Origin of the sequence: Flavobacterium succinicans, assembly GCF_001662485.1 — a bacterium.
Lineage (GTDB): Bacteria > Bacteroidota > Bacteroidia > Flavobacteriales > Flavobacteriaceae > Flavobacterium > Flavobacterium succinicans_A.
On record NZ_JMTM01000035.1, the window covers coordinates 1 to 57,671 of the forward strand.

A 57,671-nucleotide genomic window follows, 5' to 3' on the forward strand; every position below is an offset into this window, starting at 1 on the left:
TAACTCCATCTGGATTTCTTAATTCAACTTTCAACGTATTGGTAGCACAAAAATATACTGCTCTATCAGTAAAACCTGACCCGCCAGAAACGTCTCTATCGCCTAATATAGTGAATCTATATCGTACAGAACAGTTTGAAAAAACTGTTTCTGTAGCCGCACCTACCGATAAAAAATTATTATCCATACTAACCGTACTTGTTTTGGAAATCGTATTACAGCCCCCATTAAAAGTGGTAGTAATTACATCTCCATTTTTAAGTTGTGGCCCTGAGACAGCAACTGGATCATATTTAAATCGTGCAGAACCTGAAACATAAGTTAACGGATAATCTACTCCTGCTATAGTAATTTTGGCATTTCCTGCCAATTGAAGGTTCGCTAAAGAAGCTGCATTGACATTAGATAGATTCACAAATAATCTCACATTATCACAAGATGCAGTGGCGCTTGAACAATCTCTTTCGTAGTTAAATGGTCTAATATCAAAACTCATTGGACTACTAAGGTTTTGAACCGTAGTAGGGCTTTGGCTAACCGTCACGGCGCAACCCGAGTCGTTGTTAGCTAAATCTCTAACAGAAATATTTACTTGCTCAGCTCCTGGCATGTTAGGAAAAGTATGGCTTCTATTGCTTGTAGTAAATGACTGTGTACCTGTAGAGCTAGTCACCGAATATAAGAAAGGACCAAGTCCGGTACCGTTTGCAACATTGATCGTTAATGTTCCATTAGGTGTATATCCAGGCGCATTATTTCTACAAGTAGGAGCGGTACTGCTTGTGCTAATATTCATATTAACATAAGAAGTAGTAAGTACTACAGGATTACTTGAGAATGGAACTGTTGTAAACGCATTTGACAATGCAACTTGATAACTTCCAGCCTGTAAGGCACTAAATACAACAGCACCTCCTGTCGTAGGAACAGATTGTTGGATAGGAGTACCGCTTGGGAGTCTAATTATTTGGGCTGTCCAACCGCTACAGTTAGTAGATGCTGGTACATTAACCGTAATGGAACCATTTGAGAAACAAGTTCCATTTGTTGGTGTAACTGTAAAATTTGCTGTATTACATTGCGCTAAACCCCAAAAGGAAGATAGCAAAGCAAGTACAATATAGACTTTAATATATTTCATTAGTAATAGTAATTTTAGTTCGTAAGTAAAATAGCATTTGGTTATATATTCATAAAAAATCAAATTCATTAACAAATTCCTATAAGGATAAAAGAACCCCTCTCCTTTTTCCTTCAGTTCAATAAGAAATACCGGTTTTGTCAAATAAACCAAGTATTTAAACGTAATCTAATAACTACAAAATATCAAAAAAAATTTACAAAACTAATAGACTATTATTCATACGCCATTGGCGATCAAAATTTTAAGAATAAAATCGATAAACTGTATAGTTCTTTCGATTAAATGCAAGTAATCTTCTAAACAGAATGTCCATAACATATCTTTAAAGGCGAAAAACATTTCTAATACAGGATATGCACTTTATTTCATCAAAAATCACTAATGCTTTAGATCCAGTGTTTAAACTTTTATCTTTGAAAGCAAGAGTGAAAATATATTTGGTTATTTTCTATACTCCAATTGTCAAAAAACAGACCACTTAGAAAAACAGTGAGCCAAACCAAAATTGTGCATCTAAAATTTAGTGTGATTTTTAAAAATCGTAAGCGAGGGAGTGAAGATATACGTGCTATGCAAACACTAGCAAAACAAAGAAATTATATTGGCAAATGAGGTTGTTTTTAGAATTACAATGATTAACATTTTTTTATCTAATTTAGAAATGTTGTTACCCTAAAGCCCAATACAGTTCTTTTTTTTGGAAGAAATTCCAAAAAACGGAATTACGTTTGGTAAATGAATCGCTTCTAATTACAAACTTTGAAGCAAATGAAAATAATAATCTTTGAAGAGTTCCTGTAATGATTTTGAAAAGTATTTGTAGTCGCCAAGATGGTTTAAATTATAAGTCACCAACCACGAACTTTGCATATACCTTAAACCCCAGAATTTATTTTAGACCTCGCAGCGAAAATGAGTTGTTCAATAAAATCTAGAGCTCACGGACTGTTTCTGGGGATGTAATATCCTGTACTTTGAATTTAAAAATAGGAGAACCAAGCAAAGCGTATCTTGAACTCCTACTAATTTACTAACTCGTGAAAAAAGATCTTGATTTTGAAGAAGACATCGAAGATTGTCTTTGAACTAAAAAATAATAGCACAAAAAATAGTGAAGTAATTTAGTTATAGTAGATTTCTAAGGCGATACCTGCGTTATACATATTCACTCTTTCCAAATTAATAGAAAAGCATTGCAATAAATTGTTGCAACTAAGGATTCTTGTTGGTTTATTTAGCAAGTATTTAATTGAATATTGAACGGTCAAATTTTGAAATAACTTGAAAAAACAAAGCTATAATTTCCATAGGAAGAAGGTGTTATTTTTGCTGTATAACTCAAAGCTAATTTGAGATACAAAATTTAACAATAAAAAAAGAGTTTGATATCCTTTGGAGTTAAATTTGGAAATCGCTTACTTAAATTTGAATATTTCTTTTTCTACGGTAGCCACGTATATATCGTCATCAATCAAGAAGCCATACGATATCATATCAGGAAAAGATTTTTTTATACTTCCTTTCTCATAAACATAAAGCTGATTGAAGAATTGAAAATAAATAGCATCCTTAAGTTTAAACAATTTTCAGGTTGCTTCATTTTCATTCTCAAAAAAAATATTTTTCCCCTTTGTAATTGGAAAATAGAACATCTTACCCCCACTCCTTTTACAATGGCCAAATTCTATATACGAACCAGAATAAATTCTATCCCCATCAGAAAAAACAGAACGGATAATCGTCTTGTTGGACAAAAAGTATTTCTCCCAAACAACGCCGTTGTAACGCAATAGGTAATGATTGTTAGCAAAGTACATGGCTTTATCTTGACCCTGCACTACACTCCAAACTTCGTTATCGCCTTTGCAACTTGATTTATCATAATTTTCAACGAAAGCAAGTAATTCTTGCGATTGACAAAATAAACTTAACAGTAATAAAAAAAGGAAAAGTACTTTTTCAAAATAGTGATTTTATCCTCGAATTTAATAGGTTTTTAACAAAAAAGCTTCTGAATTCAGAAGCTTTTTTAATAAAATAGAATTGCAAAATTTATTCTTGCTTATTTAGCAAGGCTGCTATAATCTTTAAATCACAGTTAGCAAGCTACAATTAAATCCCAATTTCAACCTGAAAACGAACGTACCAATTATTTTTAGAGGTTCCATCATAATACTTCAAGGTATCATAATTGATTTCGCCTTGTAATTTAAAGGTATGTTGCCAAAAATACTTGGTAACACCTAAGCTCACCTCTTTTGTATTTGGAGTTAATAATTTAATATCATCACCCACTTTTTGAGTAGAATACCTTCCGATAATTTCATAATTAGTCGGGAAACAATAACTCAATTGATAATCGAAACCGTGCCCTACAAATACATATCGTTTTTGGGCTAGATCTTTTGGATTGTAAGTAATCGCGTTTTCTGGTGTTGATCTAGACATATAACTACTCATTGCTGCCCATCCGTTATACTTAAACATCATATCCAGCAAAATGGAGTTCATTGTTCTTTTTTCATATAAATCACTGCCTAATTGTCCTTGTGTCCTTTGGGCATTCTTATTATGCTGATACGCTCCAGATAACAGCAATTTTGGTTTCTTTTCTCTTAAAATATCACCCTCAAAAGTGGTTCCGTCTTTGGAAAATGACCCAAAAGGAAATAATTCTACTTTACCTGTAAATGCCACGCCTTGATCTACTTTATTAGTTACATTTCTACCTTCTCCTGTACTAATGGCCCCTTTTAAATTATAAGAAAACGTATTTTCATGCTCATGAATGTTATGAACTTGAAACCCAAAATCACGATCTAAAGTAAACTTGGCATTATTGATGGTTCTATCTGTTAGTTGCAAAGCTCCTGATGAATTCACACGTTGTCTATTGCCTGGTAATTTAGTCTGTCCAAAACTGAAATTCCAATTTTTATTAGGTCTATAAATTAAAACTGCATCTCTAATAACATTCAAATTTTCTCCTTCGACAATCTCTCCTACATCACCAGGTGCAAACGACAATTGTATAGCATACAAAATTTTCGGAGAACCCACATACCCGTCTAATCGCAAACGCAATCTTTTTATTTGCGCATCATACCCACTTACACCGTCCTCATTATCCATATAACTCACCCGATTTTGCATTCTAAACCTAATATTCAATTGATACAAGCTATCGGGCGACGTAATACCAATTCCTTTTCCGAAACTATAATAAGGAAGCGTTGATAACTTCAAGTCATTATCTCCTTTAGGTTTTATAGGGGTTTCTTGGCCAAAAACAGTAAAACAAGTCAAGAAAACAAGAAACGAAAAAAATGATTTCAATGGATTTTTTTTTAAATAAATAAACAACAGTTCTTACATTCGGAGCGCAAATATACTTTTTAAAATTAAAAATACATCTTCTATCTTTGAGATAATTTAGCGTAATAAATCAAACACTTGATTGGCAATCTCTACTTCCTCATTGGTTGGAACCACCAATATTTTTGTTTTAGCACTTGGTGTATTTATTTCTCTGATTTCTTTGGATCGGATACTGTTTTGTTCTTGATCCAATTCAAGACCAAAATACTCCATATCAGCACAAACTAATCGACGAATATAATCTGAATTCTCTCCAATTCCAGCTGTAAAAACAATAGCGTCCAAACCATTCAAAACAGTGGCATACGAGCCAATGAATTTTTTAATTCGATACGCGTTCATTGCTAGTGCCAATTGACATTCCTTATTACCAGCCTCTGCATTACTTTCTATATCTCTCAAATCGCTGTAGCCTGTCAAACCTAGCATTCCGCTTTGTTTTTGCAACAAAGCATTCACTTCGTCTGTAGAATAACCCAAAGATTTCACCATATAAAAAATCACCGATGGATCCACATCACCGCTACGAGTTCCCATAATCAATCCGTTCATCGGTCCAAAACCAAGCGTGTGATCTATACTTTTTCCGTCTTTTACAGCCGTCATGCTACAACCATTTCCTAAATGAATAGTAACAATTTTATCAGCTTTATGCTTAGCCGTTTGCGTTAAATACTGAATCGCCTTTTCAGAAACGTATTTGTGACTGGTGCCGTGAAATCCGTAAGCACGTATTTTATTTTCGGACAATAAGTAATTTGGAATGGCATATTTGTAGGCTTCAACGGGCATCGTTTGATGAAAAGCCGTATCAAAAACCGCTACTTGTTTGGCCGACTCAAAAATTTGTTCAGCCACAATAATTCCCTCCAAATTAGCAGGATTGTGCAAAGGAGCCAATTCAAAAAGCTGACGAATTTGATCCTTAACCTCAGTTGTAATTTCAACCGTATTCGAAAAAGAACTTCCTCCGTGCACCACTCTATGACCCACCGCTTTAATTTCTGAAGTAGACTGAATCACCCCAACTTTTTCATCCATCAACAACTGCGCAATTTTTTGCAACCCCACTTTATGATTGGCTATTGGCAATGATTCCACAATTTTATTTGTTATTGTGGTGTAGGTCAAATTAGAAGTATCCAACCCAATTCGGTCAATCATCCCACTACAAATCACCTTTTGTTCTGGCATTTCAATCAATTGATACTTTATCGATGAACTTCCTGAATTTATAATTACAATTTTCATATATGTAAATTTTATTATTTTGTTTGGCTTACAACCAAGCCTATTTATTTCATTTTTTGAAGCGGCAAAAATACGCTTTCTTGTAGTCAAAGTCCCGTCATCCATTGCAATCTTTTGCCTCGAAAAAAATCGATGCAAAAGGATTTTCATTCCTACCGGGGCTAAAAGGCAACAACTTACCTTTTGGTAAACATTTACAATCCTTGTGCTTGTATGGCTGTAATTACCACCGTATTGATGATATCATCTACCGTACAACCTCTACTCAAATCGTTTACCGGTTTGTTCAATCCTTGCAACATTGGACCAATCGCCAAGGCTCCAGTTTCTCTTTGCACCGCTTTATAGGTGTTATTTCCTGTATTCAAATCTGGGAAAATCAAGACACTTGCTTGTCCTGCAACTTGTGAATCTGGCATTTTACTTTTACCCACACTCATATCTACCGCAGCGTCATACTGAATTGGTCCTTCAATTTTAATATCAGGACGTTTGGCTTTTACAATTTCGGTAGCCGCTCTCACTTTCTCCACTTCATCCCCTTTACCAGAAGTTCCAGAAGAATAGGACAACATCGCCACTTTAGGATCTATTCCAAATGCCAAACTCGAATCCGCTGATGAAATAGCAATTTCTGCCAATTGCTCTGCGGTTGGATTTGGATTAATCGCGCAATCCCCAAAAACAGAAACTCTATCTTCTAAACACATAAAGAATACAGACGAAACCACAGATGAATTAGGTTTGGTTTTTATAAACTGAAGCGCTGGCAAAATCGTGTGCTGGGTGGTATGCGCCGCTCCCGAAACCATTCCGTCAGCATGTCCCTTGTACACCATCATCGTTCCAAAATATGACACATCTTCCATTAAATCCCTTGCCATTGTAATCGAAACATTTTTTGCTTTTCTCAGTTCAAAATAAGTGTTTACATAATCCTCATAATGCTCTGATTCTTTTGGATTTACAATAGCAACTTTATCAAAATCAAAGTCTAAACCAAGTTCTAGCACTTTGCTTTCTATTTGTTTTTTATTTCCAATGATGGTAATATCGACTACATCGATTAGTTGCAAACGCGAAGCCGCTATCAAAATTCGGTCATCATTACCTTCTGGCAACACGATATGTTTGCGGTGTTTTTTAGCTCGTTTTACCAAATTGTATTGGAACATTTTTGGGGTAATTCCATCTGATTCAAAAGTGGTAAACTTTTCTGCCAAAGCATCGATATCTACATATTTTTCAAAAGTTGCAATCGAAGTTTCGATCTTCTGCGTATTATTAGCATAAATTTTCGACTTAATCGCACCTATTTGATTCGAAATATTATAAGTTCCTGCTTCAACGGTTAATATTGGTACCACAGACGAAAGTCCTTCAATCAATTTCAGAATACTTACTTCAGGCATAATATTTCCTGTCAAAACAATGCCCGAAACCGAAGGATAATTAGCCGATTCATTGGCTTGTAATGCCCCCAAAATAATATCTGCTCGGTCTCCAGGAGTTATAATCAAAGCGTTTTCTTTAAGATGCAATAAATAATTATGCAATTGCATCGCACCAATACTGTAGCTTCCGGTTTGATTGTTCAAATATTCGTGACCAAATAACACCTTGGCTCCTATTTCGTTCACAATCTCTTGAACTGTTGGGTTGTTCAAACTTGAAATTAGTGGAATGGTGTTGATTAAAACAGAACTTGGTAAATTCTTTTTCAAATCATTCGTTACCAGCTCTATGTTTTGAGGCTGTACTTTATTGGCTATTACCGAAATCACTTCTACATCTTTTACCTTGAAAGTATCGTAAGCCAAATACAGACTGTCTACCAATTCGTCGAGTGTTTTACCAATTCCTGAACCAATAATTATGGTTGGGATTCCTAAATTTTTTGCGATAAGAACATTAATTCCCATTTCAATAGCTGTTCCTTCACCAATAAAACTAGTGCCTTCAACCAAAACAAAATCGAACTTTTCTTCTAAAAGCTTGAATTTCTCAATAATTACATCCAGCACTTCCCCAATCTTTCCTTTGTTCTTTTTCTTAATTAATTTGCTCTTGGTAAAAGCATACGCCTCCTCGAATTTCATATCCAATCCAAAATGAGAAATAACGGTTTCGATATGATTATCAAATTGTCCTTCTTTAAAATCCTCGATAATGGGTCTAAAATATCCTACTTTGGCAGTTTTACCTATTAACAACTGCATTAATCCTAAACTGATAATCGACTTACCACAATTTTGCTCACTAGTGGCTATGTATATTGCTTTATTCATTGTAACTAATTTTAATCATTTTCTTATTTTATATTTCTCTATAAATTCTAAAACCAACGTCTTTTTTTAAAGTAGACGACCATCGCAATTCCTATCGCTAACATCAATAATAGCACATAGAAATAACCATTTTGATAATGCAATTCAGGCATGTTCGCAAAATTCATCCCATAAACACCTACTATAAAGGTCAGTGGAATAAAAATGGCCGACACTATAGTTAGCGTTTTCATAATCTCATTCATTTTGTGGGATTGCGTCGTAAAAAAGAAATTAGAAGCACTTTCTAATAGCCCCATATCCGAATCAATTTGCTCCAAAAGTTCTAATGTTTTTTGGTGCAAACGAGCAAAAAACACAAAACTATCGGATTGCATGACATTAAAAGTATTATCGTCTTTTATACTTTTTATATCATACAATGAATCCCGGAGTGGCAAAATGGCTCGTTTTAAAAAATTAAAATTATCCCTATGTTTTTCGATTTGTTCCAAAATTATGGGGTTCGAACTAGTTTTAGATAAAATCATAATTTCTTCCAAACGATCTTCTTCATTCTCAATGGTGATGTAGAAATTTTCCATTACAGCATCGAGTAAGGTGTACAAAAGATAATCGTTTTTTTTGGTTCGCAAAATAACCGAATTCTGTCGAATACGATCTCTAATATGGGAAAAGAAGTCCGATCGTTTTTCTTGAAACGAAATCAACAACCCATCCTTTAGCAAAAAACTAATTTGCTCTACACTTAAGTTGTCTGAATGCTCGGTTGGCAATATCGATTTAATATTAAAAAACAAACGATCGTGTGTTTCTTCTAGTTTGGTCCTTCGAGAAGTATTCAACACATCAGACAATACATAATTATCAATAGAAAAATGAGTACCTATAGCTTTAATCAATTCTAGATTGTTTAATCCATGAATATTCAACCAATTGTTTTTAGTAAAATCTACTAATCTGTTCAAATCATTTATTTCAAAATCTGCATATTCAGAAAATCCAACCGAATCATAAACAAAGAGTTGCATTTCGGACACTTTATTTTTATGAATTCCCGTATATTCTAGTCCGTTTGGCTGAACTTTTCTTCCTTTGCGGTATTTTATTTTTCTCATGAATTGCATTTATATAGTAATATTACGAAAAATAAATTAATATTTATTTGATATCAAGAGATTTACCCCCTACAAATTCAAAATTGATCGCCCTCTTTACTCCTTATTTTTTTTGGCAAAAATAAATTAAAAAAAGAGGATAGCTTATGAGAAAAATCATGTTTTTTCACCAACCTGTAGCTGTCGCGAATAATTGTTAATTTTTAAATTTTAACTTACAAAAATGCGCTTTTTTTGTTTTTTTTTAATAGGTTTGAAGCTAGAAAACTATTTAATTATAGATTTTTCAAAAATACAATATCAATCTATTACCACTAAAAAATTCAAATCAACATGTCAAAAACTAAACTATTGCTACTGAGTACCGCGCTACTTTTTTGCTGTACCGAAGGCACTTTTGCACAAAGCAAAAAAAAGAAGGATGCAGGTAAAGAAGTTCCAAAAGTAGAACAAAAGGCTCCTGAAAAAAAAGGACCAAAACCGTACAACAAAGTAGTCGACTCTACCGCAGTTACCCAAAAAGGACTTTTCGATATTCATAAAACTACCGACAATAAGTTTTTATTCGAAATCAACGATTCGCTTATTGGAAAAGAAATCATGACGATTACCCGTTATTCTAAAACTCCAGCTGGCGGAGGTGTTTTTGGGGGCGAAGAAGTAAATCGTCAAGTCATCAAATGGGAAAAAGGAGTCAACAACAACTTATTGTTGCGCTCAATTACACACGTAATTACTTCTCCAGATGAAGACAAACCTATTGCACAAGCGGTAAAAAATTCATCAGCTGACCCAATTATTGGCAACTATGAAATTTTAGCGTTCAAAAAAGAAGGAAAAGAAACCACGGGTTATGTAATTGATGTTACACCAACTTTTGAATCGGATGTACAAACTTTCTCTTTGGATCCGATAAAAAAACAATTACTCAACATTCAAGGATTTCAAAAAGACCGCTCTTTTATTCAAAAAATGAGCAGCTATCCAATTAACGTTGAAATCAAAACGGTAAAAACGTACGCTACCACAGCACCACAACTTTCGTTAAACCCAACGCCTAAAATTGGAACCAACTTACCTGCCGCATTAGATGCAGGGGTTGTGACTATTGAATTGAATACTTCGATGTTGCTCTTGCCAAAAGTGCCAATGCGTAAAAGAACTTTCGATGCTCGTGTAGGTTTCTTTGCGAATCAAATCGATGTTTTTGAAGAAGAATCTCAAAAATCAGATACCGAAATTTTTGCCGTTCGTTGGAAATTAGAACCTAAAAACGCTGAAGACGCTGCCAAACAAAAAAGAGGAGAATTGATCGAACCGAAAAAACCAATCGTGTACTACATCGATCCTGCTACGCCAATCAAATGGAGAAAATACATCAAACAAGGAATTGACGACTGGCAAGTAGCTTTTGAAAATGCGGGTTGGAAAAATGCTATTCGTGGCGAATATTGGCCAGAGAATGACCCAACGATGAGTTTAGAAGATGCGCGTTTCTCTGTATTGCGCTATTTTGCAGCCGATATTCAAAATGCATACGGTCCAAACGTACACGACCCAAGATCTGGGGAAATCCTAGAAAGCCATATCGGATGGTACCACAACATTATGAGTTTGTTGAGAAACTGGTATTTAATTCAAACTGCGGCTGTTGACCCAGCAGCAAGAAAAAAACAATTTGATGACAACCTAATGGGCGAATTGATTCGTTTTGTTTCTTCTCACGAAGTGGGACATACTTTAGGGTTACGCCACAACATGGGCGCAAGTACCGCAACTCCAGTAGAAAAACTTAGAGATGCTGCTTTCCAAGAAAAGAACGGCCACACCTCTTCTATCATGGATTATGCACGTTTCAACTATGTAGCGCAGCCAGAAGACGGCGTAAAACATTTATTCCCAAGAATTGGTGATTATGACAAATGGGCCATCAAATGGGGATATTCTTATTTTGCTGACGCCAAAGATGAAAAAGCAGAAAAAGCCATCTTGAATGAGATGACCAAAGAAGCCTACAAAAACCGTCGTTTGTGGTTTGGAACAGAAGCTAGCCCTTATGATCCTAGATACCAAACAGAAGACATTGGAGACAATGCTATGAAAGCTTCTGCATACGGAATCAAAAACTTAAAACGCATTTTACCCAACTTAATCATTTGGAGTGCCGAAAAAGGAGAAAGCTATGCCGAATTAGAAGAAATGTACAATGCTTTGACTGGACAATTCAGACGTTATATGGGACACGTGACTAAAAACGTAGGTGGTATTTATGATACGCCAAAAACCTACGACATGTCTGGGAACCAATTTGAAGTAGTTCCAAAAAGCATTCAAAAAGAAGCCGTTACTTTCTTGAATACCCAATTATTTGCTACACCAAAATGGTTACTAGATCCTAACGTATTATCCAAAATCAATCCTGAAAGTGGTGTGGAAGCGATAAAAGCGATGCAAGACGGAACCCTTTCTAACTTATTGGCTGGAGACAGAATGGTGCGTTTGATGGAAACATCAGCTATTGACGCACAGAATTATTCAGTAGATGAATTAATGACCGACTTGAAAAAAGGAATTTTTTCAGAATTAACTGGTGGCGCCAAAATAGACATTTACCGCAGAAACATTCAAAAATTATATGTGGATAAAGTAATTGCTATGCTTAAACCTGGTAACGCAGTAGTACGTTCTAACAGCGTGGGCGCAGCTTACGGAATGAATTCAAGAACCGTAAATTTAGCCCAAACCGATTTGCCGTCTATCGCTAGAGGACAATTGATTGGTTTGAAAAATGAAATGAAAGTGGCCGCAGCAAGAATGGATCGTTTGAGTAAATTCCACTTATTGGATTTAGTAGCGCGAATTGACAGTGCTTTGAATCCAAAATCATAAGCTAACTTTTAGTTGAATAGCAAAAAAGGTCTCGTTTTATAGCGAGACCTTTTTTTTGATGGTGACTAGCTGTTATTACTCAAAAAAAGACAAAAAGACCAACTCATTTCCTAAAATTAAATTAAAAAAACCTTTTTTATGGTTCAATTTACAAAAATGTCATTTTGTCAAAATTTAAAATTTAGCACCAAATTTACACACACCCTTAAAATTATAGGGGGTAAAATATCAAATTAATAAAAATTAATTTTTAATTGTAGTTTTTTAAAGGGGTATGAAATGATTTTATATTTTTAACCCATATTTAACTAAAACAAAAAACTATGCGAAAGATTATTTTGAGTGTGATACTGATCACAATTTTGGTATTATCTGTTTTTTCAATTTATTTCCAAAGCGAAACTACAACGTTAGGCGCTCATGTTGTAGCTTTAAAACTAGACACAGGTGACACCGCTTGGATGATTGTAGCTTCTGCCTTAGTGTTAATTATGACGCCAGGTCTTGGTTTTTTCTATGGAGGTATGGTTGGCAAAAAGAATGTAATTAGTACCATGTTACAAAGTTTTATGGCTATGGTCATCGTAACAGTTTTATGGGTATTGGTTGGATTCGGATTATGTTTTGGCCCTTCTATTGGAGGAATTATCGGAGATCCCACGAGTAATTTTATGTTTCAAGGCGTAAATGCGACCACTGCCTGGGAATTAGCCCCTACTATTCCATTCATATTGTTTGCCTTTTTCCAAGCAAAATTCGCCATTATCACCCCTGCATTAATTACCGGTGCATTTGCAGAACGTGTTCGTTTTTGGGCTTACTTATTATTCATGGTTTTATTCATCATATTCATCTATACCCCATTATGTCACATGACTTGGCATCCTGATGGATTATTCTTCGGATGGGGCGTATTAGACTTTGCTGGAGGAACTGTAGTACACATGAGTGCAGGTTGGGCTGCTTTGGCTGGAGCAATGTTCTTAGGCAAAAGAAAAGTACAAAAAGTAAACCCAGCTCGTATTACTTATGTTTTATTAGGAACAGGTTTGTTGTGGTTTGGATGGTTTGGATTCAATGCAGGTTCTGCTGTTGGAGCAAGTGGCTTAGCTGCTCAAGCTTTAGGAACCACAACGGTAGCTGCTGCTGCTGCTGCAATGGCTTGGGTTTTCTTAGACAAAATAGTAGGTCATAAATTATCTGCAATGGGTGCTTGTATTGGTGCAGTTGTAGGATTAGTTGCTATCACACCAGCTGCTGGATTTGTTACTATACCACATGCTATCGCTATTGGTATTATTGCTAGTATGGTGAGTAATTTTGTATGCGGCAAGTTCCCTAAAGGAAAAATTGACGATGCTCTAGATGTATTTGCTTGTCATGGTGTAGGTGGTATGGTAGGAATGCTTTTAACCGGTGTTTTTGCTTCAAAATCTGTGAACTCAATTGTTGGTGACAACCAAGGATTAATCTACGGTGACGCTACCCTATTCTTAATCCAATTAAAAGCTTTAGTATTGGTATCCATCTTTGCTTTTGCTGCTTCTTATGCTTTATTCTTTATTGTAAACAAAATCACTCCTTTGCGTGTAAGTGAAGACAAAGAGGAATTAGGATTAGATATTACCCAACACGGAGAATATTTATAGTAAATCAACTCCCAAAAATAGAAAATGGCTATTTCGTCTGAGACAGCCATTTTTTTTATTCTTCTGTGAAATACCCTTATACATCTGTTTTTTTAAAATAGGTAGCCGAAACATTTTCTACTTTATTGTTTTCAAAATACAAATACAAATATTTCTTTTGAAATAAATTACCATTGTCTGTAAGTCGATACATCCACACATTGCTGTGTTTGTCATTAAAGGACTCACCAAAGATATTACTAATATCCGTTTTGTTCAATCCTTTTAGTTTGTTAAAATTATCTGAATATAGATTAAAGCTTTCTCTTGATTTATTAATGGGCAATTCTTCAAAAATAGCACTTAAATCACTATTTTTATTAGATTCTTCTAAAATTTGATTCAGATTCTTACCTAAATTAAATTTATTCACATTTTTGTTGTTTTCGATTATCTCAGATGCTAAAGATAAATACTTTTTTGCTCCAATACAAGTGGCATCATACTCAATGATTGTTTTTTCAAGACTTTGAGATTCAGACAACTTTACATTTCTCGGAATCATAGTTGAAAATACTAATGATTGAAAATTTTTAATAATTTCATTGACGATTAAAGTGGAGAAATTTAAACGTTTATCATACATGGTGATTAAAACTCCTTCTATACTTAAAAAAGGATTGTAGTTTTTATTAATAGTCTTAATTACGCTAAACAAATTTGTTAAACCATGAAGTGCATAATATTCGCATTGAATAGGAATTATAACAGAATCGGCAAAACATAAAAAACTCGTAGTAATAAAATTTAGGGAGGGACCACAATCAATTATTATATAATCATATTTGGGTTTTAGATATTCTAAAGACAATTTGAGATCATGATTGGTGCCGTACAGGTTTTTGCCTTTAATTTCTAAATTGGCCAATTTTATAGTTGTTGGTACTAAATATAAGTTGGAGGAGTTTGTAGCCCAAGGCTCTATTTTATTCTCTTTATAAAAATTAAACAATCCTAATGTAGAGGTTGCATTTGGATTTTGTAAATTACCAAAGGAACTTGTTGTATTGCCTTGAGGATCTGCATCAATAATTAAAGTTCTCTTTTCCAAAACTGCGAAACTTGCGGCAAGATTTATTGAAGTAGTTGTCTTTCCTACTCCACCTTTTACATTTGCAATTGCAATTATTCTACCCATTTTATTGTTATAAGCATTCTGGTAAAACTATTCCAACCATTCCGGCGCAAAGCGCACCACTTTTTTTATGATGTTTAATGTTGTTAAAATTAAATAAAATCTTCAGTTATTTTCTCATTTTTTTTACGCAATGATTCGCCCTTGTCTTCGAACCGAATTGCTGAGTGAATTATGCTATCCAAAATTGCATCATAATTGTATTTTTCTTGAATTAAATCATACTAATTTTTCAAAGGAACCTAATAGTTTGCATATGTAAAAATATTTTTTTTAATCAATGAACTGTTCGCACGACTTTCAAATCTGCCTTATCAAGGCATTTACGAACAGTCCGTTGGGCATTGTTTTTTATTTTTATGTCCTCATCGGCAAACTTCTACCTCATCAAATTTGGGTAATCTGTAGTGGCTTCGACTATTTCATAAAAGGTACGGCTATATTAGATTTTTAATGATTTATTTTTAAGTAGTTTTTCTATCAATCTGACTCAAAACAGTTGGATCTTGAATTTCATTATCTTTGGCAAACAATAAAACTTTTGACATGACTTCTGCCGATTTTGGATCTTCATCTGCAAATGGTAAAAATAATCTACCTCGGTGTTGTGAATGAATTGGTAAAATTGACAAATACTTCCCAGGCATTTGGTGTACAACTGCACTTCCTAAATGAATACTATAATCCGCCAAAGTTCCTTTGATAATGGCATGGTTTTCTTTTATTTCCACATTAGACAACTTGAATAAACGTGATGTTTCACGCAGCAATACCGCTCTCATTTCTATTGACGAATGACTTGCTTCTGGATCAACTCCACCAACGTGAGCTACACTGACTACCAAGTCAATATCTCGCATTATTTCAGAGAATATTCTTGGGTTAACATCTTCAAAATCAATATTTTTATAATCTTTTAAAGAATGAAATTCTATAGTTTCTAAAGTAGGACTTTCAACATCGGCTGGCGAGAACCAATCTGCCATTGCGTATAATTTGACTTGATAGCCTTCTTTATGAAACACTTTTTGCAATCCTTCTTCATAATCTACTTTCCAACCTCTTGATTTTAATAATGCTAAAGTTTGTTTGGGTTGTACTTGATGACCAGCATAACGTCGAGAAATGGATTTTTCTTTTAATTCATCTGGCGTGGGAACATATAATTCTCTAAAAATTTGTTTGAACGGTTGCTTTAATTTGTTATTGAAACAATAGCTTTGAAAATCTGTCCAAACTTTATTTTTATGTAAATCAAAACAATGTGCAATTCTAAAAGTAACATTTTCATTCAACGGAATAACTTCACCTTGAGAAGAAACTAAATTTCCATCAACAAAGAAACCAACTTGGTTTTCATTTGTTACAAAAACCAATTTCTCCAAATGCTTTGAGATTACTGGATGCTCAAATAAGTTCTGCATTTCAGCATACAAAAACTCATCGCCGCGAATCATCGCCTCTTCCAATCCTTTTCTGGAACGTGTCCATTGCTCACGCATCACTTTTCGATGGTTTCCAAGTTCTAATACAGCGGGTTCTTTTTTCAATTTGGCGGGAATCGCTTTTAATTCTTTGTCCTCTTTATAAGTAATCAATTCTGCTTTTCCTTCTTTATCTATTGTTAAACCAATAGTAATTCCGTCAATTTCAACTTGAGTTTCTTTAGATAAAATATTTTGTACTTGCTTGGTTTCCATAGCCCAAGTCAATCGAATTGGGTCTGGATAACCTGCATTTCGTGCCAAGTTTTCCATTGTCACTCTAATGGCAAGTGCCTCGCTGGTTTGCTTCATCGAACCAAATTCTTTGCTTTCTTTTTTAAATTGTTGCAAATATTCATAACGTGCCAAAACATCTTTTTCTGGATTTGTTTTGCTTAACGGAACCAATCCATAAACACGCAAATAATCCTGGTCGCGTTTGTCTTTTACTTTGGCGGTAACTTCTCTAATTTTCAAATCACCAGTAAGTGTGTCCGAATATAATCTTGCTCTTCTGTGACCATTTCCGTCCGAAATGTATTTGGCAGATTCATATAGCATTTCCCATTTGGCTTTGCCTAACTTTTTATAAGCTGACAAAAACCAATCTTTATCGACGGCTCCATCTTTAAAATCTTGTAAATCGACGGCAGAATATTTAGCCATTTCACTTTCCAATTCGGAATTAACCGAGCTATAACTTGCGGTTTTAGTATGAGCGTGTAACCACCAAATTCCTTCATCTAGCCCATTCCAATCTATATAATTGCTAATGAACTTTTGCCATTGCGGCGCATAAATAGCCGCTTGAATCAAACGATCTTCTGTGAATTTTTCTTTTTTGATAATTTCATTAAAACTTTCAAAAGTGTCGGTTTCTTTTGGATAAGAATTTTTCAATAATGAACTGAACAGCTTTTGTTTAGACATTTCTTCATTATTCCAATAATAAATATAGCCTTTGTATAAATTTCCTTTTCCTAAACCTTGCAACAATTCTACAAATCGATTAATGCCATAAATCTTTTGGAAACTTTGAACAAACTTGGTTACTGTAGTATTGGAGTCGCCTCGTTTTACTTCAATATCCAAGAACGTATCTCTTATATTGTCAATCATCGGTTGCAAGAAATCATATTTTTGCAATAAAATTTCTGTGGTGCAATTATGATAATGTTGAAATCTGTTTTTACTATCCGTTAAAAATCGAAGACGTTCAGCATCCAAAATACCTTCATAAATTTCATCTTTAGCAATTACTTTTTGATGATAAGCTTCACAATATAAATGCAATGGTGGTAAAGAGTGTTCAATATTTTCTTTCAAACCTGTAAACTGTCTCCATCGGTAAAGCTGCCACAACTTTATTTTTTCACTTTCAGTCAATTCATCAAAATCGTTGATTGCATTTAAAAATACATCAAAGAAATTTTCCGATTGCCATCCGTCTCCTTTTCTTTTGTAATAATAATCGTCTTTTTTGGGAACGTATTTGTATTCGATAACCGATTTTGGAAGATTGGAATATAGTTTAGTACAAGCATCAATCAAAAAAGAATCCTTATCCTCAAAAGAATATTTATGACTTAAACAATATAAAATATTTTTAATTGGATTGTTCCAAGAATAGCCATTTTTAGTAGGATTTGGAATAGTGTCTTTGTGATAAAAAACATAATCTTGAAGTACTTCTCTAAAAACTTTTCGATCGCAATTTTCGACAAATGTCAATAAAAACAAATCGCTTCCTGTTAAACCAGAATCTTCCATCCACTTTTGCCAAATGTGATGCAAGGGATAGTTTTGAAACAATTGTTCGGCAGTAAATTTTTCGGTATTTCGAGCAATTGGAGAAAAATCATTTCCAAGCAAAACGGTTTCTTTGCTGTTGTTCCAATTTTCTGTTTCGTATTCATAATTTGCATTTTCTTGATACAGTTTTAGTAATTTTTCTAATGCAATTTTAATTTTAGACAAAGGTTGCGAAAAACCATATTTATCTTTTTGAGTCAATTTAGAATATACTGAATCCGCCTCGATTTTTGGTAAAGCATAAGGAGCAATTGCTTTTGGATTATAAAAACCATATCCATTTTCAACAGAAAGCAACTGCTTGTTTTCATTCTGATTTAGTTGTTCCAAAAACTTCGTTTCTTTCTCAGTGATTTTTGGTTTTTCGGAATACACTTTTACCCAATTATCAACTTTATCGGTCAATTTTTTGGCTTTTTGCAATTGCATCATGATATCCAATGCAGACAAACGCTGTTCCAAATCGCCGTTATCAATTAATTGATTTACAAACTGTTCAATTATAGAATCCCTTTGTTGCAACAACATGGTAGTAAGATGCTTTTTCAAATTTGAATTCTTTCTTTTGAATAAACCTTGAAAAGTTCCTAATTCTGATGCCGATAAATCAACTTTTTTAAGTGCGCAAATTGCAGTGGCAACCAATGCTTCTCCTCTATCTTTTAAAATTCTAACCGCAAAATTTCTTTGAAAATCGGTTGGTTCTTTTTTGCAGGTATTTTGATTTAGATAATAAAAAGAATAGCAATAGAAATCCTCTAAAATCTCACGAGCAAGTTTCTCTCTTATAGATAGCGAGAATTCTTCAAAATGATGTAAGATGATATCTAATTTTTCATTTTTATCCCCTATCAAATGAATGGCACAAGAGTACAAAGTGTCTTTTTCAAATTTTACTGTCAACCATGAGAAAACTTTGCTTTCAAAGTTTTTTTCTTTAACAGTGATTTTTTGTGACAAATTATAAACTTTTTCAAAGAAGTTTGGATAATCATCATTATCTATATAAAATTTTGATTTAGAATTTACATTCAACAAAGATTCCATTCTATTCAATGAGAATGCTAATACTTGCAAATTATCATCATTTAATGCTTTATAATACAAAGGCATTTCGATATAAGGATCGTTCGTTTCTCCAGCAAATTTCAGCGCCAAACATTGCTTCTCAATCGAACCTTTTTCTACTAATTCATGCAAATGTGGCACTGTTTTTTCAACATCCAAAACACCTTGCACCCAAAGTGCCATATAAACTTCATTATTGTTTTTGCTTTTAATTCCAGTTTCAATGGTTTCTGGATTCGCAAAATAACCTTGTGCTAATTGAATAATTCCTCTTATAGTGGTTTCTTTTTCAGCATCCCAACCTAAACCTGTCCAAGTATCGATAGCTCTTACAACTGATGAAAAACGACTTAATTTATTTTCGATAATTACATTTATCATGTACTTCAATGCGCCTACACTGGTTTCGTCTAATGCTTCTAAAACCGTTTGACGCAATCCTTCTTGACGTTGGGCAGATAAAAGTAGTTTTTCGACTAATTCCCAACATTCTTTTTTCTCACTATTCAATAATGCTTTTATAATACCCCGAGATACTTTTCCAACAGCATCTTTATTGAAGATAATGTCTTCCATCAATTGATACAATTGGGTATTTCCCATATCCAAAGCTGCTGACCATATCATAAACTGATTTTGGTTGTTGCTTATTTCATTATCATAGCGAACTTGTTCTTCAAGAGTTAAATCATAATATTTGCTGTCTTGATAATTATAAATAGAAGGTGCAGCAATTATGGAACGTAAGAAGTTAATTTGATTTACCAACAAATATTTTTTGTTATTTGGTGCTCTAAACGACCTCCTTGCATAACCGTTTTGATACATTTTATAAGGCAATCTGTTCCAAGCTTCTTGTACATATTTGGCATTTTCTGCTCCAAAAAAATAAATCAAAAGTTCATAATAATTCGTATCGTCCCAAAGATTTTCTGTAACATATTTTTCAAAAACAGTGAGTGATTTAGAACCTAAAGAAACGTAAATATTATTGTAATTGTCTTCTAACTTCAATAATTCCAGTCCAAAAATGGCAACTTCTTTTTTGAGTTTGGTTTTGGAGAATAAATTGGATAATAGCCCACTTTCAGCAATTTCTTTTAATTGCTTTTTGAATTCCTTAATTGGATTATTTATTTTCTTGTGCTCAAGCGTAGTTTCTATAGACATACAGTGCGATTTTATTATAGTGCAAGTTTATGTAGTTTCGACAATAGACAATAAAAACAACGTCTATTAAACGTCTACAAATAGTTTTTTTCGAGGGTTTTAGCAATTTTTCACCAATAACTACACGCAAGAAAAGTCAATCGAATAAAAGTGACGGTTTTGTTTTCAGACAAGTCGATTTCTTGATTTAGATTTTGTAGTTCATCATCGCCATAAAAAACAGCATACATTCCGTCTTCAAAAGCTTGAATTGCGGTTTCTTGCGCTTTGACTAAATCGGGTATATTGTGGTTGTACAAGGCTCCAAAACTTACTTTTCCAGTATCGGTAAGTAGTGGTAGATAATTATCTTTAGGAAGATTTGTTTTGTCTTCATCATCAACCTCAAATGAAGAGGTTACAAATTGATTTACTTGTTGCTCAACTACTAATTGCAATAGTTTTTTAATTGATATAATAGCGTTTGAAGTAGCTATTTCAATCCTTTTTTCTTGAAGAATAGGATGTTTTTTTCCTAATTGTTTTACGGAAATTGTTAGGTTCATTATGAATAAGGCTTTCGTTTGGTTGTTTTTATTGATAACTTATTATTAAGTATTAGTTATCTTGAAAATGGGTTAAACAGGGGTTGGGTGGTTATATATTTAAAATGACTTCAGAATAATCAAACATTAAATGTATAGATTTCAAATGATTTTTAATCATATAGATGAAATTTATTTGTTAGTAGTCACGTATGGTATGCCTCGTCAGTTCGCTTTGCTCGGGTCGCAGCATAAAGTGTGAATCACCAAACTACTAGGAATTTAGCGAGACGCTTTGTTTTCATAAAAAAAATTTAGATCATGTAAAACCAAAAAAACTACAAAATAGCCCAACGGTTACTTCGTAGTTTTGTTAGTATTCAGGTATTTTTTTGGAAATTAATTGCCTCTAGCTTTAGTTGGAGGGGTAAATTTTGAAAGGATTAAAGGCTTTAGTCAAAATTAGCTGCCTTTATTTGGCTAAAGCCAATGCAATCAATCCCCATAACTCCAGCTAAAGCTGGAGCCAATTGAAGCAAGACAAGCAGAGCAATTACAAGCTTATGGTCTCATTTTTCCTGTTTCCTTTTCTTTTTACTGGCCACTAACTATTTGGTTTTTTTCTATAAAAAAACCTCCAAACTAGTTTGGAGGTAATTACAAATGAAAGAATTCATTCTTTATTTCAAAACGGTGAATTCAATAGCTGAGTCTGAATACACACGATGGGTTTGTTTTTTGAAATCTTCTGGCTTGGCATAAAATATGTTCGGCACAAAAGTTTGAGGATTCAAATCTATCAGAGGAAACCAAGTACTTTGTACTTGAATTTGAATTTTATGTCCTTTTTTAAAGGTGTGAAAAACATCTTGTAATTTTACATTTACCGGAGTTTTTTCGTTGGCAACAAAAGGTTCTGGATTTATGAAACTATTGCGAAAACGTCCTCTCATTACTTCACTGCGCACCATCATGTGATAATTACTCATTTTTAGATACGGCTGCACTTCTTTGGTTTCAGGTTCGTCATTTGGGAAAACATCCACTACTTTAACTACCCAATCCGCATCGGTTCCAGTGGTGGCTACTTGTAATTTGGCTAAAATATCTCCCGCCAAAGTAACATCTTCTGCTAAAACAGCTGTTTCAAAAACCAAAACATCAGGTCTTCTTGCCGCAAATCGTTGATCATCGGTCATATATTTTCTTGGCGTCAAACCTTGCTGTTTGATATCTTCAGAATGTGGTACAGGCTTCTTTGGGTCACTGATAAATTCCTCAAAAGAAACTGCTTCAGCATTTTTAGTTAATTTTTGTTGCGGTTGCAAATAGAATTGTTGTTTCTCTGTGTTTTTTGGAGGCCAAGTATCGTAGGTTTTCCATTCTTTTCTTCCTGTATCAAAAACATAAGCTTCGGGTAATTTGTTCTCCCCTTTCCCATTATTTTTCAAGAAATGACGGAAAAAATTAGCTTCAATATTCTTTTGATAAAAACCAGAAATACTGTCACCAAAATTAATATTGCCTATAATTTGTTTTTCTGAATTTCTAGCCCAATCGCCGTGGCTCCAAGGCCCCATAACAATCGTATTGTAATTTTTACTGCTTTTTTCTATGGTTGAATACGTATTCAATGGACCGTACAAATCTTCAGCATCGAACCAACCGCCAACAATCATTACAGCAGGTTTGATGTTTTTTAAATGCTGTAACAAACCTCTTTTTTGCCAGAATTCGTCATAGCTTGAATGTTCTTTTAATTGTTGCCAAAATTCATTGGAAGAATCGTAATACTTGTCCAAATTCACTAAAGGCCCAGCATTCAAAAAGAACTGATAATCATCATTGGTACCTACATTTGGAAACTTAAACCAAGCTTCTGTAGTTGGCTTTGTTTTTTGAGGACCAAAAAGTGGCGTTACTTTCCAATAACTCAACAAATAAGCCCCATTATGATGAAAGTCATCAAAGAAGAAGTCACTAATACAAGCCTGAGGAGATACTGCTTTTAAGGCAGGATGTCCACTCAATAAGGAATAAGAAGCATAATAACCTGGATATGAAATTCCCCAAGTCCCCACATTTCCATTGTTATTGGCTACATTTTTCACCAACCAATCAATAGTATCGTAGGTATCTGAAGCTTCATCAACTTCGGTTTTTCCTTTTTTATTTGGAATATATCCTCTCATATTATCATACAATCCATCGCTCATATAGCGTCCACGAACATCTTGATACACTACGATGTATCCTTCTTTCATCATCGTTTCGTTAGGAGCAATGCTTCTTTTAAATTGGTCTGGTCCGTAAGGCGCGCAATTGTAGGGAGTACGCTGCATTACAATAGGATACTTTTTAGAGGTATCTTTTGGGGAATAAATAGCTGTAAACAATTCTAAGCCATCCCGCATTTTGATTCGCACCTCTTGCTTAGTATAATTTTCAGCTACATAGTTGGGTTTCTTTTCTTGTCCTAATGCCGAAAGACACAAAAACAAAAAAGGAAGCATTAGTAATTTTTTCATATTGGTTGGTTTATTGATAATTCGTAAAAATAAGAAATCCCATCCGTTTTCACAGATGGGATTACAAAAAATATATTGAACTTTAAAATTTAGAAATACCTGCTTTTAGCCAAGCTTCGTACTCTTCAATACCAACATAACTTATGGTAGGTTGTGCTGCATTCAGACTTTTTCCTTCTAAATCTGTCAAGACATACAAAGGCTGGGTGTTTGTTTTATATCGAGTAATCATAAAATCCGTCCATTTATCTCCAATGGTTTCAATTTCAGAATCGGTTGCTTTGGAGAAGAATTGCTCGTTTTTTGGCAATTCTCTTTTATCATCCACATACAATGAAATCACGACCACTTTCTCTTTTAAAATTGACAATACATTAGGATTCGACCAAACATTGTTTTCCATTTTACGACAATTTACACAAGCGAAACCTGTAAAATCGAGCATAATAGGCTTATTTACAGTTTTGGCATAAGCCAATCCTTTATCATAATCATCAAAGACTACAATCCCATGAGGACCACTTTTAGCTCCCTCTGGAAGTATCGCTGTAGCTACAGTTTTTGAAGAACCTCCAAATCCCATTGGGCTTTCGCTATATTCCATTGGCGGAGGAAATGCATTGATAAATTTCAATGGCGCACCCCATAATCCTGGAATTAAATAAAAGGTAAACATTAATGAAAGTAATCCCATATACAGTCTACCCACAGAAATATGTCCTACTGGACTATCGTGTGGCAGCGTGATTTTTCCAAAAAGATACAACGATAACGCTCCAAAAATAGCAATCCAAATGGCGATAAAAACTTCGCGTTCTAGCAAATGCAATTGCAATACCAAATCTGCATTGGATAAAAATTTGAAAGCCAAAGCCAATTCTAAAAATCCAAGAACTACTTTTACGGTATTCAACCAACCTCCAGATTTTGGTAAAGAATTTAACCATCCCGGGAACATCGCAAACAACATAAAAGGTAAGGCTAAGGCTAAGGAAAAGCCTAACATTCCTACTACTGGTGCGATTCCGCCTTTAGAAGCGGCTTCTACCAATAAAGTTCCAACAATAGGACCAGTACAAGAAAAGGATACAATGGCCAATGCCAAAGCCATAAACAAAATACCTATGATTCCACCTCGGTCGGCTTGGCTGTCTACTTTGTTTGCCCAAGAATTCGGCAACATAATTTCGAATGCGCCTAAAAAAGATGTGGCGAAAACAATCAATAAAACGAAGAAAATAAGGTTAAACCAAACATTGGTAGATAAAGCATTCAACGCATCAGCACCGAAAATCCAAGTAACCAATAAGCCCAAACCTACATAAATAACAATTATAGAAATTCCGTAGATAATGGCATTTCTGATTCCTGCTGCTTTATTTTTACTTTGCTTGGTAAAGAAACTTACCGTCATTGGAATCATTGGAAAAACACAAGGCGTTAACAATGCTGCAAAACCAGATAAAAAAGCAATAAAGAAAATCGCCCACAACCCGTGTTCTGTTGTTGCGCTTTTTGCTGGAGTTATTTGAGAAGTCTCCGTAGTATCTGAATCTTTTACAGTATCAGCGGCGACTGTTGTTGTAGAATCTATCGTCTGCGCAGTCGTATCTTTTACTAAATCATTAATCGGAGTAGTTGGAGATGCTGTTGTAGCAGCGTTTTTCAACTCAGGAATTGAAATGCTAAATTTCTTTTCGAGATTGATACAAACTTCTTTACAAGCCTGAAAATTCAGCTCTACTTCTATGGTCTTAACTCCTTTATTTACTAGACTTATTTCTTGAGTTATTTGTGCTTTTTTCTCAAAAAAAGTTTCATTTACTTCAAAAATATCATTGTATGCAGTTCTTGTTTTACTTTCTTTGGCTTTGCCTACTAAGGTGTAATTCCCTTTTTGATTTTTGAAATTAACTTCTAAAGGCAGTGGACCACCATCAGGAGTAAACTGTGAATATACGTGCCATTCGTTTTCGATGGTCGCATTGAATGTAACTATAAAATTGGTTGCTGATTTTTGTTCGATTTTGGTGGTCCATTTTACTGGGTCCAAAATTTGGGCGTTACCCAAACTACAAAAGAAAACTAAAAGTCCTAAAAGAAGGTGTTTTTTCATTACTTAACTTATATTAATTCTATTTTTAAAATTGTGTTGGTGGTGTTCTCTACTTTAAATCGTTCGTCAGCTCGCATTCCTATTACCCAAACAATGGCCTCCTTGGAACACAAAAGCCAAGTATTTTCTTTGTCTAAAAGTGAAATTTTTTCATCTTTAAAAAACTTACTTACTTTCTTGCTTTTGCCGTTCATTCCCAAAGGATAAAAAAAGTCGCCTTCTTGCCATTTTCTGAGCACCAAAGGATAGGCTACCTTAGATTCATCGACAAAGATAGCACTTGAATCTGCTTTGTTAATGTCTGCTACTTTACAAAACTGGAGTTTTAAGGGAATCTTAACTTTGTCTTGATTTTTTTCGATGAAATACACCTCCTTTTCAGGCTCTTGTATTGGACTCAAAATAAAAAAATCGCGGTCTTTTAGCAATCGGTAATCTGCTGAAAAAACTTGTTTTCCTGATTGACTATCGACCAAATTGTAAATGTCATCCCAAGCCGAAAAGCCATATTCTTTAAGCCATTGGTACAAATAAGAGGCATAATTTGGCAAGCGCAATAATTGCTTTACATCAAAATAAATGGTATCCTCTTCTTCTCTTGCTACTTGCTGATAAACCATACTAGCCGCATCTGAAACCAATTCTTGTGCTTGTTGCAAATACTCCTGAGTCATTCCAAAAGCTTTTAAAAAATCAGGATTCAGCTCTTTGAGCATTGGAACTAAATGATGGCGAATTTGGTTACGCAAATATTTATCCGAGGCATTACTGCTGTCTTCTCGCCACTGTAAGTTATTGGCTTTAGCATATTCCTCAATTGCTGTTCTAGAAAAAGGCAACAATGGTCGAAGTACCGCTTCGTTTTGAGCAGGTATACCCGACAATCCGTCTAAACCTGTGCCTCTTGAGAGGTTAATCAAAAAAGTTTCCAAATTATCATCTGCGTGATGGGCTGTTAAAACAAAGTCGAATTGATGGAGCTCCAGTTGTTCATAAAACCAATCGTAACGCAGTTCTCTTGCGGCAACTTGTGTCGAAAGTTTATAATCATTGGCAAATGCCTGAGTATCGAATTGGGTGCAATAAAAGGGAATTTGATGTTGAAGCGCATACTCTTGAACAAAACTTTGGTCTTCAAAACTTTCAATGCCACGGAGTTGAAAATTGCAATGCGCGATAGCAATGGTGTAAGGCAATTGCTGCAACAAATGCAAAAGAACCATACTGTCTATTCCACCGCTTACGGCCAACAATAATTTTTTGTTTTCGAGAAACGGAAATTGAGTTTGTAGATGTTGGTAAAAGAGGTTTTGCATACTCAAATTTACATTTTTTTAATTAAATTCCTTTTTTAACTACTCAACTTGTCTTGCTTTCAATTGGCTCCAGCTTTAGCTGGAGTTATAGGGATTGATTGTGTATTGGCTTTAGCCCAAAAAAACAGCTAATTTTGGCTAAAGCCTTTAAAAATTCTAATTACACCCCTCCCCTCCAACTAAAGTTGGAGGCAATTAATATCAAAAAAAGCTGAGTAATTTCGCTTTTTTTGTTTCCAAAAATAGACAATTGTTAGTCTTTAGCCCAGATAGGAGCGGCATCCTCTTGTATGGCGGAGGCCAATACAAGAGATATAGCGGATAGCTGGAAACCCTATTGCAAAAAAGCCTATTGTTCGCGCTTCTAAATCTTTTAATTTTTTTTATTCTAATACGGTTTTCATTGCTTTGGCTTTGAGCAAACATTCTTCGTATTCTTGCTCTGGCACCGATAAAGCTGTGATGGCACTTCCGACCGAAAAAGAAAGATATTGCTTCTTTTGATTGTACAAAATACTGCGAATTACGACATTGAAATCAAAATCGCCTTCGGGTGTGAAATAACCTACTGCCCCGCTGTACAAGCCTCTTTTGGTGACTTCTAATTCTTCGATAATTTTCATAGCCGAAATTTTGGGAGCTCCCGTCATACTTCCCATTGGAAAAGTGAGGCGTAATACATCAATAACTGAATATTTTTCGTCCATTTTTGAGGTGATGGTTGAAATCATTTGATGGACTTGCATAAAAGAATAAATGCCGCAAAGTTCTTCTACTTGCACCGAACCTTTTTGGGCGGTTCGCGATAAATCATTGCGAACCAAATCGGTAATCATAATATTTTCAGCGCGTTCTTTTGGATTGGCAGCTAAATCTTCTTTAGCTTTTTCGTCAGCCACAGGGTCTTCATAGCGTTTTGCGGTTCCTTTTATGGGTTGCGAAATCAAATCTTCTCCTTCTTTTCTCAAATAGCGTTCTGGTGTGGCAGACAACAAGTACTGTTGGTTATTTTTTAGGAAAACTGCAAAAGGTGGTTGCGAAATGTCATTTAACTTTTGAAACTTTTCGAGCGGTTGAATAGTTGCATTTTCTGCATAAAATTCCATACAAAAATTGGCTTCATAAATATCCCCTTTATGAATGTATTCCTGCATTTTTTGTACTTGCTCGAGGTATTTTTTTTGGTCTATTCTAGCTTGTATCACTACAGATTCCGAAGCGGTACTTTGATGAGGAACAATTGTCGTGATATCTTGATAATCTTCTTGCAACTCGTCGTCACATAAGTGTAAATAGCGGGTCTCGAGCTGATTCCCTTTTAGCAAAAAAATCTTTTTGGGCTGAAAAAAGAATAAATCTGGAAAATCTAATCCATCAAAATTATTGGATTGCAAGCGCTCGCTATCGTTTTTTAAATCATAAGACAAATAGCCAAACAGCCAGTCCTTAGTAGTTTGCTGATATTGTTTTAAATCCTCAAAAGCATTATGATAATCGGTTTGAAGCAAAGTGAAAGCGTCTACGGCCAACATACAATCATAACTAGAATACGCTTGTGGATAACTATTGCTATCCAAAAAAGCTACTTCACGAAACTGCTGTGCCCAATGCAAAAGTTGTTCCTTAAAAAGTGAAGGATTGTCTATCGTATAAAATTCAGAGACTCTCAATAATAATTATTTTAAGCTCCAAAATTACGACAAAAAATTCCCTTCTACCTTCTTCCTCAAAAAAATTGGCACACTTTTTAATAGGTAAAAAAAGTACTACTTCACTAAATAAAATTTAAGTATTGATTAAAAAACTACGCTTACTCCATTTTGGAACATTTATTTGAATTTTAACCCTTTTTTAATCTATTAAACTATTTTATTTATGAAGACAATTGCAAAAGCAAGTACTCTAGCCGTAATCATCGCAGTAGTACTATTTTCGTGCAAAAAAGCCGATGTTGCGGCAGAAGAAACCGCCGATTATGCCACAGCTGTTGCCGATAGCGCAACCGTTAGCAACACCTCAGAAAAAACCACTACAACTCCTAAAACTGTAGAAAAAAGGAAGCTCATTCGAACAGCAGATATCAAATTCAAAGTAAAAAGTGTCGTACAATCGACCAACTTGATTGAGAATACTACCAGAAAATGGGGCGGTTTGGTTACGTACTCCAACCTTCAAAGCACCATAAATGACCAAATAAGTACTAAAGTTAGTCAGGATAGTACGCTTGAAACCACTAAATACAAAGTTGAAAACACCATCACCCTTCGTGTATCTCAACAAAATATGGATACCGTGGTAAAAGAAATTGCTAAAGAAATTGATTATTTAGACTACCGATTAATCAAAGCGGATGATGTAGCTTTACGATTACTATCCAATGAGTTACTACAAAAGAGAAGCGCTACCAATGAAAAAAGAATGGCCAATGCTATTGATACAAAAGGCAAAAAAATCAATGACATTATGAATGCCGAAACACAACTTGAAAACAAAAAAGCGCAAAGCGATAGCAGTGCTATTGAAAACTTATCGCTGCAAGACCAAATCAATTATAGCACCATCACCCTTCAGTTATACCAAAGAGAAGTGGTCAAACAAGAATTGGTAGCCAATGAAAAACAAGGGTATTATTTTGAGCCAGCTATTGGAATTCAAATTTTGGATGCGTTGCAATCTGGCTGGTTTCATTTACTGTCGTTGGTAGTTTTCCTTTTGAAATTATGGTGGTTAGCGCTAATTGGTTTAGTAATATACTGGATATTCAATAAAGTGCCTTTCATAAAAAACCTAAAATAAAGTCTACCTATTCATTCGCTTAAAAAATAAAAATCCGAAAAAGAAGAATCGCAATTCACTATTTATCAATATTTTACTTAAATTTGATAGGCAATTAAACATTTCCTAAAAAAATATAGGTTTAAAAATTTTACCCAACCAAGAAATGATTCGTTGTTGATTTCAAAAAAGTAACCCCTAAAATGTATTATAAATATGAAAATAGCTACTACTATTATTCGGATTTTGATTGGACTGCTATTATTGTTTGCCTCCATCAGTTATTTTTTTCATTTAATGCCGGAGCCTGAAACAACAGGCAACTTCAAAGCATTCAATGTTGGATTAATAGCAGCAACTTATATTATGCCTTTGGCGAAAGGAGTTGAACTGCTTTGTGGATTAGCTTTTGTGAGCAATCGTTTTGTGACTTTGGCCAATATTTTAATTCTTCCCATTACGATAAACATTTTGTTCATCAATATCTTTTTAGCTCCCGAAGGCATCCCGATTGCTGGAGCTTTATTCTTGGGGAATTTATTTTTGATTTATCGTTATTGGGACAATTACAAAAGCGTTTTTACTCCTTGATTTAAACAACAAAACCCGTCTCATAATCATGAGACGGGTTTCTTATTTTTGAAAGTTACGCTTTTATACGTGTAACGCTCTATTATCTGTGGCAGCCAATGCCGCTTCCTTAATCGCTTCCGCAAAAGTAGGATGCGCGTGAGACATTCTAGAAATATCTTCGGCTGAAGCTTTAAATTCCATAGCAGTTACAGCTTCTGCAATCAAATCGGCTGTTCTAGCTCCAATCATATGAACACCAAGAACTTCATCCGTTTTCGCATCAGCAAGGATTTTTACAAAACCGTCTAAATCCGCACTAGCGCGCGCACGACCCAAGGCTTTGAAAGGGAAATTACCCACTTTGTATGAAACACCTGCTGCTTTTAATTGTTCCTCTGTTTGTCCAACAGCAGCAACTTCTGGCCAAGTGTAGACAACACCAGGAATTAAATTATAATCGATATGTGGTTTTTGACCTGCTAAAATTTCAGCTACCATTGTACCTTCTTCCTCCGCTTTATGAGCCAACATCGCGCCACGCACCACATCACCAATAGCGTAAATGTTTGGAGTAGATGTTTGCAAATGGTCATTCACTTCGATTTGACCTCTATCAGAGATTTTTACACCCGCTTTATCTGCATTCAACCCGTCAGTATAAGGACGACGACCTACAGAAACCAAAGAGTAATCTCCTTCTAAAGTGATGATTTCACCTTTAGCATTTTCAGCTTTCACAGTTACTACATCACCAGCTCTTTCTACTGACTGTACTTTGTGAGAAGTATAGAACTTCATTCCTTGTTTTTTAAGGACTTTGGTCAATTCTTTAGACAATGAAGCGTCCATTCCTGGAATGATTCTGTCCATAAATTCCACAACAGATACTTGCGCACCTAAACGCAAATACACTTGACCTAATTCAATTCCAATTACACCTCCACCAATAATTACAAGGTGTTTAGGAACTTCTTTTAGTTTTAACGCTTCAGTTGAAGTAATAATTCTTTCTTTATCGATTGAGATAAAAGGTAAAGAAGAAGGTTTTGAACCTGTTGCGATGATGATATTTTTAGCTTCAATGGTTTCAGAAGTTCCATCTGCTTTGGCAACCTCAACGTGAGTCGCGTCTACAAAAGAACCCAAACCATTAAAAACCGTGATTTTATTTTTATCCATCAAAAACTGAACACCTCCAGATGTTTGATCGACAACTGCTTGTTTGCGAGCAATCATTTTCTCTAAATTCACTTTAACCTCACCAGAAAGTTCAATTCCGTGATCGGCAAAATGTTTAATTTCATCGTAATGATGTGAAGAAGCTAGAAGCGCTTTGGATGGAATACATCCTACATTTAAACAGGTTCCTCCAAGTGTGGAGTATTTCTCGATAATTGCGGTTTTGAAACCTAATTGTGCGCAACGAATTGCCGACACATATCCTCCAGGACCAGAACCTATAATGACTACGTCAAATGAACTCATAGTGTGTTGATTTATTTTTTTGAGTGACAAAATTAAGGAATAAAGTTTTGTTTAAACGCTAATTTTTAAGGTTTTTTGTGTGAATTTCTTGAGGTATGAAATACAGAATGAACAATAACTTCATTTTGACTTATTTCAAATATAATTACGAATGGAAACTTTTTTAATGGTAATTCTCTATAGTGCGGTAGCTTCTTGATGGCACAGATATGAGGATATACTTTTAAGATTTTGATGTAGCTTGTCAAATGAATTAGAAATTCCTTTCCTAATCCCTTACGTTTACTCTCATAAAAATCAATAGACTCATTAATTTCTTTTTTAGCCAGAGGAAGAAGGAAAACTTTAAAAACCATATTTTAGTTTCAATCTTTTTTCAACATCCTCCCAAGAGTCAGAAGAAATTGAACCTAAAACATACTTTTCTCTTTCTTCTGCAATCAAATTATAATGGGCATCTGGTACGATTGAATCCGACTCCTCATTAGCTAGGGCTTCAAAGAAAAAGTCTAAAACCTCTAATTTAGTGTCATCTTGAATAATTTTACCAAAATCTTCGATGAGTTTGTATCGTAGGTCTTTAGTTTTCATTGCATTAATTTTACCATCAAATATAATTTTTTTTCAAATACAAAAGCGAATCAAAAACCAATAACCGTAGTGTTCTTTACTTCGCTAATCATAAAGGTGCTTTGTGTACTACCAATGTGTTGAAGCGTGGTGAGTTTGGTTACCAAAAACTCGCGATAAGCTTCCATATCTTTTACTAAAACTTTGAGGATGTAATCATAATCGCCACTCACGTGATGGCATTCTAAGACTTCTTGCAATTGCACCACTTCGTTTTCGAATCGGGTGAGGAATTCCTTGGTGTGTTGCACCAATTTTAAATGGCAAAAAACAACAAATCCTCTTTCTACTTTTGATTTATCTACTAAAGCAACATATTTACTAATGATGCCCTCTCGCTCTAACTTCTTGATGCGCTCATAGACTGCGGTTACAGAAAGATTTAGTTTTAAAGACAATTCTTTGGTTGTTTTTTTACTATCGGTTTGGAGTAAAATCAAGAGTTTTTTATCAATAGCGTCTAAGGTCATAGCTTTATTAAGGGTTGAGGATTGATTGTTTAGGGTTTAAAAGTTTAAAGGTTTAAAAGTTTTGGGTATTGGAATTTGGGATTTGGTTTTTGAGATTTATTTCTGTTGTGAAAAAAAATCTATTAATACAGGATTTGAAACACAAAAATAGAGATATAATCTTTACATAAACTATAATTTAGATTAAAAAACTATAATTTTCACTCACTATTGATTAATAATCTACCTATTCTTTATTTTGGTGTGGTTGTCAACAAAAAAGCCTAGCCCCGATAGCAGCGGCATCCTTTGCCTTTTTCCTTTAAAAAGGCAAAGATATAGCGGATAGCGGGAGGAGCTCCTAATAAAAACAATAACTAAACAAAATATAGACTATGAAAAATAACGATTTTAACCCAGCAGATAACATTCAGGATTTACAGTATTTTGGGGAATTTGGAGGCGTAAACCCTTCGATTTCTGACTCGTCTACCTACACTTTTTTATCGGCCAAAACAATGTTTGACACCTTTGAAGGCAATATGGAAGGCTGTTACTTGTATTCGCGTCACTCCTCGCCTAGTAACTTGTATTTGGACCAAGCGCTAGCAGCTATGGAAGGAACGGAAGCGGCCAACGTTTCGGCTTCGGGAATGGGAGCTATTACGCCAACACTTTTGCAATTGTGTGGCGCGGGCGACCATATTGTATCGAGCCGCACGATTTATGGGGGTACGTATGCTTTTCTTAAAAACTTTACGCCGCGCTTAGGCATTGAAACGACCTTTGTGGACATCACAAAACTAGAGGTAGTGGAAGCAGCGATTACGCCAAAAACCAAAGTGTTGTATTGCGAAACCGTAAGTAACCCGTTACTGGAAGTTGCAGATATTGCAGGATTGTCTGCAATCGCCAAAAAACACAACTTAACTTTGGTGGTCGACAATACTTTTTCGCCACTTTCGGTTTCTCCTGCCCGTTTGGGAGCTGATGTTGTCATTCATAGTTTGACCAAATACATCAATGGAAGTAGCGATACAGTTGGCGGTGTAACTTGTGCTAGTCGCGAATTTATTAATAGTTTGAAAAATGTAAATACTGGTGCTAGTATGCTTTTGGGACCTACAATGGACAGTCTTCGCTCGGCTAGCGTGATGAAAAACCTTCGAACACTTCATATCAGAATGAAGCAACACAGCTATAACGCACAATATTTAGCTGAACGATTTGAAAAAGACGGTTTAAAAACGGTTTACCCTGGTTTAGCCAGTCACCCGAGTCATCAACTGTACAAAAATATGATTAATCCTGAATATGGTTTTGGTGGAATGATGACCATTGATGTTGGAAATTTAGTGACGGCTAATGCTTTGATGGAGTTGATGCAAGAACGTAATCTTGGCTATTTGGCTGTGAGTTTGGGCTTTTATAAAACCTTGTTTAGCGCACCAGGCACTTCGACATCTAGCGAAATTCCATTAGAGGAACAAGTAGAAATGGGACTAACCGATGGATTGATTCGTTTTTCTATTGGACTTGACAACGATATCGAAAGAACCTACCAAAGTATGAAACAATGCATGCTCGACTTGAATGTTTTATAATACTCTCGATAACTTTTATACATCCGTTACTTTACTGTAACGGATTTTTTTTTTTTGATAAAAAATTCACATTTGAAAGAAGAATGATTTCCACAAAAAATCAGAATCCCAAAAAGAAAGAATATTTTTGTAGTCTATTTAGACGATACGTTATGCACCAAGAAAAGTTTATTTTCTGCCTCGAAGGAGTTCCTGATGCAGCAATTGAGCAACAAACAGCGGTAATCAAAAACCTTGAAAAAATGGCTTTTGAACAAGGTTTAACGAGTATTTACAAGACTTGTGACACGATTGAAGGTCTTGAAGAGAGCTTGAGTACTTTGCTTTATGACGATAACAATTTTCAAGCCTATGAAATCATTTATTTGGTGATGCCTGGAGAAGCCAATACCATTTGCTTGAACGATTACTTTTATAGTTTAGAAGAAATTGCAGAACTATTTGAAGGCAAAATGAAAGGTAAAATCATTCACTTTGCCAATGCAAAAGTATTGAACTTAGACGAAGAAGAGGCTCAATACTTTTTGGATATTACAGGAGCAAGAGCCGTTTCGGGCTACGGTATAGCCACGACCCAGATAAGCAGTCATTTGCTCGACAAAACTTTCTTTGATTTGTGCCAAAAGGAAGACGACATTACGGACGTAGTAGAAAGATTGTTCGAGAAACAATACACTTTGTGTCAGCTTTTGGATTTTAGGTTGTACTATTAAGAAGCCTCTTTTGAGGCTTTCTTTTTTTGTAGTTTTTGCTTGTAATGCGCTTTACTACTAATGTATATGGTTTTTTCTAATTCTGTAAAAACTTCTTGATTGGCATTGGTAATCAACAATTGTTTAACGTAGTTCACCTCATTTTCTTCGGCAACTCTTTGTTGAATTTCGGCAATCTCATCGCTGGTAAAATGAAAATCAGCATAAGCCACACTGAAAGCAGGTTTACGAAATCGAATAACAGAAGCTTTGTCCCAAACCACATAGTCTTTTCCTAAAATTTGCATCAGCTGAATCATATATATTGGGTCGGTTGCAGCAAACAAGCTTCCGCCAAAAATAGAACCAACATAATTCTTATTTTTATAACTTAGAGGAATCTTGATGCGAACCGTATGCAAATCTTTTGAAACATGAACGATTTTTCCGCAACTTCTTCGGTACATTGGCGACCAGTTGAATAAAACCTTAAACAAGGTCGATTTTTTTACAAACTTATTAAGAACTATATAAATCTTTTCGTACATACTAGCCCACCAATTTTTGAACAATCTGTTGCACTGGTAAAATAGCAGTAGTATCTTCTATGCTAGGTCCTGCTACCCATACCGTTTTGTAGGTAACTTGAGTCGCTGCTTTTTCAGTGGCTTTCATTCCGATATAGAAACGAATCATTTTGACCCATTTTTTCAAGCTTTTATTTTTATTCAAAAGTGTTTCTAACCAAGTCTGTTTGGTTCCCACTTTTTGTACATAAGGAGTATTGATTACTGTACACGGAGTTCCCGAAATACGCTCTGTCATAATGATATCTTTAGCGCCATAATCTACACAAGCTTGTTTGTATTCTTGAGAAACACCCGCTTCGTTTGAGGCTATAAATGGACTTCCAACTGACACACCAACAGCACCATAGCCGAGCATTTTATCCAAATCGTCCTTACTTCCTACTCCACCAGCAGAAATTACAGGCAAATTGGTTTGCTCATTCAATAACTTAATTAATGCTTCTGGGTCTATATTTCCACGGTGTCCGCCCGCTTGATTGTTTACAGCAATAATAGCATCGGCACCTAAACTTTCTACTTTTTTTGCAAAAGCCAAATCCGTAACGTCACAAAAAACCTTGATACCAACTTTATGAGCTTCAGCAATTGTTTCCTCTGGAGATCCTAAGGATGTAATAATAAAATCTACTCCTTCTTCACACAACACACGCAATTGTTCTTTGTATTTTACATTCGATTTATTGACAATCAAATTATATCCAAAACTTCCACCTGAAACTTTAGCTTGCTTCAATTCAATAATAGAAGCACGTAAGTCCTCGAGCGTTCTATAATTCAGTGCGGGAATGCAAGCTGCGATTCCACTCTTCATTCCTTCGATTACCATTTTGGTATTAGAAACCAAAAACATGGGGGCCATAATCACCGGATGCTTAATTTGCAAAAGTGATGCTAAAGATTGTTTTTCCATACTACTAAATTTATTAAAATCAAAAATAGCAAAAGAAAACGACATATTATGCATGCATACAAAATAAATGAAATCGATTTCGTTAAAGAAAAAAATAACATAAGAATCTAAAAAAAACTAATTCAATATTTGGCATTAAAAAAACATAAAAACCTCACAAAAAATAATGATTTTTAGAAATTAAAAAACAATACCGCAACAAAAAAAGGAATTGCAAACATATTTTCTTGTAAAGAAAAATGACTTTCTATTTTAACCAAAAATATAACCTTAAATAAATCATAATTTGTTCAAAAAAATTAGTTTATTTGCCCATTTATTCCATTAAGATATTACAACTTAACCCCAAGAAACACTTTTTTATATGAAGAAAACTTTACTCCTTGTATCATTTTTTATCATTACTTCTTTTTCTCAAGCTCAAACATTGAATGATTTCTTTGAACAAACCAACGAATTTTTAAAGAAGAATGTTTCATCTGAAGGAAAAGTAAACTACGCTCAATTAAAGAAAAGTCCAGGAGAATTAATTTACATTTTAGATAATATCTCTAAATTAAAAACCGAATTTAAAACCAAAGAAGAAGCTAAATCATTTTGGATAAACGCTTATAACTTGTTAGTGATAAAAGCTGTCGTTGAAAAATTTCCAATTGTATCTGTGAACACCATTCCAAGTTTTTTTAATGAAAGAACGTTTATTGTGGCCAAACAAGAGTTAACCCTTGATGATATTGAAAACACGATTTTGAGAGAAATTATTGCTGATGCTGGTATTCATTTTGTGCTATGCAAAGGAACAAACGGAGATGCTCCCCTTTTGAACGCAGCCTACACCCCAGAACAAGTAAATGATCAAATCAAACAACGCGCTAAGTTGTACATAAACGACAAAGATTTTTATAGAATTTTCAAAAACACCAATTCTATTGAATTACCAAAAATGTTCGAAACCTACAAAGGTGATTTTGTAACCGGTTACTTTAACGAAATTGACTTTATCAATATCTTTTTGGAGAAAAAAATAGAAACTACTTACAAAGTAATGACCCGTGCTTATGACTGGTCATTGAATGGAAGATAATTCCTAAATCAGCATAAAAAAAGGGCAGTTCAAAGTAGAACTGCCCTTTTCTTTTAAAAAACTCCTTATTAATTAGCTATTAAACTCGGAGCATGTCTGTGTTTTGTGTTTTGTTCATAAGCATAAGCCAAATTCAACAAAGCTGCCTCACTCCATGCCTTTCCTACGAAAGAGATTCCTACTGGCAAATCATTAACATACCCCATAGGCACTGTAATACTTGGATAACCTGAGTGTGCCGCAGGTCCAGACGTTCCGAAAGTAAATTGATCGCCATTTTTCAAATCCGTTACCCAAGCTGGAGTTCCCGTAGGAGCAATAATTGCGTCTAGTCTAAAATCATTCATCACTTTATCAATTCCTTTTTCTTGACTATTGATTCGCAATGCTTCCAACGCTTTTTTATACTCTTCTGTGCTTAAATCGGCTTTTGATTGCGCCATTTCAAGATACAATTGGTTAAAATACTTTAATTCTACCCCATCTTTTTTATTAAACTCAATCAAGTCAGCTACACTTTTGATAGCAGCTTTTGGACCTAATGATTTAAAATAGTCATTCAACCCTTGTTTGTATTCATACAACATCACGGTAAAAGATTGCCCATCAACTTCTGGAGGCGTAATTTCTGGAATTTCAACCAAAGTAGCCCCTTGTACTTTCATTACTTCAATGGCTTTTTGGTACAGCCCATCAACTTCTTTGTTTTTACCGTTAACTCCCACATAGACCCCAATGCGTTTCCCTTTCAAACTATTCTTATCTAAAGAACCGGCATAATCCTTCGAAGCAAAGGATACGCTTGCCGAGGTTTTACTATCTCTGTTATCAATACCGGTAAGCCAACCTAAAACAATTGCAGCGTCCTTAACCGTTCTTGTCATAGGTCCAGCGGTGTCTTGAGTGAAAGAAATGGGAATTATACCTGCCCTACTTATTAAACCTACAGTAGGCTTAAGCCCAACAATTCCGTTAGCATGTGCAGGACAAACAATTGAGCCGTTTGTTTCTGTTCCAATGGCAAACAAAGCCAAATTAGCTGCCACCGCCACTGCCGAACCCGAACTAGAACCACATGGATTTCGAGTAACATCATAAGCATTTTTGGTTTGCCCTCCTAACCCACTCCATCCACTTGTAGAAGGTTCTCCTCGAAAATTAGCCCATTCACTTAAATTCGTTTTGCCAATGATTACTGCACCGGCTTCTCTTAATTTTTGCGCCACAAAACTATCTTGTAAAGGGAAAGAATTTGCCAAAGCTCTAGAACCAGCCGTTGTTGGCATTTTGTCTTTAGTATCAATATTGTCTTTTAGTAAAACAGGAACACCGTGTAAAGGGCCTCTCCATTTTCCAGCTTTCAATTCTTCATCTAAGGTCTTGGCGATTGCAATAGCATCAGGATTGAGAGTCAAAACCGAATGCAATTGCGAACCATTTTTATCTACTGCTTGAATGCGATCTAAATAAGCTTGGGTAATCGCTTCAATAGAATAAGTTTTGTTGCGATAGCCTTCTTGTAAAGTTGTAATATCTATTTTATCTTTTAATACTACCACTTTCTTTTGAGCATATAAATCACAGCTAATTTGCAAAAGAACAGTCATAAAAAACAAAACCAATTTTAGAGTATAAGCAGTTTTTTTCATGTTTTTAGTTTTAATTTTTATTAAAAATAGAAAAAAAAGAAATACATCGGCATAATTATTAAAAATCACCTGAAACAAAAAAACTTAATAAATATTTCTAATGAAAATAATTTAATTAAATACTTTATCGTAATATTGCGATATTAAAATATAACAATGGGCGCATCAAAAACAGAACATTTTACAGAGCATCAAAATCAAATTGCTCTTTTAGCCAAAGCTATGGGACATCCTGCACGAATAGCAATTCTAGAATTCCTATTAGAAGCGAAGTCTTGTATTTGTGGAGACATCGTTAATGAACTTCCTTTGGCTCAACCTACAGTTTCTCAGCATTTAAAAGAACTAAAAAATGCTGGACTCATAAAGGGAAACATCGAAGGTAATGCCATTTGCTACTGCATCAATGAAAAAGGATTTAAAAAAATCAAGGCCTTTTTTGAAACTGTAACTGCAAAATCAAATTCTGACTTAACCAACCAATGCACTCCAAACGAAACTTGTTGCTAAATTTTTAAAATAAATTATTATGAAACTTTCAGAAGTAAAAACAATCTTAGAAAAACTAGAGGATGTGAACTTTAGTTTACCCAACGGACAAATGGTTCCTATTCATTTTCATGTAACCGAAATTGGGATTATTACTAAAAAATTTATCGATTGTGGCGGAACAGTTCGCGAAGAAAAGGTAATAAACTTTCAATTATGGAATGCCAACGATACCGAACATAGATTAAAACCTAGCAAATTACTAAACATCATCGATCTTTCTGAAAAAGTACTTGGAATCGAAGATTCAGAAATTGAAGTAGAATACCAAAACGAGACTATCGGAAAATATGACTTAGGATTCAATGGCAATCATTTTTTATTACTAAGCAAACAAACCAATTGTTTAGCACAAGATAACTGTGGTATTCCAGCTGAAAAACAACCTATTTCTCTACAAGAGCTTACTACTTCAAAAAACTCTTGCATTCCTGGAGGAAGTTGTTGCTAACATTCATCAAAACTTAAATCACTATGCTATGTTTCCAAAAATTAAATCAACCATAGAAGAGCTCAGTTTTGAGACCCTTTCTGAAGAAAGAAAACAAGTTCTAGCACCACTTGTTCAATTCATCCAATCTAAAGCAAACAGTGGATTGGCTATTCGCCTCAACTTCATTTGCACCCATAATTCTAGAAGAAGTCATTTGTCTCAAGTTTGGGCTCAAACTGCTGCTGCTTATTACAACATCAAAAATGTATTTTGTTATTCTGGCGGGACAGAAGCCACTGCTTTATTTTCAAAAGTAGCCGAAACTCTCAGTAATTCAGGATTTGAAATAAAAGCTATTAGCAAAGGAGATAATCCAATTTACGCTATAAAATACAATCCCAATGATCATCCTATAATCGGATTTTCAAAAAATTATGAAGACGATTTTAATCCTCAAAGCGGATTTGCTGCCATTCTAACCTGTTCGCAAGCGGATGGCGGCTGTCCTTTTATTGCAGGGGCCGAAAAAAGAATCCCCATCACTTTTGAGGATCCAAAAGCTTTTGACAATACCCCTTTACAAGCAGAAAAATATCAGGAAAGAAGCCTACAAATTGCTACCGAATTACTGTATGTTTTTAGTCAAATTAAATCCTTATAATTTATGTCAGCAAATAATTGCACCCCCGTTGTTGCTCGAAAAAAACTTGGTTTTTTAGATAAAAATTTAACGCTGTGGATTTTCTTAGCTATGGCTTTGGGCGTAAGTATTGGGTATTTTATTCCTTCGAGTAGTACTTTTATCAATTCCTTTTCAAGCGGAACCACCAATATTCCTCTCGCTATCGGTTTAATCATCATGATGTATCCTCCTTTAGCCAAAGTAAACTACAGCAAAATCAACGAAGTCTTCCAAAACACCAAAGTACTTGGAACCTCATTATTCTTAAACTGGATTATTGGACCAATTTTAATGTTTTTCTTGGCATTACTTTTCTTAAATGACCATCCCGAATATATGATTGGTGTTATCCTAATCGGATTAGCAAGATGTATTGCCATGGTAGTTGTTTGGAATGATTTGGCCGACGGAAACAGAGAATATGCGGCTGGTTTAATCGCCTTAAATAGTATTTTTCAAGTCTTATTATACAGTGTCTACGCTTATCTTTTTATCTCGGTACTTCCACCTTATTTTGGCTATACAGGTTTTGAAGTAGCGATCAGTATTGGTCAAATTGCAGAAAGTGTTGGGATTTATTTAGGAATTCCATTTGCATTGGGAATAATAAGCAGATACAGCTTAATAGCACTGAAAGGACAAGAATGGTTTGATAAAAAATACATTCCTACCATATCACCACTTACATTAATTGCGCTATTATTTACAATTGTTATCATGTTTAGCCTCAAAGGCGAATTGATTGTTCAAATCCCATTAGATGTAATTCGAATTGCCATTCCATTAGTGATTTATTTCAGTTTGATGTTTGTACTTAGCTTTTTGGCTGGAAGATATTTTGGAGCTGATTATTCCAAAGCTACTGCGATTGCTTTTACTGCAACAGGAAATAATTTTGAACTAGCTATTGCTGTAAGTATAGGCGTTTTTGGTATCAATAGCGGACAAGCCTTTGCTGGAGTTATTGGACCATTAGTAGAAGTTCCTGCATTAATAACATTAGTTAATTTAGCCTTTTGGTTCCGAAAAAAATATTTCACTACATCATAAAAAACTACTGCTTACTCATTATTAAAAGTAAGCAGTAGTAAAAAAAACTGTCACAACACTTAAAAAACGAGTGTCATGACAGAAAAAAAATAGTTGGTATTAAAAAGAGTAAGTAGTAGCAAATAGTATATTACCCGCAGAACCAGAAGCTCCTCCATTACTTTTGAAGAAAATATCTTTTGAAGCTGAGTCAAAACGAACCTCAGGTATGAAAGTAAAATTCCCTTCTTTGAAATTTAAAGACAATGTATTGGCAAAAATAGAATTATCAATTACTCCGTATTTTGCAGCATCTTTATCATCAAAATATTCAATTCTGTAAGCTAAACTAACTTTGTCAGAGAACCTATAATTAGCATAACCAACTAAGGCAAACCAATTGGCATCTAAAGAACCATTGCTATCGTTTTTCAATGATGCATAAGTCCCATTGAAACCAATTCCAAATTTATCTCCTAACTTCTTAGTAACAACAATATCGTATTGTGTAGCATTAGTATCAGAAGCAGGGTTATTACTTCCAGAAGTAAAATTCAAATAAGCCGCAGTAGTTGCTCCAGTGTAAGATACTTGAGCAATGTAAGTTTTTTGATCTGTTCCACTATCCAATGCTGTTTTAAAGTCGGTTGGATTAGTAATCCCGGCCATTAATCCAAATTTACCAGCGGTATACTGCGCTTTAATCCCTGTATTAAAGAATGGCCCATTAGTAAACGCATACGACATACTGTAGTTTTTATTATCAACTGCATCTACTAATTCATAACCAACGTGAGTAGCAAAACTTCCAGCGATGATTTTAAACTTATCTGAAAATTCATAAGTAAAATTCAATTGTTTAATTAAAAAAGTAGCATTATCATTTGGTGTAGTATCATTATAGGAGAACTCAGCTGCTCTTTTACCAAATCCTAAGTCAACAAACACGGAAGCTTTTCCAAACTTGTGTGACGCTTCAATTGAAGCCATTCCCAATTCAAAAGAATTGCTTGAATTCGTAAAACTGGTTTTGTTGTTTAATGGATTATTAGCAAAATCATATTTATAGTAAGCATCGGCTGATCCAGCAAAAGTTGTCGCTGGAGCTGTTTTTGGTGCTTCCTCTTGAGCAAAGATTAAGTTAGATGTAAGCAATAAAGCTAAAACAAGAGTGACTTTTTTCATGTGCATTAATTTTGGTTAAAATTTCATTTTTTTGGTTATTGTTTTTTTTGGAATGCGAAATGATTTTAGCTAAAAATCGAAACTGATAAAAAGTACTTTTTGCAATTATTTTTCCTTCTTCTTTGACGAATTTATTACCTTTTTTTCTAAGAACTTCTAAAAAAAAATGACTTTTTACCTTTAAGACAGAAGAATTATGAAATCAAAAATTTGACTTCAAAATAATAGCAATATGTTATTTTAAACGTTTTATTTTAAAAAAACAACAAAGGGTACTTTGTGTGATTTTATACTATTTTAAATAAATACCCTATAAATTTTATACCACATACATATAAAAGTAACAAAATAATTAAAACACCCCCTTTAAAAACATACACACAGACAAAATAAAATATTTTTATTTTTTTAAACAAAAAACTATAATTATCCCTCGAAGGCCAGTTTACAAGTACAAAAAACACAATTGAAATACCTATAAAAGAGTATTAATTTATTATAACTTCACTTTTTATCATAACTTTTAGTTAATTGTTTATTTTTACCACACAATTGATCAAAATGAAATCATTTACAACTGTAATTTTGTTGTTTTTTGTACTATTTCTTTTTAAGCCTTCAATAATCACAATTATTGAAAAAGGGAAAGATATTGCTATAGAAAAAGATCTTCTTGAAGATGATTCTAATGATGAAAAAAAAATAGCCTCTTTCTACAAATCAAAAGATATTTATATAAATAACAGCAAGGAAAGAGTTTGCAAGAAAATCATACACTCAAAAGATTTTACGCTACCTAATATTCTTAGCTTAAAAATAAATACTCCCCCTCCAAAAAATTAATTTCACGGATATATTTTTTTTTTAGAAATTTTCTAAAAAGCTCAATGTTAATTAATTTTCAATTTTCAGAATAAAATGTCAAAAAAAACAAATTTATTTACCAACCTCAACTCTGACTTTGCGGCAGGATTGGTGGTTTTTTTAGTAGCACTACCATTATGCCTAGGCATTGCTATGGCGTCTGGAGCTCCATTATTTTCAGGAATCATCTCCGGAGTAGTAGGCGGAATCGTCGTAGGGTATTTAAGCCAATCACACATAAGCGTATCGGGTCCTGCTGCAGGTTTAACAGCAATTATTCTTACTGCTATTACCGATTTAAAAGCTTTCGATGTCTTTTTATTAGCTGCTTTTCTCGCGGGGGTAATTCAACTTTTATTAGGTTTTATAAAAGCAGGAAGTATTTCGAATTATTTTCCCAACAATGTTATCGAAGGCATGTTAGCCGGTATCGGGATAATTATTATCCTAAAACAACTTCCTCACGCGGTTGGTTATGATGCCGATTTCGAAGGTGATGAAGCTTTTTTTCAAAACGATGGAAACAATACTTTTTCATCACTATTAGCTTTTTTTGATTATATCCAATTAGGCTCTATTATCATTACCCTTGTTTCTCTCACAATATTAATTGCATGGGACAAACTTCCTGCTCTAAAAAAACTAAAATTAATCCCAGGTGCTCTAGTTGCCGTAATTACAGGTGTTATTTTAAATGAAGTATTCATTGTTACAGGAAGCTCTTTAGCTATACAAAAAGAGCATTTAGTTTCTTTGCCAATTCCAAGCACATTCGAAGAATTCAAAGCAATCATAGTTACTCCAAATTTCTCAAGCCTTACAAATCAAAAAGTATGGGTTGTTGCAGTAACAATAGCTATCGTCGCTTCGATTGAAACCTTATTGTGTATTGAAGCTGCAGACAGAATGGATTTCCAAAAAAGATACACCAATCCCAATGTTGAACTAAAAGCACAAGGAATTGGCAATATGATAAGTACTCTTTTAGGCGGTTTACCAATGACATCGGTTGTTGTTAGAACTTCTGCTAATAATAATGCTGGCGCCAAATCAAAAATGGCTGCGATCATACACGGTGTTTTACTACTAATTAGTGTATTAGCAATCCCATCAATTCTCAATAAAATTCCACTAGCTACTCTAGCTGCTATTTTATTATTGGTAGGCTACAAATTAGCTAAACCCGCAACATTTTTACATTTTTGGAATTATGGAAAATATCAATTTATTCCATTTATCGCTACATTACTTGCTGTAGTCTTTACTGATTTGCTCAAAGGTGTTGCCTTAGGAATAATTATTAGTATAATCTTCGTATTGAGAGGTAATTTAAAAAGAGCTTACAGCTTTAGAAAAGATGAATTTGAAGATGGCGATATTATTCACATTGACCTTGCTCAAGAAGTTTCTTTTCTAAACAAAGCTTCGATAAAATCAACTTTAGCTAAAATCCCTGAAAACTCCAAAGTGATTATTGACGCCAAAGACACAGTGTATATCGCTCACGATGTTTTGGATTTAATTACCGAATTTAAAGAAATTCGATCTAAAGATCTTAACATTAAAGTAAAGTTAAAAAACTTTAAAGACGAATATCGCCTTGAAAACACCGAAGACGCAAATCATGTTACCATCGAGCATCATTATGATTTCGTAAAACGCAAAATCATTAAAAAAGAAACGTTTTAAAAAAAAAGCAATTAAAAAATGAGTGATTTTTATAAAAAAATACTAGATAACAACAAGGAGTGGGTAGAACAATCCCTTGCAAAAGACCCTAATTTTTTTCAAGATTTAGCCAAAGGGCAAACCCCACCATTATTATGGATTGGTTGTTCCGATAGTCGTGTTCCTGCCAACGAAATCATTGGCGCAAAACCAGGAGAAGTTTTTGTACACAGAAACATTGCGAACATGGTAGTCCATACCGACATGAATATGCTTAGTGTGTTAGATTATGCCGTAAATGTTTTAAAAGTCAAACACGTATTGGTTTGTGGACATTACGGTTGCGGAGGAGTAAAAGCTGCCATGGGCAATAGCTCCATCGGAATTATTGACAATTGGATTCGTCATATCAAAAATGTATATCGCTTACATAACGAATATCTTGACTCCATTCAAGACGAAAACAAACGCTTTAACACCTTTGTAGAATTGAACGTAAAAGAACAAGTTTTCGATCTTGCCAAAACCTCCATCGTGCAATCGGCTTGGAAAAATGGACAAAGTTTATCATTACACGGATGGGTCTATGGTTTAAACTCAGGATTTGTAACTGACTTACAAGTAAACATCAGTTCAAATAGCGACTTAGATGAAGTTTATCAATTAAAGTTCTAACTGTTTTTATATTAAACAATAAGAGAGATATTTCAAACAATATCTCTCTTGTTTTTTGAAGTTTTGCTAAATTTTTGTTGAAATAAAAATAAAAGCGTATTTTTATTTCTAAACCTCAAAAATAAACCGTTATGATACGAAAAGCTACTTTACATGACCTTGATGCATTAACCGTTTTATTTGATCAATATTTAGTTTTTTACAAAAAACCTTCTAATATTGAAAATCACAAAGCTTTTCTAAAAGAAAGACTTGAAAACCATGAAGCAGAAGTATTCCTGGCTTTTGACGAACAAAACAAGGCTATCGGATTTGCTTTAAATTACATCACTTTTTCCTCTTTATTACTCAAAAAAATTGTAATTCTGAACGATTTATTTGTCAACCCAAATACTAGAAAAGCAGGTATAGGAAGCAAATTAATTGAAGAAACCAAAAAATTAGCACACGACATTGGCTCTCCAATTATTCGTCTTCGAACCGCTAAAAACAATTTTACCGCTCAAAAATTGTATCACAAAATGGGCTTTATCAGAGACGAACATTTGTATGGTTATGATTTGATTTTAGAAAACTAAATCTAAACCAAAAAAAAAGCTCAACATTTAATCAAAAATATTGAGCTTTTTATCACAAAAATGTAGTTCACCTACATAAAACCAAATCAATTTTGCTTTTTTTTGTAGTTACTAGTTCTTTCTATTTAAAAAAGAAACCAACAATATAACAACTACAAAAGTTAGATTTCTAAAATCAGGATGTGTTTTAAAATAAGAAACATAGCCTACAAAAACATTTTTTGAGCACCTCTATCCAACTATTCTTTAAACTTTGAAATTGAACCATTATAAGATATACTAGCTCTATTATTGCTATTAATAACCAATGAAGCTCCGCCATCAAAGAAGATTGTCAATTGTATCGTATAGCTGTCATTTTTATCTTTAACCTTTGCTTTGAGTAAATATTTTTTTTTCTCTTTTGTAATAGAAAATTCCTCAGGAGCCCCCTGAAACTTTAAACCACCTTCTCCTCCTCCATAAGAAATACTCCCTGTTGCTCTACCAAAAAAAGGCATGTCACTTTTAATTACATCAGGTGTAAAAGAAATAGAATTCGGATTCGTAGTCAAATCTATACTTCTGTACCCCATTGGAAAAGCTCTGTTGGCCTCAAAAATGAATTTCTCACCTGCTACAAGCGTTTCAACTTTTTTCTGCTGTTCCATTTTTCGAGCCTCTTTTAGCTCTTTCTTTGTTGGTTGCTGAGCAAAAGAGAGACTTGTAGTAACCAATACAATCAAAACCACAAAACCTTTACATATCTTCTTCATCTTTGTGTATAAATTTATTTTTTCTCAAATCGCAATAATCGAACACCGTTACCTGTCATTATCAATTCTTTTCCATCTTCTGAAACAGCATAACTATCCACTTTTTCAAGCATATCCATATAAACACTTTCGCCATTTCCTGGACATGCCATCATAGTAACTGCCATTTTACTTTCCTTGAAACTTATCTTATTGCCATCTATATTAAGCATACCTGAATAGTTATTACAGCTATTTTTACCAAACACTTTTTTGGACGCTACATCAAATTTGATGGTAGGTTTTTCATTGGGATAAAGTCCTTCAAAAGCAATTCTTGGTCCACTGATATAAGTCAAAACCCAGTCTCCTTGTAGAGAATTTGAAGAATTTGTTGTATTTTTGGTTGCATTGCAAGCGGTTAAAGTCAGCACAATAAATACGACTAGTAAATTCATTTTTTTCATATTTGTAAAATTTATTTGTTATCAGTAAAATATGGTATGCTTCGCTCAGGTCGACTTTTATTTATTGCCATTTATGACAACAAATCAGTAAGTAATGGCGATTTCATATCCTATTTTCTTTAGCTTGATTGTAAATTTACGAAAACCATACCAAAAAAATGAATTCAGCTTTTTTTTGAGAAAAATTTAATACTAATTTAAGAAAACAAACACGAAACAGTCATGAAAATATTAGGAATTGGATCACGAATACAACATGCGCAACTAGGTAAAGGAGTAATAACCAATGTAACATCTACCGACTATTGGGTTACCTTTATCGAAACGGGATTAGAAACCATTGCATTAGATAGTACCTTTGAAATCATTGAAGCAGCAGAAAATGAAGTTGATACCATAAGTTTTTATGAAGTAGAAACCACACTAAAACAATTGCTACAAAAATGGTCTGATGTATCAGAAATTGTTCCGATGGCTGATAAATGGAAAGGCGGAAAAATTATCCTTGAGCCAGGACAAGCGGGATTGGCCTCGAAAGAAATACCAATCGATACCTTTTTTCATAAAATAATAATGGTGAGAGACCGCTTAAGAGTAATGGAACAAAAAATCAACGCTAGTAAAATTGAAGAGCTAGAAAAAATCGAATTGCAACAATACCTAACTCGAATATACGGTACATTAACCACATTTAATATTCTTTTTAAATCTCCCAATCATAATTTTGTAGGAGAAAAATCAAAATAACACCAAGAACACACTTTAATCAATTAATTCAAAGAAAATGGAAAACAACAGCAGTAGAAGAGATTTTATTAAAAAATCGGCACTTCTTTCAACAGGAATTTTCATGGGAACTTCAATTATCAACTCGAGTTTAGCAGCAAATACAAATGCTTCAATCTCATCTGTTTTTCATGATGATTTGCTAAACACGCAAGAAGCGGCTTACACTTTACCCAAATTACCTTACTCCTACGATGCTTTGGAACCTCATATCGACAAACTGACCATGGAAATCCATTATTCAAAACACCATCAAGCTTATGTAACCAATCTCAACAAAGCCATTGAGACTTTAGATAAATCGATTGTGGATAAAGCCAAAAGCCTTAGCTCAATTTTCGAAAATATGAATCTGTTCCCTGAAGCTATTCGCAATAATGGTGGAGGTCATTACAACCATAGTTTGTTTTGGAATTTAATGAAGCCTAATGGTGGTGGAGAACCAAAAGGAAAACTAGGAGAAGCTATAATCACTACTTTTGGCTCGTTTGATGCTTTCAAAAAACAATTTGCCGATGCTGCCGCAAAACGGTTTGGTTCAGGATGGGCATGGTTAGTGGTTAGCAACGGAAAACTAACCATTACTTCTACCCCAAATCAAGATAATCCATTAATGAATTTACCTACGATTGTTGCTAAAGGAAAACCTGTATTGGCACTAGACGTATGGGAACATGCCTATTACTTAAAAAATCAAAACAGACGAGCTGATTATATTGCTTCTTTTTGGAATGTTGTAAACTGGGACACAGCCGAATCGCTCTTTATTTCTTAACCTTAAACCATTTGGAAGAAAAAGAACATTTATATTTTAAAAATGCTGACGAATGGCGGTCATGGCTTCACCAAAACCACCATTCGTCTAAAGGCATTTATCTGCTGTTTTACAAAGTTAGCAGCAATTTCGAAAGCATGCGTTGGGAAGAAGCAGTACAAGTAGCCATTTGCTATGGATGGATAGATTCGACCGTAAAGAGAATGGATGAACATCAACGCAGACAGCTTTTTACTCCGAGAAAAGACAAAAGTGTTTGGAGCAAACTAAATAAATCTTACATCGAAAAACTAATTCAAGAAAATGCAATGCATGAAAGCGGTCTTAGGAAAATTGAAATTGCGAAACAAAATGGCTCTTGGAACGCTCTAGACGATGTAGAAAACCATAGTATTCCAGAAGATTTGCAACTTGCGTTTGATGTTAATCCAAAAGCATGGAGCAATTATCAATCGTTTAGCCCTTCCTATCGAAAAAATTACTTATACTGGCTAAACCAAGCCAAAAGAATTGAAACTAGAGACAAAAGAATCAAAGAAATCATTCTTCTTTGTGAACAAAATTGCAAGTCGAGAGGTTCCTATTAATTTTAATCTAAAGTTTAACTTTTACTAACCATTGTCGTTGTAAAAAAACATAGCTTTGCAACTTCAAAACATTACAATGATTAACCCATCTGCATCTGGTTGGATAGACAAATTTTTTATAGAACAAGGTTTTTCTAAAGAAGTTTCATTAGAAAACAGTACTTCTTTTTATCTAAAAACAAGAGACACGGGCTTTATTTATGGTCATATCCTTTCATTCAACACCATAAATCCCATTGATTCCAAAAGATGGTTTAAGGAAGAAATCTCAAAAGTTGCTTTACTTAATACACTCTATGGTGCTTTTTGCTTGACAGAATCCGATAAAACACCCGATCTGTTTATTACCAAAGCCTTAGCCTTCTATAACCAAATGAATCCTCAAGGTTTCAATCTATTCAAAAAAATACTTCCTAAAAACAGTCGATCTTTGACTTTGGAAAAATATATTGACGAAAGAGTACAAACCAACGATGGCATCATTAATAAAAACTTTTCGCATTTAGTTACAAATGCACTTTTGTTTATAGATGTTTTGGCTTTTTGTCAATATTTGAAACACGGAGAAATCCCAGAAAAATACTTGAAACGTATTGAAGAAACCGTTGTCAATATTGTAGCATTGGCTCTAAAGATAAAAAGCAACAAAACGCAGTATGACGATTTACTTATCAAACTTTTTGAAGCTTCGATTCGTTATACCAAATTTTCTAAAAACGCATCTTTGTCATTAGAATCCTTAGAACTCGACTATTTTACTCTTGATTTAGAAAAAAAATACTTAATCGATATTGCGGGCATGGCGCTTTGGAGTGATGGCGTGATAGAAAAAGAAGAAGCCTATTTTTTACATACTTTAGGAAACATTCTCAATGAATCCGATGCATTTGTCATGACATCAATTCATCATACCAATGATTTCATTACAAAATATAAAAGTGAAATTCCTTATTTTAATTATTCCAATCCTGTTAAGCACTTTTACGATCAAACTACTGAAAGTGTAGTAACTTTGGTTACTCGAAACAAAAACAGATTGGTTAAAGAAATTATGGAAAGTAAAGAGTTAATGGTACTCTTAGCCCATTCAACGCATCGTGACCTTGATGAAAAAGAGAAGAAAAAAATCAGAAAACAAATTTTAGACATCTGCAAAACAATACCTTCGCTTACTATATTTTTATTACCTGGCGGCAGTTTATTACTTCCTATTCTAATTAAATTTATACCAACCTTATTACCTTCTTCCTTTAATGAGAATCTAGAAGAAGATTAATTTTAGTCAAAAAAAAAAAAAAAACAGAAGCACAAACTTCTGTTTTTTTTTTTGACTACCATTTAGAAAAACTAAGCCAACCAAGCCTGCATCATCCAAATTGTTTTTTCTTGTTCTACAATAAAATCACTCATCATCGAATTCGTTCCTTCATCATTAATAGCTGAAGCATTTTCTAAAATCTTTCTTTCGATCATAAGTAAACTAGCCAAAGAATCAACTATTAGTTGAATTGCCTTTTCATCATTTGAAATATCTTTACCTACTTCTAGCTGGTTGTGCTTAATATAATCTTCAAAAGTATGCAATGGTGTCCCACCTAGTGTAAGTACACGTTCTGCGATCAAATCAATCTTCAGCTGAGAATCATTATACAACTCTTCAAATTTAAGGTGCAAGTCAAAAAAACGTTTTCCTCTAATATTCCAATGCATTCCTCTTAAACTTTGGTAATACACTTGAAAATTAGACAACAAAACATTCAACTCCACAACAATTTTTTCTGTCTCTTGTACTGGTAAACCAATAGTATTTAGTTTCATAATCTCTCATTTTTAATTATGCTGCAAATTTAGCCATAATTTAAGACGAAAGCCGTATCAATTAAATTGATTGTTTTTATATTTACATCAAATATTACTATCAATGACAATCACACAACTTAAATATGTTCTTGCTGTTGCAGAACATAAAAATTTCACCCTTGCCGCCGAAAAATGCTTTGTAACTCAACCCACATTGAGTATGCAAATTCAAAAAATAGAAGAAGAATTAAACATTCAAATATTTGATCGAACTAAAAAACCCATTCAACTTACTGATATTGGTCAGAAAATAGTTACACAAGCTAAAAATATAGTAAACGAAGCCGATCGTATTCAAGATATCGTAGAACAACAAAAAGGATTTATCGGGGGAGAATTCCGCTTGGGAATCATTCCAACGATAATGCCCACTTTATTGCCGATGTTTTTGAAAAATTTCATCAAAAAGTATCCCAAAATACGTTTAATTATTGAAGAGCTCAACACGGCAGATATTATTTCCAAGCTAAACAATGGTCATTTGGACGCAGCGATTGCAGCGACACCTCTTTTGGAAGAAAAAATAAAAGAAATCCCTTTGTATTATGAACCTTTCGTGGCCTATATTCCAGAAGGGCATCAACATTTTTCGAAAAAAGAAATAGAAGTTAGTGATTTGAATTTAGACGAAATTCTTTTACTACAAGATGGACACTGCTTTAGAGATGGTATTTTGAATTTGTGTAAAAACAGTAATTCAAGTGAAGTAAATCATTTCACTATAGAAAGCGGAAGCTTCGAAACATTAATTAAACTAGCAGATGAAGGTCTTGGAACTACTTTACTCCCTTACCTTCATACCTTGGATTTAAAAGAAAGCGATAAACTAAAACTAAGACATTTTATTGAACCAAAACCCGCAAGAGAAATTAGTTTAATTTATCCAAAAAATGAACTAAAAATCCAAATAATAGATGCCCTTCGAAGCACAATTGCTGGAGTTATAAAAGGGGCTATCGTTTTTCAGAATGTAGAAATAATAAGTCCAATCCAGAAAAAATAAACCTAAAAAAAGGAACCAAGTTGGTTCCTTTTTTTTATCTATTTACTATAACTAGACATTGTTTTAATTCTGGTTTTTCATAGGTAAAATCGCACAACCATTCTTTTAGTTGTTCTAATTCATACGGTAACAAAGTTCGTATGGCTTTTTCTAATTCTTTACAAAAAAGAACGGGATCAAAACTTACTCTTTCCAACACTGATTTAGTATAATCAAACATTATTTTTGACATAATTCAATAAGATTTTTGGGGTTATCTTGCTGTAAATTTAATCTTTTATTTTTAGCTTTTACATAATTAACTCAGATTTATTCTTTTTTTGTTCGGATTTTTCTATCAAAAAAAAACGTTTTTGTTGCATTTTCAAGGGATGAGCTTGGTTGCACGAAACATTTCCCTTTTCCCGGGTGGCCCAGCTAATTTTTCAACTTTAAAACCAACTTCAATCATGCTTCTTTTGACCACACCTCTTGCGGCATAAGTCACTAAAACACCCTTGTTTTTGAGTGCGGTAAACATTTTTTGAAAAATTGCGGTACTCCATAATTCAGGTTGAACTCTATAACCAAAGGCATCAAAATAAATCAAATCATACTGTTCAACATCATCAATAGCTTCAAAAAATTGTTGTCTTTTTGTTAAACAAAAATCTGCAGTTAACCAATTGGGCTGTTCCCATTCCTTATGATGTATTTTTTCAAAAACAGCTTCATATTCCAAAGCTCCCAATTCTTCTACGTAATTCATCCCCTTTAATTCGGAAACAGAGATTGGATACGCCTCTACTCCAACATAATTTATACTTTGATTTTGCTTTTTAGCCTCCAAAAAAGTAATAAAAGCATTAAGGCCTGTTCCAAAACCAATTTCTAGAATAGAAACCTTCTGATTGGGAAACAAAGCCAATCCGTTTTTAATAAAAACATGTTTTGCTTCCTGAATAGCTCCGTGTTTTGAATGATAACATTCGTCCCAATCTTCAATTTGAATTGTGGTAGAGCCATCTGAAGTTTGAATAATTCTTCTTTTCATTTTAATAAAGATTGTTTTTGAACTATATTTTCGTTTGTTTCGATATGTATTCCACGGTGTAAAGATAGTATGATTGCCAATTTGAAAACAAATTCAGGTGTATTTGTGAATTTATAATTTTATTTTACACAAAATTTATCAATAGTTAGGTTCTTTAACGGACAAAAACGCAAGTATTTATTAGATATTTCATATAAAATCACAGTAAATAATTCTGATTTTTAGAAAATACATAAATCTCAGTCAAACGAAATATATCCTACAATTTTCGCATCGTTTTTAGGCTTTTTTATTTAATTTTGTAAAAAAATAAAATCAAATCAGAAAATTCAATTTTTTATTGATTTTGATTATTGAATCTAAACTATTAATAAATAATCATGAGTATTTCTCAAACCACCACAATTGACATCACAAAGGCCGCTACTTCTAAGATAAACGAAGTAGATTTTGATAATTTAAGTTTTGGAGCCGTTTTTACGGATCATTTATTTGAGTGCGATTTTAAAAATGGTGCTTGGCAACAACCGGTCATTAAACCTTACCAACCTTTTTTATTGGACCCATCGGCCAAAGTTTTTCATTACGGACAAGCAATTTTTGAAGGAATGAAAGCATATAAAGACGACAATAACGATTTATGGCTTTTTAGACCCGATGAAAATTACAAAAGATTTAACGCATCGGCCGTAAGAATGGCAATGCCTGAAGTTCCGGAAGAAGTTTTTATGAATGGACTTAACGAACTTTTGAAAATCGACGAAGCATGGGTAAAGAAAGGTTTAGGAAATACGATGTACATCCGTCCTTTTATGATTGCAACTGGAGAAGGCGTAGTAGCCAATCCATCTAGCGAATATAAATTTATGATTATACTTTCTCCAGCAAAAGCATACTATTCTGGCGAAGTAAAAGTATTAATTGCAGAACATTACAGTAGAGCCGCCAATGGAGGAATTGGAGCTGCAAAAGCGGCGGGTAACTACGCTGCGCAATTTTATCCAACAAATTTAGCCAACAAAGAAGGCTTTCAACAAGTGATTTGGACAGATGACGCCACTCATACAAAACTGGAAGAAGCTGGAACTATGAACGTATTCTTCAGAATCAACGATACTTTGTTGACCGCACCTGTAAGTGAGAGAATTTTGGATGGAATTACTAGAAAAAGTTTGATCGAATTAGCCATAAAAGAAGGCATTAATGTAGAAGTGCGACCAGTTTTGGTAAGCGAATTAGTAGAGGCTTCTAAAAATGGAACTTTAAAAGAAATTTTTGGTGCAGGAACTGCTGCAGTGGTAAATCCAATTGTTGGCTATTCATATAAAGAAGATTATTTCGAATTGCCTAAAATTGAGAATTCTTACGCAGAACAACTAAAAAGCAAATTAACAAACATGCAACACAAATTAGAAGCGGATCCATTTGGTTGGACTGTAAAAATCTAATTAGTGTTTATATAAATTTCAAAAGGCGATTTTCACAATGAAAATCGCCTTTTATGTTATTTTGCATCCCCTACTACCTTTAGGATTTTAGAAAAATCAGGTTTGAAATAATTGGGGCCTTTCATGACTTTACCATCTTCACGATAAATTGGTTTTCCGTCCTCTCCCAACTTACTCATGTTGCTTCTTTGTATTTCATCAAAAACAGCTTCAATATGATCTTGCAATCCATGTTCAATAATCGTTCCGCATAAAATATACATCATATCCCCCAAAGCATCAGCAATTTCAACAATATCATTATTATTAGCTGCTTCTAGATATTCTTCATTTTCTTCTTTCATCAGATTAAAACGAAGTAAATGTTTTGCTTCCCCAAGATTAGCGTGGGGTGCTTCTTTATGACCAATGGCAAAAGCAGTATGAAACTCCTTTACTGACTTGATTTGTTTTTGCATAATTCCAATAAGTTAATTGAAAGAGCAAATTAGCAATAATTCCTAATCAATTACTTAAATTTGTAAAAAAAATTACCACTATGTTTAGTCAAGGTCAACTCATTTTTGGCGCATGTTTTGCCATCGCCTTCATATTTGCAATGATAATTGCTTACCGAAAAGATGCCAATTTGCATCGTGTTTTTTACAAGGGAAATTATAAGATTCTATTAGGATTCCTTCTTTTTATTGGGCTTTTATTCTTAATTAAAATTTATCTTAAGCATTAAAACTACTCGTCTTTCAAGATTGCTAAACTTATTATCATAAAGTAGGCTTCAATTCTAAGAAGTAGCCTTACTTTTTGAATAAAATTTCTAACTTTACGAAAGTTTATACACGAATTCTCATGCAAATCCTAAAATACCTTTTTCTTTTATTCCTATTAAGTATAGTGGCTAGTACTATTTTTGTAGCTACTCAAAAGGGCGAATTTCAATTAGAACGAAGTAAAGTCATTAATTCCCCAAAAGCAGCCGTTTTCAATTACGTGAACGATTATCAAAACTGGCCTGATTTTAATAGTTGGATGATTGAGAATGGTAACTTAACGATGAGTTATCCAACAATTACTTCTGGCAATGGCGCTTCGTGTTCTTGGACAGGAGCCGAAGGTACTGGAGATATTCAAACTTTACATACAAAAATCAACGAAAGTATTGCTCAAAAACTAAACAATAACGGAACAGAATCCGAGGTATTTTGGCATTTCAAAGATACTGTTGGCGGTACCAAAGTAACTTGGAAAACCAAAGGAAACTTGAGCTTTGAATTAAAAATGTGGGCTGCTTTACAAGGAGGTGTAGAACGAAATTTAGGTTCGATCTATGAAAAAAATCTAAAAAATCTAGACAAAATTTTGGATTATGAAATGAATACTTACTCCGTAAAAGTGGCAGGTGAAGTCAATAAAACAGCCACTCCATACTTGAGTCAAACCTTTAGCAGTAAAGTAACCAACATCAATAAAAACAGTAAGATTGTGTTTTCCAAAATAACAGATTATTGTACTGAAAATGGTATTGAAATCTACGGTAAGCCCTTTATTATTTATCATTTTTATGATGCCAAAAAAGAAACAGCGAAACTTTCATTCTGCATTCCTATAAAAAATGAAATTGTACCAACCTCTGAAAGCGGATTTAAGGCAGGTAAACTCGATTCATTTCCAGCCGTCAAAACAATTCTTAAAGGAGATTACACCCACCTTCAAAAAGCATTAGACCAAACGAATACTTATTTTAACACTAAAATAATTCCTAGAGATACTAAATTTTCTCACCTTGAAGTGTATACCATAGGAAGAAATGAAACAAGACAACCTTCTAAATGGATAACTTACATTTACAGCCCCGTACAACCTAAAGTGATTCCTGTTCCAACCATTCGTCCCATAACTCCTAAGAAAAAACCCGTTACAACACCAATTGAAGAGGAAATTCCAGCAGAATTCTAATAAAAAGCATTC

At 34.1% G+C, this 57,671-nt stretch carries 48 protein-coding genes; 22 read left to right on the forward strand and 26 right to left on the reverse strand.

What is annotated here, in order from left to right:
* The 5 genes from FLB_RS05530 to corA form a co-directional block, all read right to left on the reverse strand.
* Positions 1 to 1,141 (reverse strand): hypothetical protein (locus FLB_RS05530; protein WP_157490555.1); only part of this gene is annotated, 1,141 nt, incomplete at its 3' end.
* 2,115 nt (positions 1,142 to 3,256) lie between these two features.
* Positions 3,257 to 4,480, reverse strand: coding sequence for a porin (locus FLB_RS05540; protein ID WP_064715268.1), 1,224 nt, complete (start codon positions 4,478 to 4,480; stop codon positions 3,257 to 3,259).
* Positions 4,481 to 4,576: 96 nt separating this feature from the next.
* Complete coding sequence (locus tag FLB_RS05545; RefSeq protein WP_064715269.1) at positions 4,577 to 5,773, reverse strand: acetate/propionate family kinase; 1,197 nt, start codon at positions 5,771 to 5,773, stop codon at positions 4,577 to 4,579.
* Between the two features lie 194 nt (positions 5,774 to 5,967).
* Entirely contained in the window at positions 5,968 to 8,061 is a 2,094-nt protein-coding gene (gene pta, locus FLB_RS05550) for a phosphate acetyltransferase (RefSeq protein ID WP_064714973.1), read from the reverse strand.
* Positions 8,062 to 8,108: 47 nt separating this feature from the next.
* Positions 8,109 to 9,179 carry a magnesium/cobalt transporter CorA gene (gene corA, locus FLB_RS05555; RefSeq protein WP_064715270.1) on the reverse strand — a complete coding sequence of 357 codons (1,071 nt, stop codon included), beginning with the start codon at positions 9,177 to 9,179 and terminating at the stop codon, positions 8,109 to 8,111.
* Positions 9,180 to 9,512: 333 nt separating this feature from the next.
* Between corA and FLB_RS05560 the strand changes: the two genes are divergently transcribed.
* Positions 9,513 to 12,068 (forward strand): zinc-dependent metalloprotease, encoded by a 2,556-nt coding sequence (locus FLB_RS05560; protein ID WP_064714974.1) that lies wholly within the window; start codon positions 9,513 to 9,515, stop codon positions 12,066 to 12,068.
* A gap of 323 nt (positions 12,069 to 12,391) precedes the next feature.
* A complete protein-coding gene (locus FLB_RS05565; protein WP_064714975.1) occupies positions 12,392 to 13,717 on the forward strand; it encodes an ammonium transporter in 1,326 nt (441 codons plus the stop codon).
* A 76-nt stretch (positions 13,718 to 13,793) separates the two neighbouring features.
* Here FLB_RS05565 and FLB_RS05570 read toward each other — a convergent pair whose 3' ends face one another.
* The 7 genes from FLB_RS05570 to FLB_RS05600 all read right to left on the reverse strand — a co-directional run bounded on the left by FLB_RS05570 (position 13,794) and on the right by FLB_RS05600 (position 28,579).
* Positions 13,794 to 14,894 carry a ParA family protein gene (locus tag FLB_RS05570; protein ID WP_064714976.1) on the reverse strand — a complete coding sequence of 367 codons (1,101 nt, stop codon included), beginning with the start codon at positions 14,892 to 14,894 and terminating at the stop codon, positions 13,794 to 13,796.
* Positions 14,895 to 15,355: 461 nt separating this feature from the next.
* On the reverse strand, positions 15,356 to 20,425 hold the full coding sequence (locus tag FLB_RS05575) for a DUF4132 domain-containing protein (protein WP_064714977.1): 5,070 nt from the start codon (positions 20,423 to 20,425) through the stop codon (positions 15,356 to 15,358).
* A gap of 110 nt (positions 20,426 to 20,535) precedes the next feature.
* Positions 20,536 to 20,970: a hypothetical protein gene (locus tag FLB_RS05580; protein ID WP_064714978.1), complete on the reverse strand. Its 435-nt coding sequence runs from the start codon at positions 20,968 to 20,970 to the stop codon at positions 20,536 to 20,538.
* A 659-nt stretch (positions 20,971 to 21,629) separates the two neighbouring features.
* On the reverse strand, positions 21,630 to 23,477 hold the full coding sequence (locus tag FLB_RS05585) for a CocE/NonD family hydrolase (protein WP_064714979.1): 1,848 nt from the start codon (positions 23,475 to 23,477) through the stop codon (positions 21,630 to 21,632).
* 82 nt (positions 23,478 to 23,559) lie between these two features.
* Positions 23,560 to 25,593, reverse strand: a complete 2,034-nt coding sequence (locus tag FLB_RS05590) for a protein-disulfide reductase DsbD family protein (RefSeq protein ID WP_064714980.1) — start codon at positions 25,591 to 25,593, stop codon at positions 23,560 to 23,562.
* Between the two features lie 8 nt (positions 25,594 to 25,601).
* Complete coding sequence (gene tilS, locus FLB_RS05595; RefSeq protein WP_064714981.1) at positions 25,602 to 26,909, reverse strand: tRNA lysidine(34) synthetase TilS; 1,308 nt, start codon at positions 26,907 to 26,909, stop codon at positions 25,602 to 25,604.
* Between the two features lie 383 nt (positions 26,910 to 27,292).
* Positions 27,293 to 28,579: an anthranilate synthase component I family protein gene (locus tag FLB_RS05600; RefSeq protein ID WP_064714982.1), complete on the reverse strand. Its 1,287-nt coding sequence runs from the start codon at positions 28,577 to 28,579 to the stop codon at positions 27,293 to 27,295.
* A 205-nt stretch (positions 28,580 to 28,784) separates the two neighbouring features.
* Between FLB_RS05600 and FLB_RS05605 the strand changes: the two genes are divergently transcribed.
* Positions 28,785 to 29,705: a DUF4349 domain-containing protein gene (locus tag FLB_RS05605; RefSeq protein ID WP_064714983.1), complete on the forward strand. Its 921-nt coding sequence runs from the start codon at positions 28,785 to 28,787 to the stop codon at positions 29,703 to 29,705.
* A 195-nt stretch (positions 29,706 to 29,900) separates the two neighbouring features.
* On the forward strand, positions 29,901 to 30,275 hold the full coding sequence (locus tag FLB_RS05610; RefSeq protein ID WP_064714984.1) for a DoxX family membrane protein: 375 nt from the start codon (positions 29,901 to 29,903) through the stop codon (positions 30,273 to 30,275).
* A 63-nt stretch (positions 30,276 to 30,338) separates the two neighbouring features.
* Here the strand turns inward: FLB_RS05610 and lpdA are convergent, their stop codons facing one another.
* The 4 genes from lpdA to FLB_RS05630 all read right to left on the reverse strand — a co-directional run bounded on the left by lpdA (position 30,339) and on the right by FLB_RS05630 (position 32,842).
* Positions 30,339 to 31,742, reverse strand: coding sequence for a dihydrolipoyl dehydrogenase (lpdA, locus tag FLB_RS05615; protein WP_064714985.1), 1,404 nt, complete (start codon positions 31,740 to 31,742; stop codon positions 30,339 to 30,341).
* Between the two features lie 65 nt (positions 31,743 to 31,807).
* Positions 31,808 to 32,098 carry a type II toxin-antitoxin system RelE/ParE family toxin gene (locus FLB_RS05620; RefSeq protein ID WP_064714986.1) on the reverse strand — a complete coding sequence of 97 codons (291 nt, stop codon included), beginning with the start codon at positions 32,096 to 32,098 and terminating at the stop codon, positions 31,808 to 31,810.
* Positions 32,088 to 32,333: a hypothetical protein gene (locus FLB_RS05625; protein WP_064714987.1), complete on the reverse strand. Its 246-nt coding sequence runs from the start codon at positions 32,331 to 32,333 to the stop codon at positions 32,088 to 32,090. Before FLB_RS05625 ends, FLB_RS05620 begins: the two co-directional genes overlap by 11 nt.
* A 50-nt stretch (positions 32,334 to 32,383) precedes the next feature.
* Entirely contained in the window at positions 32,384 to 32,842 is a 459-nt protein-coding gene (locus FLB_RS05630) for an Lrp/AsnC family transcriptional regulator (protein WP_064714988.1), read from the reverse strand.
* Between the two features lie 374 nt (positions 32,843 to 33,216).
* Between FLB_RS05630 and FLB_RS05635 the strand changes: the two genes are divergently transcribed.
* A complete protein-coding gene (locus FLB_RS05635; protein ID WP_064714989.1) occupies positions 33,217 to 34,425 on the forward strand; it encodes an aminotransferase class I/II-fold pyridoxal phosphate-dependent enzyme in 1,209 nt (402 codons plus the stop codon).
* A 152-nt stretch (positions 34,426 to 34,577) separates the two neighbouring features.
* The gene (locus tag FLB_RS05640; RefSeq protein ID WP_064714990.1) at positions 34,578 to 35,138 is read left to right on the forward strand and encodes a DUF6642 family protein; all 561 of its coding nucleotides are present in this window, start codon (positions 34,578 to 34,580) and stop codon (positions 35,136 to 35,138) included.
* Here the strand turns inward: FLB_RS05640 and FLB_RS05645 are convergent.
* A complete protein-coding gene (locus tag FLB_RS05645; protein ID WP_064715271.1) occupies positions 35,135 to 35,665 on the reverse strand; it encodes a DUF4442 domain-containing protein in 531 nt (176 codons plus the stop codon). The two genes, FLB_RS05640 and FLB_RS05645, sit on opposite strands and share 4 nt — an antisense overlap.
* Before the next feature lies 1 nt (position 35,666).
* A complete protein-coding gene (locus tag FLB_RS05650) occupies positions 35,667 to 36,617 on the reverse strand; it encodes an NAD(P)H-dependent flavin oxidoreductase (RefSeq protein ID WP_064715272.1) in 951 nt (316 codons plus the stop codon).
* A gap of 364 nt (positions 36,618 to 36,981) precedes the next feature.
* On the opposite strand from FLB_RS05650, the gene FLB_RS05655 reads away from it, so the two are divergent.
* Positions 36,982 to 37,701 (forward strand): DUF547 domain-containing protein, encoded by a 720-nt coding sequence (locus tag FLB_RS05655; protein WP_064714991.1) that lies wholly within the window; start codon positions 36,982 to 36,984, stop codon positions 37,699 to 37,701.
* 68 nt (positions 37,702 to 37,769) lie between these two features.
* Here the strand turns inward: FLB_RS05655 and FLB_RS05660 are convergent, their stop codons facing one another.
* On the reverse strand, positions 37,770 to 39,350 hold the full coding sequence (locus FLB_RS05660) for an amidase (protein WP_064715273.1): 1,581 nt from the start codon (positions 39,348 to 39,350) through the stop codon (positions 37,770 to 37,772).
* A gap of 156 nt (positions 39,351 to 39,506) precedes the next feature.
* On the opposite strand from FLB_RS05660, the gene FLB_RS05665 reads away from it, so the two are divergent.
* The 4 genes from FLB_RS05665 to arsB are packed head-to-tail and all read left to right on the forward strand — an operon-like array spanning position 39,507 to position 42,064.
* Positions 39,507 to 39,860 carry an ArsR/SmtB family transcription factor gene (locus tag FLB_RS05665; protein ID WP_064714992.1) on the forward strand — a complete coding sequence of 118 codons (354 nt, stop codon included), beginning with the start codon at positions 39,507 to 39,509 and terminating at the stop codon, positions 39,858 to 39,860.
* Positions 39,861 to 39,879: 19 nt separating this feature from the next.
* Entirely contained in the window at positions 39,880 to 40,350 is a 471-nt protein-coding gene (locus FLB_RS05670) for a DUF6428 family protein (protein WP_064714993.1), read from the forward strand.
* Between the two features lie 28 nt (positions 40,351 to 40,378).
* Complete coding sequence (locus tag FLB_RS05675; RefSeq protein WP_064714994.1) at positions 40,379 to 40,993, forward strand: low molecular weight phosphatase family protein; 615 nt, start codon at positions 40,379 to 40,381, stop codon at positions 40,991 to 40,993.
* A gap of 3 nt (positions 40,994 to 40,996) precedes the next feature.
* Positions 40,997 to 42,064 carry an ACR3 family arsenite efflux transporter gene (gene arsB / locus FLB_RS05680; RefSeq protein ID WP_064714995.1) on the forward strand — a complete coding sequence of 356 codons (1,068 nt, stop codon included), beginning with the start codon at positions 40,997 to 40,999 and terminating at the stop codon, positions 42,062 to 42,064.
* Between the two features lie 99 nt (positions 42,065 to 42,163).
* Here arsB and FLB_RS05685 read toward each other — a convergent pair whose 3' ends face one another.
* Complete coding sequence (locus FLB_RS05685; RefSeq protein WP_064714996.1) at positions 42,164 to 43,228, reverse strand: outer membrane beta-barrel protein; 1,065 nt, start codon at positions 43,226 to 43,228, stop codon at positions 42,164 to 42,166.
* Between the two features lie 561 nt (positions 43,229 to 43,789).
* Between FLB_RS05685 and FLB_RS05690 the strand changes: the two genes are divergently transcribed.
* The 4 genes from FLB_RS05690 (at position 43,790) to FLB_RS05705 (ending at position 47,013) form a co-directional block, all read left to right on the forward strand.
* Positions 43,790 to 44,071, forward strand: coding sequence for a hypothetical protein (locus tag FLB_RS05690; RefSeq protein ID WP_064714997.1), 282 nt, complete (start codon positions 43,790 to 43,792; stop codon positions 44,069 to 44,071).
* Between the two features lie 75 nt (positions 44,072 to 44,146).
* The gene (locus tag FLB_RS05695) at positions 44,147 to 45,781 is read left to right on the forward strand and encodes a SulP family inorganic anion transporter (protein WP_064714998.1); all 1,635 of its coding nucleotides are present in this window, start codon (positions 44,147 to 44,149) and stop codon (positions 45,779 to 45,781) included.
* A gap of 18 nt (positions 45,782 to 45,799) precedes the next feature.
* On the forward strand, positions 45,800 to 46,435 hold the full coding sequence (gene can, locus FLB_RS05700; protein ID WP_064714999.1) for a carbonate dehydratase: 636 nt from the start codon (positions 45,800 to 45,802) through the stop codon (positions 46,433 to 46,435).
* 131 nt (positions 46,436 to 46,566) lie between these two features.
* Complete coding sequence (locus tag FLB_RS05705; RefSeq protein ID WP_064715000.1) at positions 46,567 to 47,013, forward strand: GNAT family N-acetyltransferase; 447 nt, start codon at positions 46,567 to 46,569, stop codon at positions 47,011 to 47,013.
* A 239-nt stretch (positions 47,014 to 47,252) separates the two neighbouring features.
* Here FLB_RS05705 and FLB_RS05710 read toward each other — a convergent pair whose 3' ends face one another.
* Together FLB_RS05710 and FLB_RS05715 are read right to left on the reverse strand one after the other, a co-directional pair.
* Positions 47,253 to 47,768, reverse strand: a complete 516-nt coding sequence (locus tag FLB_RS05710; RefSeq protein WP_064715001.1) for a DUF4251 domain-containing protein — start codon at positions 47,766 to 47,768, stop codon at positions 47,253 to 47,255.
* A gap of 14 nt (positions 47,769 to 47,782) precedes the next feature.
* Positions 47,783 to 48,214, reverse strand: a complete 432-nt coding sequence (locus FLB_RS05715; protein WP_064715002.1) for an META domain-containing protein — start codon at positions 48,212 to 48,214, stop codon at positions 47,783 to 47,785.
* A gap of 222 nt (positions 48,215 to 48,436) precedes the next feature.
* Between FLB_RS05715 and FLB_RS05720 the strand changes: the two genes are divergently transcribed.
* The 4 genes from FLB_RS05720 to FLB_RS05735 all read left to right on the forward strand — a co-directional run bounded on the left by FLB_RS05720 (position 48,437) and on the right by FLB_RS05735 (position 51,638).
* The gene (locus tag FLB_RS05720) at positions 48,437 to 48,961 is read left to right on the forward strand and encodes a hypothetical protein (RefSeq protein WP_064715003.1); all 525 of its coding nucleotides are present in this window, start codon (positions 48,437 to 48,439) and stop codon (positions 48,959 to 48,961) included.
* 178 nt (positions 48,962 to 49,139) lie between these two features.
* Positions 49,140 to 49,775, forward strand: coding sequence for a superoxide dismutase (locus tag FLB_RS05725; RefSeq protein WP_064715274.1), 636 nt, complete (start codon positions 49,140 to 49,142; stop codon positions 49,773 to 49,775).
* A gap of 11 nt (positions 49,776 to 49,786) precedes the next feature.
* Complete coding sequence (locus FLB_RS05730) at positions 49,787 to 50,362, forward strand: YdeI/OmpD-associated family protein (protein ID WP_064715004.1); 576 nt, start codon at positions 49,787 to 49,789, stop codon at positions 50,360 to 50,362.
* 76 nt (positions 50,363 to 50,438) lie between these two features.
* On the forward strand, positions 50,439 to 51,638 hold the full coding sequence (locus FLB_RS05735; protein ID WP_064715005.1) for an LETM1-related biofilm-associated protein: 1,200 nt from the start codon (positions 50,439 to 50,441) through the stop codon (positions 51,636 to 51,638).
* A gap of 71 nt (positions 51,639 to 51,709) precedes the next feature.
* Here the strand turns inward: FLB_RS05735 and FLB_RS05740 are convergent, their stop codons facing one another.
* The gene (locus FLB_RS05740; protein WP_064715006.1) at positions 51,710 to 52,180 is read right to left on the reverse strand and encodes a Dps family protein; all 471 of its coding nucleotides are present in this window, start codon (positions 52,178 to 52,180) and stop codon (positions 51,710 to 51,712) included.
* 103 nt (positions 52,181 to 52,283) lie between these two features.
* On the opposite strand from FLB_RS05740, the gene FLB_RS05745 reads away from it, so the two are divergent.
* Complete coding sequence (locus FLB_RS05745; RefSeq protein ID WP_064715007.1) at positions 52,284 to 53,225, forward strand: LysR substrate-binding domain-containing protein; 942 nt, start codon at positions 52,284 to 52,286, stop codon at positions 53,223 to 53,225.
* Between the two features lie 34 nt (positions 53,226 to 53,259).
* Here the strand turns inward: FLB_RS05745 and FLB_RS05750 are convergent, their stop codons facing one another.
* Together FLB_RS05750 and mnmD are read right to left on the reverse strand one after the other, a co-directional pair.
* Positions 53,260 to 53,457: a hypothetical protein gene (locus FLB_RS05750; protein WP_064715008.1), complete on the reverse strand. Its 198-nt coding sequence runs from the start codon at positions 53,455 to 53,457 to the stop codon at positions 53,260 to 53,262.
* 132 nt (positions 53,458 to 53,589) lie between these two features.
* Positions 53,590 to 54,258, reverse strand: a complete 669-nt coding sequence (gene mnmD, locus FLB_RS05755) for a tRNA (5-methylaminomethyl-2-thiouridine)(34)-methyltransferase MnmD (RefSeq protein WP_064715009.1) — start codon at positions 54,256 to 54,258, stop codon at positions 53,590 to 53,592.
* A gap of 380 nt (positions 54,259 to 54,638) precedes the next feature.
* Between mnmD and FLB_RS05760 the strand changes: the two genes are divergently transcribed.
* Positions 54,639 to 55,706 carry a branched-chain amino acid aminotransferase gene (locus FLB_RS05760; RefSeq protein ID WP_064715010.1) on the forward strand — a complete coding sequence of 356 codons (1,068 nt, stop codon included), beginning with the start codon at positions 54,639 to 54,641 and terminating at the stop codon, positions 55,704 to 55,706.
* Positions 55,707 to 55,762: 56 nt separating this feature from the next.
* On the opposite strand, the gene FLB_RS05765 is transcribed toward FLB_RS05760, so the two are convergent.
* Positions 55,763 to 56,164 carry a nucleoside triphosphate pyrophosphohydrolase family protein gene (locus FLB_RS05765; protein WP_064715011.1) on the reverse strand — a complete coding sequence of 134 codons (402 nt, stop codon included), beginning with the start codon at positions 56,162 to 56,164 and terminating at the stop codon, positions 55,763 to 55,765.
* 388 nt (positions 56,165 to 56,552) lie between these two features.
* On the opposite strand from FLB_RS05765, the gene FLB_RS05775 reads away from it, so the two are divergent.
* On the forward strand, positions 56,553 to 57,659 hold the full coding sequence (locus tag FLB_RS05775) for an SRPBCC family protein (protein WP_064715013.1): 1,107 nt from the start codon (positions 56,553 to 56,555) through the stop codon (positions 57,657 to 57,659).
* Positions 57,660 to 57,671: the final 12 nt, after the last annotated feature.

What these genes read in the sequence shown, in the direction of transcription:
- FLB_RS05635 (WP_064714989.1), top strand. Translation starts at nt 33,217, where the DNA reads ATGAAAAATAACGATTTTAACCCAGCAGATAACATTCAGGATTTACAG.
- tilS (WP_064714981.1), bottom strand. Translation starts at nt 26,909, where the DNA reads ATGCAAAACCTCTTTTACCAACATCTACAAACTCAATTTCCGTTTCTC.
- can (WP_064714999.1), top strand. Translation starts at nt 45,800, where the DNA reads ATGAGTGATTTTTATAAAAAAATACTAGATAACAACAAGGAGTGGGTA.
- FLB_RS05560 (WP_064714974.1), top strand. Translation starts at nt 9,513, where the DNA reads ATGTCAAAAACTAAACTATTGCTACTGAGTACCGCGCTACTTTTTTGC.
- FLB_RS05580 (WP_064714978.1), bottom strand. Translation starts at nt 20,970, where the DNA reads ATGAACCTAACAATTTCCGTAAAACAATTAGGAAAAAAACATCCTATT.
- FLB_RS05590 (WP_064714980.1), bottom strand. Translation starts at nt 25,593, where the DNA reads ATGAAAAAACACCTTCTTTTAGGACTTTTAGTTTTCTTTTGTAGTTTG.
- arsB (WP_064714995.1), top strand. Translation starts at nt 40,997, where the DNA reads ATGTCAGCAAATAATTGCACCCCCGTTGTTGCTCGAAAAAAACTTGGT.
- FLB_RS05735 (WP_064715005.1), top strand. Translation starts at nt 50,439, where the DNA reads ATGATTAACCCATCTGCATCTGGTTGGATAGACAAATTTTTTATAGAA.
- FLB_RS05570 (WP_064714976.1), bottom strand. Translation starts at nt 14,894, where the DNA reads ATGGGTAGAATAATTGCAATTGCAAATGTAAAAGGTGGAGTAGGAAAG.
- FLB_RS05575 (WP_064714977.1), bottom strand. Translation starts at nt 20,425, where the DNA reads ATGTCTATAGAAACTACGCTTGAGCACAAGAAAATAAATAATCCAATT.
- FLB_RS05620 (WP_064714986.1), bottom strand. Translation starts at nt 32,098, where the DNA reads ATGGTTTTTAAAGTTTTCCTTCTTCCTCTGGCTAAAAAAGAAATTAAT.
- FLB_RS05625 (WP_064714987.1), bottom strand. Translation starts at nt 32,333, where the DNA reads ATGAAAACTAAAGACCTACGATACAAACTCATCGAAGATTTTGGTAAA.
- FLB_RS05750 (WP_064715008.1), bottom strand. Translation starts at nt 53,457, where the DNA reads ATGTCAAAAATAATGTTTGATTATACTAAATCAGTGTTGGAAAGAGTA.
- FLB_RS05665 (WP_064714992.1), top strand. Translation starts at nt 39,507, where the DNA reads ATGGGCGCATCAAAAACAGAACATTTTACAGAGCATCAAAATCAAATT.
- lpdA (WP_064714985.1), bottom strand. Translation starts at nt 31,742, where the DNA reads ATGAGTTCATTTGACGTAGTCATTATAGGTTCTGGTCCTGGAGGATAT.
- FLB_RS05765 (WP_064715011.1), bottom strand. Translation starts at nt 56,164, where the DNA reads ATGCAAAAACAAATCAAGTCAGTAAAGGAGTTTCATACTGCTTTTGCC.
- FLB_RS05695 (WP_064714998.1), top strand. Translation starts at nt 44,147, where the DNA reads ATGTCAAAAAAAACAAATTTATTTACCAACCTCAACTCTGACTTTGCG.
- FLB_RS05715 (WP_064715002.1), bottom strand. Translation starts at nt 48,214, where the DNA reads ATGAAAAAAATGAATTTACTAGTCGTATTTATTGTGCTGACTTTAACC.
- mnmD (WP_064715009.1), bottom strand. Translation starts at nt 54,258, where the DNA reads ATGAAAAGAAGAATTATTCAAACTTCAGATGGCTCTACCACAATTCAA.
- FLB_RS05605 (WP_064714983.1), top strand. Translation starts at nt 28,785, where the DNA reads ATGAAGACAATTGCAAAAGCAAGTACTCTAGCCGTAATCATCGCAGTA.
- FLB_RS05585 (WP_064714979.1), bottom strand. Translation starts at nt 23,477, where the DNA reads ATGAAAAAATTACTAATGCTTCCTTTTTTGTTTTTGTGTCTTTCGGCA.
- FLB_RS05690 (WP_064714997.1), top strand. Translation starts at nt 43,790, where the DNA reads ATGAAATCATTTACAACTGTAATTTTGTTGTTTTTTGTACTATTTCTT.
- FLB_RS05705 (WP_064715000.1), top strand. Translation starts at nt 46,567, where the DNA reads ATGATACGAAAAGCTACTTTACATGACCTTGATGCATTAACCGTTTTA.
- FLB_RS05775 (WP_064715013.1), top strand. Translation starts at nt 56,553, where the DNA reads ATGCAAATCCTAAAATACCTTTTTCTTTTATTCCTATTAAGTATAGTG.
- FLB_RS05660 (WP_064715273.1), bottom strand. Translation starts at nt 39,350, where the DNA reads ATGAAAAAAACTGCTTATACTCTAAAATTGGTTTTGTTTTTTATGACT.
- corA (WP_064715270.1), bottom strand. Translation starts at nt 9,179, where the DNA reads ATGAGAAAAATAAAATACCGCAAAGGAAGAAAAGTTCAGCCAAACGGA.
- FLB_RS05670 (WP_064714993.1), top strand. Translation starts at nt 39,880, where the DNA reads ATGAAACTTTCAGAAGTAAAAACAATCTTAGAAAAACTAGAGGATGTG.
- FLB_RS05720 (WP_064715003.1), top strand. Translation starts at nt 48,437, where the DNA reads ATGAAAATATTAGGAATTGGATCACGAATACAACATGCGCAACTAGGT.
- FLB_RS05630 (WP_064714988.1), bottom strand. Translation starts at nt 32,842, where the DNA reads ATGACCTTAGACGCTATTGATAAAAAACTCTTGATTTTACTCCAAACC.
- FLB_RS05760 (WP_064715010.1), top strand. Translation starts at nt 54,639, where the DNA reads ATGAGTATTTCTCAAACCACCACAATTGACATCACAAAGGCCGCTACT.
- FLB_RS05610 (WP_064714984.1), top strand. Translation starts at nt 29,901, where the DNA reads ATGAAAATAGCTACTACTATTATTCGGATTTTGATTGGACTGCTATTA.
- pta (WP_064714973.1), bottom strand. Translation starts at nt 8,061, where the DNA reads ATGAATAAAGCAATATACATAGCCACTAGTGAGCAAAATTGTGGTAAG.
- FLB_RS05645 (WP_064715271.1), bottom strand. Translation starts at nt 35,665, where the DNA reads ATGTACGAAAAGATTTATATAGTTCTTAATAAGTTTGTAAAAAAATCG.
- FLB_RS05685 (WP_064714996.1), bottom strand. Translation starts at nt 43,228, where the DNA reads ATGAAAAAAGTCACTCTTGTTTTAGCTTTATTGCTTACATCTAACTTA.
- FLB_RS05745 (WP_064715007.1), top strand. Translation starts at nt 52,284, where the DNA reads ATGACAATCACACAACTTAAATATGTTCTTGCTGTTGCAGAACATAAA.
- FLB_RS05565 (WP_064714975.1), top strand. Translation starts at nt 12,392, where the DNA reads ATGCGAAAGATTATTTTGAGTGTGATACTGATCACAATTTTGGTATTA.
- FLB_RS05740 (WP_064715006.1), bottom strand. Translation starts at nt 52,180, where the DNA reads ATGAAACTAAATACTATTGGTTTACCAGTACAAGAGACAGAAAAAATT.
- FLB_RS05675 (WP_064714994.1), top strand. Translation starts at nt 40,379, where the DNA reads ATGTTTCCAAAAATTAAATCAACCATAGAAGAGCTCAGTTTTGAGACC.
- FLB_RS05640 (WP_064714990.1), top strand. Translation starts at nt 34,578, where the DNA reads ATGCACCAAGAAAAGTTTATTTTCTGCCTCGAAGGAGTTCCTGATGCA.
- FLB_RS05655 (WP_064714991.1), top strand. Translation starts at nt 36,982, where the DNA reads ATGAAGAAAACTTTACTCCTTGTATCATTTTTTATCATTACTTCTTTT.
- FLB_RS05545 (WP_064715269.1), bottom strand. Translation starts at nt 5,773, where the DNA reads ATGAAAATTGTAATTATAAATTCAGGAAGTTCATCGATAAAGTATCAA.
- FLB_RS05710 (WP_064715001.1), bottom strand. Translation starts at nt 47,768, where the DNA reads ATGAAGAAGATATGTAAAGGTTTTGTGGTTTTGATTGTATTGGTTACT.
- FLB_RS05650 (WP_064715272.1), bottom strand. Translation starts at nt 36,617, where the DNA reads ATGGAAAAACAATCTTTAGCATCACTTTTGCAAATTAAGCATCCGGTG.